The organism is Stenotrophomonas sp. YJH_SMC_4 (assembly GCF_059371575.1).
The window spans coordinates 55,830-111,871 of record NZ_JCAFUR010000010.1 but is presented as its reverse complement, the minus strand read 5'-3'; the positions used below and the strand labels follow the sequence as shown (position 1 = coordinate 111,871).

Sequence of the window (56,042 nt, the reverse complement as noted above, 5' to 3'; positions counted from 1 at the left end):
GCAACTGTTCGGGCGGATCAAGGGAGATTCCGGCGTGGGCGCCAAGCTACATGGCGATCGTCGAGATCCAGGCTCGTACGGCGGCCCACGCCGGCTCTCGACACCTACGCTGACAGATTTTCATCAGATAAGGCTCGGTCGGCGCATCCATGCGCCTCACGGTCCTGCCTGCCGCCTTGCTCCGGCTCCGGACAGTTTCCTGCGCGCGCGGAACGAGAGCGAAATTCAAAGTCAAAAAAAAAAGCAAAGTCAAAAGCTGTTGCCAACCAAGGTTGGCATCTACCAGGAGCGGGGGATCGGCACTGAAACGCACCGCGCTCGCGGGAACGTGTCCAGAGGCGGAGGACCCTGCCCAGCCGCACCCTCCGCCTCCCAACGTATCAGCAAGGCGCTGCTTTGGCTTTGGCTTTGGCTTTGGCTTTAGCTTTGGCTTTAGCTTTGGCTTTGACTTTGGCTTTGAGCTTCGAAAAGCGGGCTGGCGGGCCGCAGGCCCGCCAGCGAAAAACTCATCCCGCCACGATGTACTGCTGCAGCTGATCCAGCTCCCTGCGCTGCGCATCGATCACCGACTTCACCAGGTCGCCAATGGAAATCACCCCCAGCACCTGCACGCCCTCCACCACCGGCAGGTGGCGGATGCGGTAGTCGGTCACCAGCTGCAGACAATGCTCCACCTGTTCGCCCGGCGACACCGTCACCACCTGCGTCGTCATGATCTCGGCCACCGCCGTATCGCGCGAAGAACGATCACGCAACACGATCTTGCGCGCGTAATCGCGCTCCGAAAGGATCCCGACCAACCGCGGCCCGTCCATCACCAGGACCGCGCCAATGCCCTTTTCCGCCATCAACCGGATCGCATCGATCACCGCCGCATCCGGCGCGACCGCATGTACTTCAGGAGACTTGCCGTCCAACAGTTGCCGTACCGTGGTCATCTGCCTGCCCTCCGAGGGTGGGTTGCAGGGCCGAGTCTGCCACGGCGGATGCTAGCCACGCGTCAACCAGGTACAACGGCCGCTGCTTGGACTCTTCGTACAGGCGCCCCAGGTACTCACCGATCAGGCCCAGCGCGATCAACTGCACCCCGCCCAGGAACAGGATCACCGCCATCATCGTCGGCCAGCCCGCCACCCGGTCGCCGTACAGCGCGGCCTTGACGATCACCCACATGCCGAACACGAAGGCCACCGCCGCGGTTGCCAGCCCCAGGTAGGTCGCCGCGCGCAGGGGCACGGTCGAGAACCCGGTGATGCCTTCCAGGGCGAAGTTCCACAGCCGCCACAGGCTGAACTTGCTGGTGCCGGCCACGCGTGCGTGGCGGTGGTAGGGCACCGCCACGCGCTTGAAACCCACCCAGCTGAAAAGCCCCTTCATGAAACGATGGCGCTCACGCATCTCGCGCAGCGCACTCAGCGCGCGTGGTGACAGCAGGCGGAAATCCCCGGTGTCGGCCGGGATCGGCGTACGCGAAAGGCGCCCCATCACGCGGTAGAAGATCGCCGCCGTGGCACGCTTGATCCAGGCCTCGCCATCGCGCGCCAGGCGCGTGCCATAGACGTTGTCATGGCCCTCGCGCCAGCGCGCGACGAACTGCGGCACAAGCTCCGGCGGGTCCTGGCCATCGGCATCCAGGATCATCGCCGCCCCTTCGCGCACCAGGTCCAGGCCAGCGGTCAGTGCGGCTTCCTTGCCGAAATTGCGCGACAGCTTCAGCGCGGAGACCCGCGCGTCGGATTGGGCCAGGCGGGCGATCACCTCCCAGGTCCCGTCATGGCTGCCGTCGTCCACGTACAGAATGTGGCCGTCGATGTCGGGCAGCGCGTCGAGCACCGCGCACAACCGCGGATGCAGCAACGGCAGTGCCAGGGCCTCGTTGTAGGCGGCGATGACGAAAGTGAGCCGTTCGCGGGTCATGCCCGGATTGTACGTTGCCGCCGGCCGTAGATCAGGCGGCGCGCGCTCACTCTTCCGAAAGGTACGCGGCCCCGCCCAGCTGCCGTGCCTGGCGCTGGATCCAGGCGGCGCGCCGCTGCACGTACGGCCCTGGCTTTGCGGCGTTGTAGCGCCGCGGTGCCGGCAGCACCGCCGCCAACCGCGCGCTATCGGCCGGGCTCAACCTGGCCGCGTCCTTGCCCCAGAACTTCTGCGCCGCCGCCTGAGCTCCGTACACGCCATCACCGAACTCGGCGATGTTGGCGTACATCTCCAGGATGCGCTCCTTTGGCCACAGCGCTTCGATCAGCACGGTGTACCAGACCTCCAGCCCCTTGCGGATCCAGCTGCGGCCCTGCCAGAGGAACAGGTTCTTGGCCACCTGCTGACTGATCGTGCTGGCGCCACGCAGTCGCCCGCCCTTGGCATTGTGGTCGCGGGCCTTCTCGATGGCCTGCAGGTCGAAGCCGTTGTGGTCGGGGAAACGCTGGTCCTCAGCGGCCACCAGCGAAATCGGCAGGCTCGGCGCCATCTGGTCAAGGTCGCGCCACTGGTAATGCAGGCGATAGGACCAATCGGCCTCGCCCAGCGCCTCGCCATAGCGCCACAGCATCACCATGGACACGGGCGGGTCGATGAACCGCAGCACCAGGACCTGCAGGCAGCTGAAAGCAGCCAGCAGCACCGGCAGCCACAGCAGCCGTTTCCAGCGCCAGCGCCTGCGGCGTGGGCCTTCTACGACAGCTTCCACCTTGTGCTGCTCTCCCCCTGCCCCCATTACTGGTGCATCCTTCTTCTATCTGGTTGTCGGCGCATTATCCGGCAACTGCCCCCGTTTACGCGCGATGTGAGCCGATGACCGCCAACTCCGATTCCCTGATCCGCTTCCTGCTCCCCGACGCCGGCGTCCGCGGCGTCCACGTGCGCCTGCAGGCTACCTGGCAGGAGATCCTGTCCCACGCCGAGTACCCGGATACCGCCGCCGAACTGCTCGGCGAGGCCTGCGTGGCCTCGGCGCTGTTCACCGGCCATACCAAGATCGATGGACGCCTGTCGATCCAGCTGCGCAGCAGCACTGCCCTGCGCACCCTGTTCGCCGAATGCACCGCCGCCGGCACCCTGCGCGGCATCGCCCAGCTCAGCGAAGGCGGCGACGCGCCGCGCGACCTGTCCAGCCTGGGCGATGACGCGATCCTCGCCATCACCATCGAGAACCCCGGCCTGGACCCGCGTGAACCACAGCGCTACCAGAGCCTGGTCGGACTGACCGCACCGGAGCTGGACGAGGCCTTCGAGGACTACTTCCGCCAGTCCGAGCAGCTGCCGACCCGCCTGCTGCTGGCGGCCGACCGCAATGGTGCCGCCGGCCTGCTGCTGCAGAAGCTGCCGGGCGACGAGGGCGACGAGGACGGCTGGGCGCGCGCCAGCGCCCTGTTCGAGACCCTGGGCAAGGCCGAACTGCTGGCCACCCCGGCCGAGCAGCTGCTGCACCGCCTGTTCCACGAGGAGAAGCCGGCGCTGATGGGCGAAAAGCCGCTGTCCTTTGCCTGCTCCTGTTCCCGCGAGCGGGTGGCGGCGATGCTGCAGTCGCTGGGTGAGGAAGAGGCCCGTGCAGCGGCTGCAGACACCGGCGCCGTCGAGGTCCGTTGCGAATTCTGCGGGCGTGAGTATCACTTTCCATTGACGGAGTTCGGCATACTGTTCCACGGCGCCCAGGGGGCTGTACCGGCGCCTGAACGGCTTCAATGAACGGCAGTCTTGTACCTGGGGAGGATCAAGGCTTGTTAAGAATTCATAAACACCCTAGGATCAAGTTCCCGTCCCCACGGGAACTTCCGTTGTCCGTCCCTGTCTGAACTGGTCCGATGCGTACCTTCCTGCGTCTACCGCTGGCCATGATGATCGCCCTTGGCGCGATCACGGGCGTGCATGCGCAGAGCAAGGACACCCGCACCGTGCTGCCGGTATGGAACAAGGGCAGCGGCAAGGTCGAGGCCCTGCTGTACCTGGAGCCGACCGGTGAGCAGGCGGCCGGGGCGCGTTGGCATTTCGGCCGCAACTCGCTGGATGCGGCCTTTGGCCTGTCCTCCGGCGATTCGCTGGGCCTGCTCTGCAGCAGCAGCGGGACCAGCATGAGCGGTCTGGCCAGCCACTGCATGCTGGCCAGCCTCGGCGACGAGGACGACCTCAACAGCCGGCGTTTCACCGGCACCGCCGCATTGAACCGTGGCAGCAGCCGCCTCGGCATCACCGCCGGCACCGGCCGTGAAACCCTGCCGGCATGGCTGGCAGGCCCGAACAAGACCCCTTCGCTGCGCGCCGAGCAGAATGACCTGACCGTGTTCGCGCAGAAGAACATCGGCCGCGAAGGCTTCGTGTCCATCGCCGGCACCTACGCCAAGGCCCGCCTGGTGCCGCTGGCCGACGCCTCGCCGGCCATTGCCGACCGCTGGGACAGCAAGAGCCTGAGCATCGGCGCCGGCTACGGCAATTTCAGCGGCAGCATCATCGGCCGCGTCATCGACGTGCCCGGCAAGCCCGGCAAGTGGGAAGGCCTGGGTATCGGCCTGACCTGGCGCACGCCATGGTCCGGCCAGCTCACCGTGGGCGCCGAGAACGTGATCAGCCGCGGCAAGAATCCGTTCTCGCCACGCAACGAAAGCAACGACGACGGCACCGTGCCGTACGTGCGCTACGAGCAGGACCTGTAAGCTCCCTGCTGCCTCACCGCGACGTTTCCGCGCGCGCTCCCTTCGCCCATCCCCGTAATGACACCTCGCCGCCACCACGCGGCGATGCGCAAGCGCCTGTGCGCGGCCTGGTCCAGCACGGCTGCGCAAAGGCCTGCGCCATCAAGCCTGGCTGCCCCATGAAAAAAGCCACGCCCCTTTCGGGGCGTGGCCATGTCACACGTACATATTACGCCGCGATCAGAAGCGCTGGGTGTACTTCATGTACAGGAAGCGACCGATGTCGAAGCCACCGTAGTAGGAGACGTTCGCGCTCGGCTGGCTGTACATGGTAGGGCCCACGCGGCCGAACACGTTGTTGGCACCCACGGCCACGGTCGCATTCCACGGTGCGTTCCAGCGCAGCTGGACGTCGTTGAACACGGTCGCGCCACGCTGGTTGGTCGCGCTGCCCACCGCCACGCCCTGGTTGTTCGGCGAAGCGTAGTTCGGCAGGTTGCACTCTTCCGGGAACGTCACGGCACTCAGGCACGCTTCCTTCATGCCGGAGAAGTAACGGACGGTCCAGCTGGCGCCGAAGTCACCCATTTCCCAACCCAGGTTCAGGTTCGAACGCACGCGGAAGGCGTAGCCAGCCCAGCCCACGCCGGTGCGGGGGTTCGGGTGGGTGACCGCGTTCTTGGTGGTGACCAGGTCATCACGCGAGGTGTAGGTGCTGGTCCACTGCGCGCTGAAGTTGCCGAAACGATCGGTCGGCAGGCGGTAGCTGACATCCAGGTCGAAGCCTTCCACCTCGCGGTAACCGGCGTTGATGCCGGTGCGCTTGAGGTTGTTGACGATGCCGGTCACCGGGTCACGCGTGAACGCCGAGCAGCGTGCCGCGATGTCGTTGATGTAGCAGTCGTTGAGGATCAGGTTGGCCGTGTCCGAGATGATGGTGTTCTCGACGCGGATTTCCCACCAGTCCAGCGACATGTTGAAGTTCTGGATGAAACCCGGGCTCCAGACGAAGCCCAGGGTCTTGGACGTCGAGGTTTCCGGGGTCAGCTGGTCGTTGGAGCCGGAGACGAAGGCCAGCGGGGTTTGCGACGATGCAGCGGTGGTCGGGGTGAAGCCCTGCTGCTGCTGGCGGAAGTTGGCTGCATTTACGCCAGCCGGCAGTGCGGCGGCGCAACGGGCACGCACCGCAGCGTTGGTGCGCGAAGCACCGTAGACCACGTCGCACGGATCGGTGAAGAAGTCGAACGACTGCGAACCGCCGCTGTACAGGTCGGCGATGGTCGGGGCACGGAAGCCTTCCGCCCAGGTACCGCGGATGAGCAGCGAGTCGATCGGCTTCCACTTGAAGCCGAACTTGCTGTTCAGCGTGGTGCCGAAGGTGTCGTAGTCCGAATGGCGGGTGGCCGCGTTGAGGCTCAGCTCGCGGGCGCCCGGCAGGTCGGCCAGGATCGGCACGTTGAACTCGGCATAGACTTCGTCAACCTTGTAGCCACCACCGGTGGGGAAGTTGGCCAGGCCGGAGGTGTTGCCCGACTGCACCAGCGCGTCCGGGCTGAAGCTGCCGGTTTCCTTGCGGTGCTCGACACCCACGGCGAAGCCCAGGTCGCCGGCAGGCAGGGTGAACAGGCTGCCGGCCAGGTTGGCGGTGATGACCTTGGTGGTGGTCTCGGCGGTGGAGTGCGCGGACGGGAACAGCAGGTTCTGCAGGGCGGTGTTGCCGGTCAATGCGCCGTTGGCACCGTTGCTCTGGATGCCGGCGTGCAGGAACGGGTTGTACGGCACGCACTGGTTCAGCCCGATCGGGTTGGCCACGGTACCGCACTGCGCCACGCCGCTGCTGTTGATGAAGGACGGACCCACCGCCGCACGCAGCGCGGTCAGGTTGAGGTCGCCGGTGCTGGTCTGGACCAGCTTGTTGTTGTTGTACAGGTAGCCGACATCCCAGTCGAACAGGCGGTCGGAGAACTCGAAGCTGCCTTCCAGGCCGCCGCTGAAGCGGAAGGTGGTCAGCTCGGCGCGGGTGTTGCGCGGCACTTCCGAAGTACGACGCCACCAGTTGGCGATGTCAGCACCCAGCGGATTGAACACACTGCTGGCCGAAATCGGCGAACCGAAGGCCAGTGCGCCGTACGGGTAGCCGGCGATCTGGCGGTTCGAATCGCGGAAGCTGTACAGCATGTTGGTGCGCAGGCGCACGTTGTCGGTCAGGTCGTAGATGCCATCGACGAACACTGCACGGCGTTCCTGCGGGGTACGCAGGTCGGTCTGCAGGTTCGTGTTGGTCTTGTCCTTGGTGGAGAAGCTGTTGACGTTCTGCGCGACGTAGTCGGCCTTGTTGTTCGCGTTGCCACCCTCACGCAGGATCACGCGCACTTCGCGGTTCGGGTTGGATGCGCTGGCGGCCGGATAGGTGACGCCCGGCAGCCCATCGGCCGGACGGCTGACGAAACCGCCGAACTCACCGACGGTGGTCCAACCGAAGTCCGGGTGGTTGGAGCTGCGCGGGAACGCACCGTACGGACGATCGGCCGCCCGCACCTTGTCTTCCTTGGCGTACTCGGCACCGATGGTCAGCGAACCGCGCTCACCCTTCACGCCCATGGTGAAGTCCATGGTGCGGGTGGCACCGTCGCCTTCACTGTACTGGCCGTAGTAGACGCTGCCGGTGGCGCCTTCGAAGTTGGTACGGGTGATGATGTTGATGACGCCGGCGATGGCATCGGAACCGTAGATCGACGAAGCGCCGTCCTTCAGCACTTCGATGCGCTCGATGGCCGAGACCGGCACGGTCGAGATGTCCTGCAGGCCACCGGTGGTGATGCCCAGGCGCTTGCCGTTGAGCAGCACCAAGGTGCGGGTGGCGCCCAGGTCACGCAGGCTGATGTAGGTGCCGCCGACGGCTTCGCCCGAGGACAGCGGCTGGGCACGGCTGATCGGCGGCGTACCCACGGCGCTGATGTTCTGCAGGATGTCAGCGACCGACGAGAAGCCCTGCTTCTCGATGTCAGCGCGGTTGAGGGTCAGGACCGGCTGGGCGGTTTCGACGTCGACGGTACGGATGCGCGAACCGGTGACTTCGATGCGGTCCAGGTTGGTGGCGGTCTGGGCAGACGCCACCCCGGTACCGGCAACGGATGCGGCGCTGGCGGCCAGCGCAACGCACACTGCATCGCGCAGCTTGTTGCTGTTCAACTTCATGGGCTCTCTCTCCATGGATCTTGGGTTGTGTGCTGAGTCCAACCGACGTGCCCCAAAAGGGAGGCACAAAAAACGGCTGGTGACCCGATAGTAGCCACACTTCATCTGGAATTAAAGAGTCGTTAAGAAAATGCCCAAATCGCGTGAAACCAGCCTCACCACGACATACGTTGGCGCATTGAGGTCGCCTGCAAGGCGCATTCGGCACTTGCAGGGCGCCATTCTCCCATTCAGCTGGGAATGAGCGTCTCGATCAGATGCTCGACATAGGCCTCGAAATCCTCGCGGGCCTGCTTGGGTTGCTGCAGCTGCAGCGACAGCTGCAGGAAGCCGACGTAGGCGGCATAGGCCAGGCGCGCGCGATGCCGTGCATCGGTGGAGCTGAGCCCGGCCTGGCGGAACGAAGCAACCAGGTAGTCGAGCCGGCGCTGCGAAACGCGGTCGATCACCGGGCGCACCATCGGGTGGTCCAGCGCCTTCAGCAGTTCGCTGTAGATGATGTGCGGCTGCACTTCGTGCGCGACCATCTGGAACAGCTGGCGCAGGCGCACGCGCGGATCCGGCACGTCCTCCAGGCTGCCGAACACCTGTTCCTGTTCGAACAGTTCCCAGCGTTCCAGCGCCGCCTGCAGCAGTGCATCACGCGAGGGGAAGTGCCAGTAGAAACTGCCCTTGGTCACACCCAGGCGCCGCGCCAACGGTTCCACCGCGACGGCCCCCACACCTTGTTCAGCAATCAGATCGAGAGCGGCCTGGGCCCAGTCTTCGGCACTCAGGCGGCTGTTGCGGCCGGCGCGCGGTTCGCCGGCGGAAGCGTCAGGTTGATTCATGGGCTGATTTAACCATACGCCGGGGTTCGTTGCAGTACGCGGTTGCGGCCGAAACCGTCGCGACGCCCGCCTGGGCACCTGCCGCAGCGCACCATACCGTGCAGTATTGACTTCCCTCACAAGCGATCCATACTAGCAAGTATGGTTACGTCCCCTACTCCCGCTGCGTTCCATGATCTTCGCCTGGAGGCCGCCCATGGCGCACGCCTGGCCGCAACCGCCAGCGACCACGGCCGCCGTGGCCGCGTGTTGTTCGCGCATGGCTTCGGCCAGACCCGGCACGCATGGAACGCCACCGCGCGGGCCCTGTCTGCGGCGGGGCTGCAGACGCTGGCCTACGACGCCCGTGGCCACGGCGATTCGGACTGGAATTCTGCCGAACTGCCCTATCACGGCGAGCAGTTCGCTGATGACCTGATCGTGCTGGCCGGGGAACAGCCACGCCCGCCGGTGCTGGTCGCAGCCTCGATGGGCGGCCTGTTCGGCCTGCTGGCCGAATCGCGCTGGCCGGGCCTGTTCTCGGCGATGGTGCTGGTGGACATCACCCCGCGTTGGGATACCGCCGGTGTTGAACGCATCCTGGCCTTCATGACCGCCCATCCCGACGGCTTTGCCTCGCTCACCCAGGCCGCCGATGTGATCTCGGCCTACATGCCGCACCGTCCGCGCAAATCCGAGCAGTCGCTGCGCGCACTGCTGCGCGAGGACGGCCACGGCCGCTGGCGTTGGCACTGGGACCCGCGCCTGGTGGCTGAACTGGCGCGCGACAGCGAGCAGCACCAGGATGCGCTGGCCGAGGCCGCACGCCAGGTGAAGTGCCCGCTGCTGCTGGTCAGCGGCGGCCGAAGCGACCTGGTCACGCCACAGACCGTGGCCGAATTCCTGGCGTTGGCGCCGCACGCGCGTCATGTACAGCTGCCGCAGGCCACGCACATGGTCGCCGGCGATGACAACGACGCCTTTACCGCTACTGTGTTGGACTATCTGGACGTGTTGCCCGCAGCGGATGCTGCAGCTTCGTCCGCCACAAACGAGCACGTCACCGGAGCACGCTCATGAGCATCGTTCTTCCCTTCCTCGCCCTGCTGCTGGCAGGCGCGTTCGTCGCCTACCACCGCATGCGGCTGGTTACCTGGACGCTGATCAGCGTGGCCCTGCTGGTCGCCTGCTGGTTCATTCCCTACGTCAACCAGACCGCCACGATCGTGGCTGCCGCCGTATTGGCCGTCATCGCCGTGCCGCTGCTGCTGCCGTTCATCCGCAAGCCGCTGCTGACCGGCCCGATGATGAAGGTGTTCCGCAAGGTGCTGCCGCCGCTGTCGCAGACCGAGCGCATCGCGCTGGAAACCGGCTCGGTTGGCTTCGAGGGCGAACTGTTCACCGGTGATCCGGACTGGAACATCCTGCTCAATTACCCCAAGCCGCAGCTGACCGCCGAAGAACAGGCCTTCCTCGATGGCCCGGTCGAAGAGCTGTGCACGATGGTCAACGACTGGGAAATCACCCACGTCCACGCTGACCTGCCGCCGGAGCTGTGGGCCTTCATCAAGAAGAACAAGTTCTTCGGCATGATCATCCCGAAGGAATATGGCGGCCTGGGCTTCTCTGCGCTGGCCCACCACAAGGTGATCCAGAAGCTGGCCTCGGTGTCCTCGGTGGTCAGCTCGACCGTCGGTGTGCCCAACTCGCTGGGCCCGGGTGAACTGCTGGTGCATTACGGCACCCAGGAACAGAAGGACCAGTACCTGCCGCGCCTGGCCGATGGTCGCGAAGTGCCCTGCTTCGGCCTGACCGGTCCGTTCGCCGGCTCCGACGCCACCTCGATTCCGGACTACGGCATCGTCTGCAGGGGCGAGTGGAACGGCGAGCAGGTGCTCGGCGTCAAGCTGACCTTCGACAAGCGTTACATCACCCTGGCACCGGTCGCTTCGCTGATCGGCCTGGCCTTCCGCATGTACGACCCGGATGGCCTGATCGGCGACACCCGCGACATCGGCATCACCCTGGGCCTGCTGCCGCGCGACACCGCCGGCGTTGAAATCGGCCGTCGCCACTTCCCGCTGAACTCGACGTTCCAGAACGGCCCGATCCGCGGCAAGGACGTGTTCATTCCGCTGACCCAGCTGATCGGTGGCGCGGCCATGGCTGGCAAGGGCTGGAACATGCTCAACGAGTGCCTGGCCGTGGGCCGCTCGATCACCCTGCCGTCCACCGCCAGCGGCGGTGCCAAGGCCGGTGCCGCCGTGACCGGCGCCTATGCACGCATCCGCAAGCAGTTCGGCCTGTCGGTCGGCCGCTTCGAAGGCGTGGAAGAAGCGCTGGCCCGCATCGGCGGCAAGGCGTACAAGATCAGCGCGCTGTCGCAGGCCACCGCTGCTGCAGTCGACCGTGGTGACGTGCCGTCGGTACCGTCGGCGATCGCCAAGTACCACTGCACCACCATGAGCCGCGAAGTGATCTCGGACATGATGGACGTGATCGGCGGCAAGGGCATCATCCTGGGGCCGCGCAACTTCGCCGGCCGCAGCTGGCAGGCCGCGCCGATCGCGATCACCGTGGAAGGCGCCAACATCATGACCCGCAGCCTGCTGATCTTCGGCCAGGGTGCGATCCTCTGCCACCCGTGGGTACTGAAGGAAATGAAGGCCGCGCAGGATCCGGATACCCGTGCCGGCCTGCAGGACTTCGACCGCAGCCTGTTCGGCCACATCCGCTTCGGCATCTCCAATGCCGTGCGCTCGTTCTGGTTTGGCCTGACCGGCGCGCGCTTCGGCGCCGCCCCGGGTGACGCCTACACCCGCCGCTACTTCCGCAAGCTGGACCGTTACTCGGCCAACCTGGCGCTGATGGCCGACATCTCGATGATGACCCTCGGCGGCAAGCTGAAGTTCAAGGAATCGCTGTCCGGCCGCCTGGGCGACGTGCTGAGCCACGTCTACATGACCAGCGCCATGCTCAAGCGCTACCACGACGAGGGCGCACCGCAGGCCGACCAGCCGCTGCTGGCCTGGGCCTTCCATGACAGCGTGCACAAGATCGAGGAATCGCTGTCGGCGGCCCTGCGCAACTTCCCGATCCGTCCGATCGGCTGGCTGATGTGGGCGCTGATCTTCCCGCTGGGCCGTCGTGCCGAGGCCCCGGGCGACCGCCTGAGCCGCCGCGTCGCCGCCCTGCTGATGGCGCCGAACGAAGCCCGCGACCGCCTGGCCAGTGGCGTGTTCCTGACTCCGTGCGAGAACAACCCGGGTGGCCGCATCAACAGCTACCTGAGCAAGGCGATCATGGCCGAGCCGGTGGAGCGCAAGTTCCTGAAGGCGCTGAAGAGCAAGGGCATCGAGGCGCTGGACTTCAAGAGCCAGCTGGACGAAGCCGTGGCCGAGGGCGTGATCACCCAGGACGAGCGCAGCCTGCTGGAAGAGCTGCGCACGCTGACCCTGGATACGATCACCGTGGACGACTTCGACACCCACGAACTGCGCGCGGCCAGCTACTACGACCGCCAGCACAAGGATCCGCATTCGCAGGCCGCCTGATCGCCCGCGATACGCGTTGCCTTCGACGGCGGGCCTCGGCCCGCCGTCGCTCTATCCGACGACCGGAACACCGACCATGTCCACGCCCCTGCTCTCGCTCTACAACCGCCTGCAGCGCTGGCCCGCCGGCACCTGGCTGTTCTCACGCGCGGTGTGTTTCAAGGCGCCCTACTTCGCCAGCATCGCGCCGCGCATCACCCGCCTGGAACACGGCCGCTGCGAAGGCACGCTGGCCGACCGCCGCAGGGTGCGCAACCACATCGGCACGGTGCACGCGATCGCGATGTGCAACCTGGCCGAACTGACCGCCGGGCTGATGGTCGACGCCTCGCTGCCGAAGGGCATGCGCTGGATTCCGAAGGGGATGCAGGTGCAGTACCTGGCCAAGGCACGGGGCATGCTGCAGGCGGTGGCATTGCCGGCCCAGCCGATCGTGGCCGCTGCCGAGGGCTATGCACTGCCGGTGACGGTGAGTGTGCGCGACCGCGCGGGGACGGAGGTGTTCAGCGCGGTCATCGACATGTGGATGTCGCCGGCGAAGTAGTGTTCCGGCGAACGGCGCAGCCCCTCGTGGGTGGACGGTTGATCGCGGAAAGCCTTGGTTTGGCTGGGGGCGGTGAGTTCGCGGGGGACGCCGTGAACCCGTCCTTGGGGGCTTGGCCGCTGCATCCATGCCGCGGACACCCACGCGAACTCACCGCCCCCAGCCTCTGACAGATTTCTGCGGCGTCCACCCACGCAAGAAAAAAATAAGAACAAAAGCAAAAGCGGCCCACTGGCCGCTTTTTTCGTGCGCGCAGAACCCACGAGCGCAGCGACCCGCTGTTGCCCTTGATCTTCTTTTTCCTTCTCCGTGGGCTGGCCGCACACGGAACCTGTCAGGGGCCGGGCGGGTTGGGTTCGCGGGGGTGTCCGCGGCATGGATGCCGCGGCCAAGCCTACAGGGACGTACTTGCGGCGTCCCCCGCGAACCCAACCCGCCCGGCCAACCCCATGACAAGCATTCCGCGACCAACCCACGAGGGGCTGCGCCGTTGGCTGGAAACTACGCCACCGCGCGAAACACCAACGCCAGGATCGCCGGCACCGCCTGGATCATGAAAATGCGCCGGCTCACGCTGTACGCGCCATAGCACCCTGCCACCACCACGCAGGCCAGCGAGAACGTCACCAGCACCGGCTGCCCGATCACCAGCCCCACCACGATGCCTGCTGCCAGGAAGCCGTTGTACAGGCCCTGGTTGGCAGCCAGCACCCGCGTGGTCTCCGCCTTCTCCGGCGTGTTGCGGAAGGTCTTCAGGCCCAGCGGGCGGGTCCACAGGAACATCTCCAGCACCAGGAAATAGACGTGCAGCAGGGCGACGAGCAACGTCAGGGTGAGTGCGATCCAGTACATGGGCAGTTCCTTGGACAGGGATGGGGATCGGCCCCCGGAAAATCAGCGGTCGCGCGGCAGTTTCTTTTCTTCGCGCAGTACACCGAACGCGGCTGCGGTCATGCATGCGGCCACCAGCATGCCGCCGATGAACACCACGTGCGAGCCGAACAATGACAGGCCCTTGTGCACCCAGGCAAAGCTCAGGTCGGCACCACGGTAGACCACGGTGTCGATCGCTGCGCCGGCCTTGTAGCGCCACTGCCGGTCCACGCGCGTGTAGATGGTCTCGCGCGCCGGCTTGGCCAGTGCAAATTCGCTGGCCCGGGTCATCACCTGCACCACCGCGACCATCAACGGCATCGGCGAGGCTGCCAGCACCGAGAAGCCGATCAGGATCGCGAAACCGGGAATCAGCAGCGCCGGCGCGATGCCGTGGCGCGACAGCAGCCAGCGGGTCAGGCCCACCTGCATCAGCAGCGCCAGCGCGTTCACCGCCAGGTCGATGCGCGAGAAGAACGCGGTACTGGCCGCCGGGTCAGTGAACGCCGCACGCACGATCGCAGCCTGCTGGTTGTAGAGCAGCGTCCCCACGCCCACGCCGAACACCACCATGATCGCCAGCCAGCGCAGCAACGGCTCGCGCACGATCAGTTTCAGGCCATCCAGCACGCTGCCGCCCATCGGCTTCTCACCCGACACCAACTGCTGCTCCTGCTCGCGCAGCACCGCCCAGTGCCGCAGGCGCCAGATGCAGAACAAGCAGATCGCCAGGAAACCGGCTGACACCAGCATCAGGTTGGCGATGCCCACGCGCTGCACCAGCGCACTGGTGATGACCGGACCAAGGAAGGCACCAACGGTGCCCGCCGCGCCGATGTAGCCGTAATACGCCCGCGCCTGCGCGTTGGAGAACACGTCGGCCATGAAACTCCAGAACACCGCCACCGCGAACAGGTTGAAGACGGTGATCCAGAAGAAGAAGGCCATGCCGCGGCCAGGCACGCCGCTGTCGAACATCATGTAGAAGCCAAGCAGGGTCACGATGAAGAACCCGTACACCGCCGGCAGGAACACCCGTCGCGGGAAGCGGCTGACCAGCCAGCCGTACACCGGCTGCAGCACCAGCATGATCACGAACACGCAGGAGAACAGGAACTGCAGGACGAAGTCCTTCAGCGCGATGCCGTGACCGGCGAACCAGGCAATCAGCATTGGCGGGAACACCGTTTCCAGGTCCGCCGAGGCGGCCATGGCTTCACGCACCGGACGCAGCACGTAGTAGCCGCTGAGCAGGCAGAAGAAGTACAGGAACGACCACCACAGCGCCGGGGACTCGCGCAGTGCCGCCATCAGCCCCTGCAGCGGGCCCTTCCCTCGTACCGCGCTCACGCGGCGTCCCTCGCCAGATGACGGCGGTTGGACAGCGGCATGGCAGGCTCCGGGGCGGTGAAGCGCGTACGTTATCCAATGCACTGCAACATCGCCAGCAGGTGGCCGTCTGAAGGCCGCAACGCGGTGTCATGACCGGGTCCGGATGACACGTTCCGATACACGCTTTCGAGGCGTCAAAATCCCAACTTTTTCAACGAGATGCGCATTCATCTTCGCTTTGTTTGTGCACAGAGGAAAAGCGGCGCTAGAATCGCCATCAGCAGTCGCGCACGGGTCCCACCGATGAAAAAGAACAGCCTGCGTCGTCCGATCCGTTCGGCGGCCACCGGTTTGCTGGGCATGTTGATGCCTGTTGCCTTGTCCACCACCGCGCAGACCCCGCCGCCGTTGCCGCCGATGCCGGCCAACATCGAGTCCGCTGCAGCCACCGCCGTTGCCCACACCCAGCCGGCGGCCTACCGTACCGGGCTGGTGCCGCAGGTGCAGGCGCCCGCCGCAGGCTTCAACGTCGCCAATATCGAATCGATGGCGCAGCAGCTCACCTATGGCGAGCGCGTGCCGGGCATGGCCGTGGCCATCGTGCAGGGCGGCCGCATCCTCAGCGCGCGCGGCTATGGCGTCACTGACGTCAACAATCCGCTGCCGGTCGACGCCCACACCGTGTTCCGCCTGGCTTCGCTGTCCAAGGCCTTCGCCGGCACCATGGCCGGACTGCTGGTCAACGACGGCACGCTGCGCTGGGACAGCAAGGTCACCGACTACGTGCCGGGCTTCCGCCTCAACTCGCCCGAAGCCACCGACCGCCTGACCGTGGCCGATGTGCTCAGCCACCGCGTCGGCCTGCCCTACAACGCCTACGACCGCGACATCGAAGGCAACGCCGAGTACTACGCGCTGACCCAGAAGCTGGCCAACACCAGCCTGAAGTGCCTGCCGGGCGACTGCTACGCCTACCAGAACGTGGCCTTCAGCCTGATCGGCGACGTCGTCTATGCCGCCTCCGGCAGCTTCTACGAGCAGTCGGTCGAGCGCCGCATCTTCAAGCCGCTGGGCATGAACGATGCCAGCCTCGGCCTGGCCGGCATCCAGGCCAGCTCGCGCTGGGCGCGTCCGCACGTGCGCAGCCGCAACGGCTGGGTGTCGCTGACACCGAAGCCGACCTACTACCGTGTTGCCCCGGCGGCTGGCGTCAACGCCAGCGCCAGCGACATGGCGCAGTGGCTGCTGGCGCACACCGGCCATCGCCCCGATGTGCTGCCGGCACCGCTGCTGGCCACCCTGCATTCGAGCCTGATCAACACCCCCGGCGAGATGCGTTCGGGCTGGCGCCGCGAGCGCCTGCACTCGGCCGGCTACGCGCTGGGCTGGCGCACCTTCGACTACGCCGGCCACGACGTGGTGTTCCATGCCGGTGCCGTACAGGGCTACCGCGGCCTGGTCGCGCTGGTCCCCGAACGCGATCTCGGCATCGCCATCATGTGGAATGGCGAGAGCGGCCTGCCCAGCGGCCTGCTGCCGACCGTGCTCGATTCCGCGCTCGGCCTGCCGGCACAGCGCTGGCTGGATGTGGACACCGACTTCGGCAGCGACAACCTGATGGCCGAAGGTGCAAGCCCGGCGCAGCAGGACAAGCGCAAGGGCAAGGGCGCTTCCAGCAACCGCGCGGTGGCGTCGCCGCGCTGATCAGGCCGGCGCGACCGTGAGCATGAAGGGCGGCCTGCAGGCCGCCCTTTTTGTTGGCTGTTGTGGAATCGAGCCGCGCTCGACTCTACAAACGGAGGGCTAATGCGCGAAGTAGTGCATGCCGCCGTCCACCGGAATCACCGCACCGGTGATGTAACCGGCCAGCGGCGAGGCGAGGAATGCCACCAGCGGCGCCACTTCTTCCGGCTCACCGAAGCGCCCGATCGGGATGTTACTGGCGATGAACGCGCGTCGGCTTTCCTCGGTGGGATGCAGGCGGTCCAGGATCTGCGGGCTGTTGATCCGACCCGGCGCAATGGCATTCACCGTGATGCCCTGCCCGGCCACCTCCGACGACAGCCCCTTGCTCCACAGATGCAGCGCTGCTTTCGCCGCGGTGGCGGCATTCACCGAACGGGGCTCCATCGAACCGCTGAAGTTGATCACCCGCCCCCATCCCTGCGCCTGCATCGCCGGCAGCAGTGCCTGGGTCAGCCGTCGTGCGGCAGAGAAGTTCAGCGCCAATGCCTCCTCCCAGATCGAGTCGGCTGCATCGACGGTCGTTGGCCGCGAACCGCCAGCCGCGTTGACCAGGATGTCCACCCGCTGCAACGCCGCCAGCGACGCGTCAGCAATGCGTCGCACGTCCCCGGCGTCAGTGACATCGCCCAGCAGGATGATCGGCGCGGGTGCGCCCGCCGCTTCGATCCCTGCCGCCAGCGCCTGCAGCGGTGCCTGCCGCCGTGACGAGATGGCAACACGTACGCCCTGCGCGGCCAGTTGCCTGGCGACAGCGGCACCGATGCCACTGCCCGCCCCGGTGACCAGCGCTGTGCGTCCCTCAAGATTCAAATCCATCGTGTTCTCCTTTCAGCACGGCCGGTGGATCCGGCCCCTGCAGTGCATGCTGTTTGATCACCCGTGATTGATAAACTCCGCAAAAGTTTCAGCATTCAACACCCGGAGTTTCAGATGAACCTGCTGGAAAGCATGCAGGTGTACGTGCTGATCGTGGACAAGGGCAGCCTCAGCGCTGCAGCGGCAGCACTGGCCATCTCCCCGACGATGGCCGGCAAGCACCTGCGTGCGTTGGAGGCGCGGCTGGGCATGCAGTTGCTCAGTCGTACCACCCGGCGCCAGCACATGACGCCGTTCGGGGAGGACTACTACGCCCGCTGCCGGGAGATCCTGCGGCTGGTGGAGGAAACCGATGCTCAGGCCCAGTACCAGCACCTGGCACCTGCAGGCACGCTGCGCATCAGCGCGCCGGTGATCTTCGGCACGCATGCGCTGGTACCGGCGTTGGCCGATTACATGGCGCGCTACCCCGACGTGCGTGTCGACGCGGTGCTGACCGACCGCGTGGTCGACCTCGCAGAGGAGGGTTTCGAAGCAGCCCTGCGCATCGGCACGCTGGCCGACAGCAGCGTGCTGGTGGCACGTGCATTGGCACCGTATCGCTTGATGATGTGCGCCTCGCCCGGATACCTCGCCCGGCACGGTACGCCCTCCGACCTGCTGGCGCTTGCCCGGCACCAATGCCTGTCCTTCGAACCCAGCGCGCTGGCGCAGTGGCTGCAGGCCGATGCTGGCGGGCTCGGCCATGTGCCCACAGGTCGACTGCAGATCAACAACGGCGAAGCGCTGCGTACAGCGGCGCTGCATGGGCTGGGCATCGTGCTGCAATCGGCACTGCTTCTGGCCGCGGATGTCGAGGCTGGGCGGTTGGTGCAGCTGTTTCCCGAACACGGCCACGCGGGGCGGCCGATGCACGTGGTCTACGCCCACGACCGCTACCCCTCGACCCGCCTGCGCAGCTTCATCGATTTCCTGGTGGAGCGCTTTCCACCGGCGCCGCACCGCTAGCATCGACCGTCAGCAAGGCGGTCGAGCATGGCTCGACGCTACCAATGGCCCCATAAAAAAACCCCCTCCCCGCTGGGCAGCCAGGGAAGGGGTTTCAGGATGCGGCTATCGGGAAGTACTTAGATCAGCGGCGCCGGGGTTGCCGGCAGAGCGACCGGAGCGGCCTTCTTCTTGCGGGCGGCCGGCTTGCGCTTGGCAACCTTCTTCGCTGCCTTCTTCGGGGCAGCCTTCTTGGTGGCCTTCTTCGCGGTCTTCTTCACTGCCTTCTTGGCGGTCTTCTTGACGGCCTTCTTGGCAGTCGCCTTCTTCGCGACCTTCTTGGCCGGCTTGCGGGCCGTTGCCTTCTTGGCAGTCTTCTTGGTGGCCTTCTTGGCTACCTTCTTGACGGCCTTCTTCGCGGTCTTCTTGGCAGTAGACTTCTTGGCTACCTTCTTCGCCGCCTTCTTCACTGCCTTCTTCGCAGTGGCCTTCTTGGCGACCTTCTTCGCAGCCTTCTTCACTGCCTTCTTGGCGGTCGCCTTCTTCGCGACCTTCTTCACTGCCTTCTTGGCAGCGGCCTTCTTCGCGACCTTCTTCACCGCCTTCTTGGCGGCGGGCTTTTTCTTCGCAGCTTTCTTGGTTGCCATGAGATGGCTCCTCGTCAGTGATAGGGAGTTGAAACGCCCAGGTGGATCAAACCCGCGGATGCTGCGTGCGGGGACCGCCGGCGCGTCAAGCGCGCCGTTACGGATGCGGCAATGCCCGCCTCGATCGGCGGAGCGGGCATCGGAACGGGAGGTGCCTTGCATTTCTCCGGGGGAAGCGGGGCCATGTCCACCGTCATCTGGGTCGCGGTGGTCTTGAAGGGGCTGCTTCGCATCGGACGATTGATTCTGCGCACTCGGTTTGGCAGGCAAGGTCTGCTGAGGCGAAACCTAATCACGGTTTTTTTTACTGTCAACAACCCCCGCGAAAAATTTTCACATCCGCGCCATCCGCGGTGTTGCCTGCACGGTCGCGACGCTCCGCCCTCGACGACCAACAAAGCACCACGCACGCGCGTTGCCTGCAGCAACAACAACGCAAGCGTTGAACAAAAACCACTTGAAATAGGCACTCTGCGCAGATGCATGCATGTTGGCGGCCACTGCATCCACGCAACGCCGGCACCGGCCGGCGCCGGCACCAGCGCCAGCACAACGGCACCGCAACGGGGGGCGAAAAGTTTTCACATCCGGACGCGTCGGCGCGGGGCGGAAACGCGGATTTGCGCAAAACTGCGCACGCCCCTCGGTACCGTTCGCGGGTCTGCTGATGCCGCGTCGAGGGCGCGCAGCAAACCCTGCGTCATGAGCCGACGTACTCGCCAAAACAAAAACGGCCACCCGAAGGTGGCCGTTGCAGAACCCGGAAACGACGACTCAGTGGTCGTCGTTCTCCAGGGCTTCGGCGTACGCGTCCGGGTCCAGCAGCTCGTTGACCTCTTCAGCGTTGGTCAGTTCGACCACGAACATCCAACCTTCGCCGTAGGCATCTTCGTTGATGGTTTCCGGCTTGTCGGACAGGGCCGAGTTGACCTCGACAACCTTGCCGCTGATCGGGCTGTAGACGTCCGAGGCGGCCTTCACCGACTCGACGACGGCGATCTGTTCGCCGGCCTTGGCGTCGGCGCCGACTTCCGGCAGTTCGACGTAGACCAGGTCACCCAGCAGGCCCTGGGCATGGTCGGAAATACCGACGGTGACGCGGCCATTGCCTTCGACACGGGCCCACTCATGGGACTTGAGGAACTTGAGGTCGCCGGGGATCTCGCTCATGGGACTGCTCCAGAGATATGCAGGGGTGGAAAAAACGGGGCTAGTGTAACCAACCGGCCGCCACTGCTGTCAGTGACGACCGGCATGTCCGGATCAGGCGTCGGCGAGCACGCCGGGCTGGGCCTGGCCTTCGCGCACGAACGGGAACTTGACCACGCGCACCGGCACCTGCCGGCCGCGGATGTCGACGGTGACCTCGCCGAGTTCACCGGCGGGCACGCGGGCAAAAGCGATGCCCTTGGCCAGGGTCGGCGAGAAGGTGCCGGACAGGATCTCGCCCTGGCCGCCAGCGGTGGTCACCGCCTGGCCGTGGCGCAGCACGCCCTTCTCGTCCATCACCAGGCCGATCATCTGGCGTGCTGTGCCGGCAGCCTTCTGCGCTTCCAGCGCGTCGCGACCGATGAAGTCGCGGCCTTCGTCCAGCGACACCGTCCAGGCCAGCGCCGCTTCGTACGGGCTGATCTCTTCGTCCATGTCCTGGCCGTACAGGTTCATGCCGGCTTCCAGGCGCAACGTGTCGCGTGCGCCGAGACCGGCAGGCTTCACGCCCGCCGCCAGCAGGCGGTTCCAGAACGCGACCACCGCGTCCTGCGGCAGCAGGATTTCGAAGCCGTCTTCGCCGGTGTAACCGGTGCGGGCGACGAACAGCTCGACGCCGTCGTCGGACTGCACCTGCAGGGCGGCGAAGCGGCCCAGCTTGGTCAGCGCCTCGCGCTCGGATTCGCGGGCCAGGCCGATCACGATCGCGCGCGCCTGCGGGCCCTGCACGGCCAGGATGGCCAGGTCCGGGCGCTGCTCGACGCTGACGCCGAACGGCGCGGCCTGCTCGCGCAGCCAGGCCAGGTCCTTTTCGCGGGTGGAGGCGTTGACCACCATGCGGAAGAAATCGTCGCCCAGGTAGTAGACGATCAGGTCGTCGATGACGCCGCCGCGCGGATTCAGCATGCACGAGTACAGCGCCTTGCCCGGCACCTTCAGCTTGTCGACCGAGTTGGCCAGCAGGCGGCGCAGGAACGGCTTGACCTGGTCACCGCGCAGGTCGACCACGGTCATGTGGCTGACGTCGAACACACCCGACTCGCGACGCACCAGGTGGTGCTCGTCCAGCTGCGAGCCGTAGTGGATGGGCATGTCCCAACCCCCGAAATCGACCATCTTGGCGCCAAGGGCGCGGTGGGTATCGTTGAGCAGCGTCTTCTGGGTCATGACCGGGTCCGGCAGCAGAGGAAACAAGAATCCCCATTATCCCAGATCGGTCGCCCGCAGGCGTGCCGCAGCGCAGCGGCCATCTGCAAGCACACCTCATGCGACCGCGCCCGCTGGCCTTGACGACCCGCGGACGCGGCCAAACCACCGCAGCCTCAGCCCTGGGCCACCGCCTCGACCACCAGCACCGTGCCCTGCACGCTGCGCACCCGCACCCACGTACCTGCAGGCAACTCCGGGCCGCTGACCTGCCAGTACGCGTCGTCGATGCTGACCCGGCCCTGCCCACCAACGATACCCTGCTGCAACGGCACCACCCGTCCGACCAGTTGTTCGGCGCGGCGGTTGAGCAACGGTGCATCGCTGGGTCGCGCCCTTGCCTTGCCCCAGCGCCGGTAGCACTGGATCGAGACAACGCTCAGCACGACGAAGGCAACGACCTGCCACAGCAATGGAATGCCGCTGAACACCGCAACCAGTACGAACACCGCCGCCGCGCCAATGCCGATCCACAGCATGAACGCCCCGGGCGCCAACGCCTCGGCGGCAAACAGCAGCAGCGCCAGCGCGCCCCAACCGACGACTTCCCAGCGCATGTCAGCCTCCGAGCGGCGGCGGCCGCTTGCCGGCGGCCTTGATGTCCTGGCTGGCCAGCGCCTGCTTCGCCAGTTCGGCCACGCCGGCGATCGAACCGATCACGCCACTGGCCTCCATCGGCATCAGCACCAGCTTCTGGTTCGGCGAACTGGCCAGCTCCTTGAACGCTTCCACGTACTTCTGCGCAACAAAGTAGTTGATCGCCTGCACGTCGCCCTCGGCAATCGCCGCCGACACCACCTTGGTCGCCATCGCTTCGGCCTCGGCCAGGCGCTCGCGCGCCTCGGCATCGCGGAACGCAGCTTCGCGACGGCCTTCGGCCTCCAGCACGGTGGCCTGCTTTTCGCCATCGGCGCGCAGGATCTCCGACTGGCGGGAACCCTCTGCCTCTAGGATCTGCGCGCGCTTCTCGCGCTCGGCCTTCATCTGCCGCGCCATCGCGTCCAGCAGGTCGCGTGGTGGCTGGATGTCGCGGATCTCGATGCGGTTGACCTTCACACCCCACGGGTTGGTGGCATGGTCGACCACGCTCAGCAGCTGGGCATTGATCACCTCGCGCTGGCTGAGCGATTCATCCAGGTCCATCGAACCGATCACGGTACGGATGTTGGTCTGCACCAGGGCGATCATCGCCACTTCCAGGTTGGCCACCTCATAGGCAGCCTTGGCGGCATCCAGTACCTGGAAGAACACCACGCCGTCCACGCGCACGGCGGCGTTGTCCTTGGTGATCACTTCCTGGCTGGGTACATCCAGCACCTGCTCCATCATGTTCACCTTGCGCCCGACCCCGTACACGATCGGAATCAGGAAGTGCAGGCCGGGGGTCATGGTGTGCGTGTAGCGCCCGAAGCGCTCGACGGTCCACTCGTAGCCCTGGGGCACCATCCGTACCGCCTTGAACAGGATCACCACGGCCACGAAGGCCAGCACCACGGTAAAGAACATGGTCGGGAACATCTTGCTTTCCTTATCTATGACGTCCAGGCCCCAGCATAGCGCGTGAAGGCCGCATGCACAGCGGAGCTACCAGGGCATGCGCCCGCGCAGGATGTCGGCGAACATCACCCAGTCGCCCATGAACGAGTACAGCGGGTGCTGGAAGGTGGCCGGGCGGTTCTTCTCGAAGAAGAAATGGCCAACCCAGGCGAAGCCGTAACCGCAGAACAGGGCAGCCAGCAGCAGCACCGGCTGCCCACGCAGGATCGCCGCCGCGACCAGCAGCAGTACCCCGCAGCTGCCGATGAAGTGCAGCCGGCGCGATACCGGGTGGCGATGCTCGCTGAGGTAGAACGGATAGAACTCGCGGAAGCTGGCGAAGCGGGACATGCGCGTGCTCCGGGAACCAGGGGCGTCGCCATCATGCACCATCGCTGACCTTGTGGCGCCGAGCCGTGCCCGGCTTGCGCGCGCCAGCGCGGTCGGAAGGAGGCGCAGCCACGCATGGCCCGGCGCTACCCTGATGAGGTGCGCGGCCCGAACATGATCACCGCCATGCCGGCCAGGCACAGCGCAGCGCCCAGCAGGTCCCAGCGGCTGGGGCGGATGCCGTCGACCAGCCATAACCAGAACAGCGCGGTGCCGATGTACACGCCACCGTAGGCGGCATAGACCCGTCCACTGGCGGTCGGGTGCAGGGTCAGCAGCCAGGCGAACAGGGCCAGGCTGGCGGCCGCCGGCAGCAGCAGCCAGATGCTGCCGCCCTTGCGCAGCCACAACCACGGCAGGTAGCAGCCAACGATCTCGGCCAGCGCCGTCAGCAGGAACAGGCCGAGTGTCTTCACGCCTTCTCCGCCGCCTTGGCGTGCTGCCACAACGCTTCCTGCGCATCCAGGCCCATCGCAGCCAGCGCCCCACCCTGCGCGTCGGCCTGCGCTTCCATCGCGCGGAAGCGGCGTTCGAATTTGTGGTTGGCCCCGCGCAGCGCCGCACCCAGGTCGATGTCGGCATGGCGCGCCAGGTTGGCGCAGACGAACAGCAGGTCGCCCAGTTCTTCCTGCAGCCGCGCCTTGTTGCCGGCGATATCGCCGCGTTCGAACTCCTCGCGCAGTTCCTGCAGTTCCTCGGCCGCCTTGTCCAGCACCGGTAACGGGCCGGGCCAGTCGAAGCCGACCTTGGCCGCACGCGACTGCAGCTTCACCGCCCGCTGCCATTCCGGCAGCCCGCGCGAAATGCCGGCCAGCGCGGAGGTGTCCTGCTCGCCCTTGGCGGCACGCTCGGCACGCTTGATCGCATCCCAGTTGCGCGTCACGCCGTCGGCATCGTCGACGCTCACGTCGGCGAACACGTGCGGGTGACGGCGCTGCATCTTGTCGCTGATCGCGCGTGCGACCTCGGCGAAGGCAAAGGCCCCCTGCTCTTCGGCCATGCGCGCATGGAACACCACCTGCAGCAGCAGGTCGCCCAGCTCGTCACAGAGATCGTCGAGATCGCCACGGTCGATCGCATCGGCCACCTCGTAGGCTTCCTCGATGGTATACGGCGCGATGGTTGCGAAGTTCTGCTCCAGATCCCACGGGCAGCCGCCCTGCGGGTCGCGCAGGCGCGCCATGATCGCCAGCAGGCGCTCCAGCTCGTGGGCGGCGGCGCTGCCGGTGGTGGGGGTGTCGTGCGCGCTCATGCGGCCTCCAGGGTCAGTCGGACAACCAGTCGCGCCACGGCAGGCTGGTATCACCAAGGGCAATGAAATCGCCGTTCAACAGGGTTTCGCGGCGGTTGTAGCGGAACGGCTTGCCGGTCGCAGCCGACAGTACCGCACCGCCGGCGGCGTGCAGTACGCACTGGCCGGCGGCGGTATCCCATTCGGAGGTCGGGCCCAGCCGCGGATAGACATCCAGGCCACCTTCGGCGATCCGGCAGAATTTCAGCGACGAGCCCTGCGCGATGGTCTCGATGCGGCCCATCCTCGCCAGCAGCGCCTCGGTTTCCGGCGAGCGGTGCGAGCGGCTGGCGGCGACGCGCAGCGGGGCGGTGGCCGGCGTGCGGGTGCGCAGCACGGTGTCGTGCAGGCCCTGCCGGCGATAGGCCAGCTCGCCACGCATGGCATGCCAGACGATGCCGGTCACCGGGGCCAACACCACGCCGAAGGCAGGTGCGCCCTGGTAGATCAGCGCGATGTTGACGCTGAACTCGCCATTGCGCTTGACGAACTCGCGGGTGCCGTCGAGCGGATCCACCAGCCAGTACGCGCCCCAGTGGCGGCGGTGCTCCCACGGCACCTGCGCCGATTCCTCCGACAGGATCGGCAGGTCCGGGGTCAGCTGGCGCAGGCCCAGTTCGATGACCTGGTTGGCGGCCAGGTCGGCGGCGGTGACCGGGCTGTCGTCGTCCTTGATCTGCACCTCGAAGCCATCGGCGTATACCTGCATGATGGCCTGTCCGGCTTCCTGGGCGATGGCGATGGCGGTCTCGCGCAGGTCCGTTGTCAGTTTGATCATCGCGTTCCCTGCAGCCACTGGCGAGCGATGAACAGCGCCGCCAGCGAGCGTCCCTCGGAGAAGTCCTCGCGCAGCATCAGCTGGTCCAGTTCGGCCAGCTTCCACGGCACCACCTCGAGTTCTTCCGGCTCGTCGCCGGCCAGCTTTTCCGGATACAGGTCGCGTGCCACCACCAGCCACGACTGGTGGCTCATGTAGGTGGGGGCCAGGGTCATCGCGCGCAGCACGTCGACCCGGCGTGCACCGTACCCGGCCTCTTCCTTCAGCTCGCGGTCGGCGGCCTCCCCGGGGGTTTCGCCGGCGTCGATCCGGCCCTTGACCAGGCCCAGTTCATAGCGGTGCATGCCGGCGGCGTATTCACGCACCAGCAGCACCGTCTCGTCATCGAGCATCGGCACCACCACCACCGCACCATGGCCACGGCTGACCAGGCGTTCGAAGCGGCGGCGTTCACCGTTGGAGAACTCCAGGTCCAGGTGCTGGCGCTGGAAGGGGCCGTTCTCCTCATCGGTGATCCGATGGATGATCGGCAAGCGCCGGCCGGCACGGTCATCGTTCATGCGGAATCTCCGCGGCGGCCGGCGCCAGCGCCGGGGCCGATAGAATGTGCAGGCAGCAACATGTTCATGAGCCCGAAATGCTAGCAGACCCAACCCCCTCCCCGCTGGCCCAGCACTGGCGGCAACGCGACCTGCAGGTGCTGTGGCATCCGTGCACGCAGATGCGTGAGCACCCGCATACCCTGCCGCTGGTGCCGATCGCCCGTGGTGAAGGCGCATGGCTGATCGATCACGACGGCAACCGCTATCTGGACGCCGTCAGCAGCTGGTGGACCAATCTGTTCGGCCATGCCGAGCCGCGCATCGGCGGCGCCATCGCGGCGCAGGCCGGGCAGCTGGAACAGGTGATGCTGGCTGGCTTCGGCCATGAGCCGGCGATCACCCTGGCCGAGCGCCTGCTGGCGCTGGCGCCACGCCAGCCCGGCCGCGAGCCGCTGGCCAAGGTGTTCTATGCCGACAACGGCTCGGCCGGCGTTGAAGTCGCGCTGAAGATGGCCTTCCAGTACTTCCAGAACCGCGGCGAGCCGCGGCGCACGCGCTTCATCGCGCTGGAGAACGGTTACCACGGCGAGACCCTTGGAGCGCTGGCGATGGCGGACATTCCGCTGTACCGCCGCGTCTACGCGCCGCTGCTGGCCGAAGGCCTGTTCGCGCCCTCGCCCGATGCCTACCTGGCCGAGCCGGGCCAGAGTGCGGCTGATCGCGCACGCCAGGCCGCTGATGGTCTGGCCACCCTGTTTGACCAGCATCCCGGCGAGATCTGCGCGGTGATCCTGGAGCCGCGCCTGCAGTGCGCCGGCGGCATGCGCATGCATGACCCGGTGTACCTGCAGCGGGTGCGCGAACTGTGTGATGCGCACGGCGCATTCATGATCGCCGACGAGATCGCCACAGGCTTCGGCCGCACCGGCACCCTGTTCGCCTGCGAGCAGGCCGGGGTGATGCCGGACCTGATGTGCCTGTCCAAGGGCCTGACCGGCGGCTTCCTGCCGCTGGCCGCGGTGCTGGCCACGCAGGCGCTGTACGACGCCTTCCTTGATGACTCGCGCGAGCGCGCCTTCCTGCATTCGCACAGTTACACCGGCAACCCGCTGGCCTGTGCGGCTGCGCTGGCGACGCTGGACATCTTCCGCGACGACGATGTGATCGCCCGTAACCGTGGCATCGCCTCGGTGATGGGCGCGCTGGCTGCGCCATTGAGCGACCATCCGCACGTGGCCGACGTCCGCCAGGCCGGCATGGTGGTGGCCTTCGAGCTGTCGCGTGATGGCAACAAGCGCACGCCGTTCGATCCAGCGCTGCGACTGGGCCTGCACGCCTACAAGGCTGCGCTGAAACGTGGCGTGGTGCTGCGTCCGCTGGGCGACGTGCTGTACTGGATGCCACCCTACTGCGTGGATGACGAACAACTGGAGCTGCTGGCACATACCACGCTGGCGGCGATTGACGAGGCGATTGCATGCGCGTGACCCGCTGCCCCATCGACCTGGCGCTGCACAGCGGCCAGACCGTGACCCTGCCGGAAGAGACGGCCAACCATCTGGTGCGGGTGATGCGCCTGCGCGAGGGTGATACCTGCGTGCTGTTCAACGGCGATGGCCACGACTACAGCGCCACGCTGACCGCCGCCGGCAAGCGCGAGGTGCAGGTGCGCATCGGTGCGGTGCAGGCGGTGGACAACGAATCGCCGCTGGCGATCACTCTGCTGCAGGGCATTGCCCGAGGCGAGAAGATGGACCTGATCCTGCAGAAGGCCACCGAGCTGGGCGTGAGCGCCATCGTTCCGGTGAATGCCGAGCGCACCGAAGTGAAGCTGGATGCCGCGCGCGCGGAGAAGCGCGTAGCGCACTGGAACAACGTGGTGACTTCGGCCTGCGGCCAGTCCGGGCGCGCGCGCATTCCGCAGGTTGCCTCGCCGGTGTCACTGGCGCAGGCGGCGACGACGCTGCCAGCCGATACGCTGCGGCTGACGCTGGACCCGCACGGTGCCCATCGCCTGTCGACGCTCGATGCGGCGCCGACGGGCGGCATCGTGATCGCGATCGGCCCGGAAGGGGGCTGGTCGCCGCGCGACCGGGATCAGTTGGCAGCGGCAGGATTCCAGGGCCTGCAGCTGGGGCCGCGCATCCTGCGTACCGAGACCGCCGGGCTGGCCGCGATCGCGGCATTGCAGGCGCGGTTGGGCGACCTGGGGTAAGGTTGATTGGTGGTAGTGTCGGCCGCTGGCCGGCATCCAAGGGATCATGAGGTTGCCGGCCAGCGGCCGGCACTACCGGGAACCCGACCGGCGGATTGCCGATCAGGCCGCCAGCGAATCCAGCGCGGCTTCCAGCGCATCCAGGTTCGGCAGCAGCGCGCTCTGCTCACCCAGCAGCACGCGCATGTGCACGATCTGCGGCAGGGTTTCCTCGGAAGCATCGGCCAGCAGGCCATCGCGCGGCACCGAGATCAACTGCGGGAAATTCTGCGTCAGCAGCGCGTAGTAGGGGCGCTGCGCGTTGCCGCTGAGGGCCTTCAGCACGACGACCTTGTTGTGGCCGCCCACGGCTTCCTCGCCCAGGCCGGAAAGGCGCGCGAACGACACCAGCGGCACCTGCCAGCCGTGCCAGCCGATTTCGCCGACCAGCCAGCGCGGGGCGTCGGAAACCGGCTGCACCGGCACCCGCGACATCATTTCGGCCACGGTGGCATTGGGCAGCAGCACGCGCTCGTTGCCGGCCTGGATCAGGACGCCGCGGATTTCGTCATTGCTGGCATAGCTCATGGTGCCTCTCCGTTATCGTTTTCCACGCCCCAGCGCTCGGCGATGGCCTGCGCCAGTTCCTGTGGCTCACCCGCCACCATGCCAGCGGCGACCACCGCCGTGGCTGCGGCAGGGTCATAGCAGCCCTCGCCGACCTGCCCGGCCACCCAGGCACCGGCGGCGGCCAGATCCAGCGCCGGACCCACATGCGCAAGGTCGGCGCCGCTGAGCAGGACCAGCGCAGTGTGGTCGGCCGGCAGCCCGGCAATCGAAATGCCTTGCGCGTCGCTGACGAAATGCAGGCCATCGCTGGCTGCCTGCACGCCGATGTCATCGGCCAGCACGTGCACTTCACCGGGTGTTGCACGCTGGCAGGCTTCGGCCAGCTGCACGGGCAGCGGCGACACGCGTGCCATCTGCTTGACCAGGTTGCCGTAGCGGCCACCGTCCAGGCGCATGTGCACCAGCACCGGCACGCTCAGCGACGACGGCAGCGCACCGAGCAGGCGGCGCAGCGCATCCGGGCCACCAATGCCGGCCAGCACCAGCAGCGAGCCGGCACGTGCGCCCGCAGGCGCCGCAGTGTCCAGGTCCACCAGGCTGAGGTGATCGGTATCGAAGGACGGCAGCGGGGCTTCCATCGCGGCGCTGTACCCGGTGGCTGCGGGTGCGTCTGCTACGTCCTCGACCAGCGACCACGCGGTGTGGTCGAAGGACACCGGCGGCGTTGCCGGTGCGGCAACCGGCTGCATCGGCGCTGCCTCCAGCGGCTCCGCCACCACCGGCTGCAGCGCGGCCAGTGCCTGCTCCAGCGCGATCGGTTCGTGCAGGTGCGCCGGTGGCGCATACAGGCTGTCCGCCGGTACCTCGTCGGCCCAGCTCAATGCCTGGTCCAGATGCGGCTGGAGCGCTTCTTCCCGTGGTGCCGGCGGCGGTGCCGGGTGGCCCGGTTCCAGCTGCAGGGCGGGTTCGTCTTCCGCACCCGGCGGCAGCACCTGCTGGTGGCCGTGCAGCTTGGCGGCCAGGTGGCGGCCCCAGCGCTGTGCCTCCCAGCCATCACGGCGCGCCGCCAGCTCGGCTTCGTCGAAGACCAGGGTCAGGCCTGGTGCGGACAGCACCGCTTCAAGCCGCTCCAGAGCATCCTCGATGGCCGCTTCCAGCGCGATCACCACGAACTGTGGACGCGCGTCCTGCAGCAGCTGCGGCTCCAGGCCGTTAGGATCGTCTTCCAGCACCAGCTGCACATCGGCATGCGACAACGCCTCGCGCAGGCGCTCGCGCGCCGCGCCAGGACGGGCCAGCAGGGCGACGGCCGGGGCCGCCTGGGCTTCACTCACGGACACGGGCGATCCCCAGCAGGTCGTACACGTTACGCATCAGGTCCAGCTCCTGGTACGGCTTGCCCAGGTAGCGCTGCACGCCGATCTCGAAGGCGCGCTGGCGGTGCTTGTCGCCGCTGCGCGAGGTGATCATCACGATCGGCACGTCCTTGTAGCGCGGGTCGGCACGCATCGCGGTGGCCAGTTCGTAGCCATCCATGCGCGGCATCTCGATGTCCAGCAGCATCAGGTCGGGCACGCGTTCTTCCAGGCGCTCCAGTGCTTCCACGCCGTCGCGGGCGACGCTGACCTCGAAGTTGTGGCGTTCGAGGATGCGCCCGGTCACCTTGCGCATGGTCAGCGAATCGTCCACCACCATCACCAGCGGCACCTGGCGCTCCTGGCGTGGCGCGTTGGCCAGCACCGGCAGCGTCGGGTTGGCGAGGAAGCGGCGCACCAGCGGCGCGACGTCCAGGATCACCACCACGCGGCCATCGCCGGTGATGGTTGCACCGTAGATGCCCGGTACCGAAGCGATCTGCAGGCCGACCGGCTTGACCACGATTTCGCGGTTGCCCAGCACCTGGTCGATCGCCACGGCGGCACGCAGGTCACCAGCACGGACCAGCAGCAGCGGTACCTGGTCCTGGCCATCGGCACGCGCCGGGGCCTGCCCGACCAGGCTGCCGAGGTCGTACAGCGGATAGTCCTCGCCGCTGTAGCGATAGCTGCTGTCGGCCGCTTCGAAACGCTCGCGCGACAGGCGGCCGATGCCACTGACCGATGCGACCGGCACCGCAAAGGTGGTTTCGCCGATCTGCACGAACACCGCCTGGGTGACCGCCAGCGTCTGCGGCAGGCGCAGGGTGAAGCGCACGCCCTGGCCACGCACTGACTGGATATCGACCGAACCGCCCAGCTGGCGCACTTCGTTGCGCACCACGTCCATGCCCACGCCACGGCCTGCCAGCTGGCTGACCTGGTCGGCGGTGGTGAAACCAGAGGCGAAGATCAGGTTGTCCAGTTCCTGCTCGTTCGGCTGCGCATCGGCAGCCAGCAGGCCACGGTCGATGGCGCGGCGGCGGATCGCCTCGCGGTCCAGGCCGGCGCCGTCGTCGGCCACTTCCAGCACGATTTCCGAGCCTTCGCGGTGCAGCCGGATGGCGATCTCGCCCTCCTCCGGCTTGCCGGCGGCGCGGCGCTGTTCCGGCGCCTCCAGGCCATGGGCCACGGAGTTGCGCAGCATGTGTTCCAGCGGCGCGACCATGCGGTCGAGGACGTTGCGGTCCAGTTCGCCGTGGGTACCTTCCAGGGTCAGGTGGACCTGCTTGCCGGTATCCATGCCGGACTGGCGGACCACGCGGCGCAGGCGCGGCACCAGACCGTCGAACGGCACCATGCGCGCGCGCATCAGGCCATCCTGCAGTTCCGAGCTTACGCGCGACTGCTGCTGCAGCAGGGAGTCGTACTGGCGCGACAGATCGTCCAGGACGCCCTGCAGGCCGCCAAGGTCGGCGGCGGACTCGTTCAGCGCACGGCTGAGCTGCTGCAGGGTGGAGAAACGGTCCAGTTCCAGCGGATCGAACTTCTGGTCCGCCTGGTCCTGCTCGCGCTGGTAGCGGGCGACGATCTGCGCCTCGGTTTCCAGGTCGAGTCGGCGCAGCTGGTCGCGCAGTCGCGCATTGGTGCGCTCCAGTTCGGCCATGGCACCACGGAAGGCACCCAGCTGCTGTTCCAGACGCGAGCGATAGATCGCCACTTCACCGGCATGGTTGACCAGGCGGTCGAGCAGGTCGGCGCGCACCCGCACCTGCTCCTGCTGCGGACGCGCCAGCGGATCTTCGTCGGCCACGCCTTCGGCCGGCAGTGGTGCCGACAGCGGGGCATCGGCCGGCGTCGTCAGCGGGCCCACAGCCTGTGCCGGCACGGCCTCGGCCTCGCTGGCCGCACGCGCGGCCGCAGCGGCCGCCGCGATATCGGTGGTGGTGCGAAGCTCAAAGGCCTCCACCAGGTCCTGTGCAGGCGCCACCACGCGGTGGGCACCGGTCCGCGTCAGCAGCTGGTGCAGGCGGTCGAAGCCGCGCTCCAGCAGCTGCACGTCGCGGCGATCAATCTCGGTGCGGCCGGCCGCCACGGCTTCCAGCAGGGATTCGATGCTGTGGCCAAGGTCGCCGATGGCATTGATGCCGGCCATGCGTGCGCCACCCTTCAGGGTATGCAGGTCACGCTGCAGGCCGGCCAGTACCTCGCGATCCTGCGGCGCATTGCGAAGCTCGCTGATCAGGCCATCGCAGTGGTCGAGCAGGTCCTTGCCTTCCTCGACGAAGATGTCGACCAGTTCGCGGTCGTACACACTGAAGTCGAGCGCATCGGCGCCATCCGCGGTGTCTTCCAGGGTGGAGGCTTCATCGTGGAGCGGCGCCCGCTCCCCGGCGTCGGCCTCGGCAGGTTCGGCATCGGCGTCGGCCGTGCCCTGCCCCGGCGCTTCTTCCAGTTCGAAGAACCGCACCGGCTCGGCGGTGGCCTGCAGTGCTTCGGCAGCGCTCACCTCGTTCACCGTCGCCGGGGACGGCTGATCGGCGCTCTCTCCTTCGCCGACCGCCGCCTCCCCGCCGACGTCCGCATCCTCGGCAAAGGCTTCCGCCTCGCCCGGCGCGAGTTCGCTGGCCTGGAGGCCGAGCACGGGCCATTGCCCGTCGTCGTCCAGGGTCTGCTCTTCTTCGATCACGTGCAGGCCGGCCTCGAGCGCGGCTGCCAGCGTGACCGGTTCTGCAAAACCCGGCGCAGCCATTTCATCCTGCAGGCTCGACAGCCCGCTGTCGAGTGGCAGTGCAGCAGCGGCGTCAATGACGCTGTCATCGCCACTGCCCGAATCAAAGGACAACGGCGTATTCAGGTCGATCGCGTCAACTTCCGCAGATACCGGCCGCTCTTCCGCGTCGCGGTCATCCACCGGCAGCGCACTGGCGTCGAGGTAGGGCGACAGATCGTCGGCCATGGTCAGATCAGCGTCGTCGACCGTCGCGATCGTGGGCACGGCATCTGCTTCGGCCACTTCGACAACAGGCGCACTCTCGACCGGCTGGATCGATTTAATCGCGCCGGTGTCCGCCACGGCAGGTTCACCTTCGCCCGGCACCGACGGCCAGCCGGCGTCGAAGTAACGCGAAAGATCGTCGCTGGCGGTCAGCTCGCCCACGTCCAGGCCGCTGTCGGCCGCGATGTCCAGCGGTTGCCTGTCGGTTGCAGCTGGAACCGGTTCCAGCGCATCTTCGGCAAGCGGCTGCGGCTCGGCAATGAGATCGGGCGCCACATCGAAAGCGGACGCCATGCTGGTTTCGTCCAGCGTGTCCAGCCCGGCCAGCGGCGCTTCGGCTTCGGATGCCCGCCCGACATCGGGCGCCAGCGCGATGCCCTCTTCATCCTCGTCCTCCAGCCCGACCATCGGCCAGCGCGCTTCCGGCAGTTCACCGGCCAGCGCCTGCAGGCGCTGTACCAGCGCTTCCTGTGGCGTGATGCGCGGCTGCTCGGCCTGCAGCGCTTCCATGGTCGCGGTGATCGCCTGCGCGGTCGCATCCAGCGCGGCCACGCCCTCGTCGCCCGGCACCACGTCTGCAGCCAGCGCGCGCTTGATGTAGGACTCGGCACCGCCGGTAACGGCAGTGATTTCCGGCACTTCGGTCATCGCGAAGGCGCCGTTCATGGTGTGCACCGCACGCAGCAGTGCGTCGCTGACCGGCTGCGGCGCCTGCTGCGCCGAGCGCAGCCAGTCCTGCAGGGTCGCTTGGTGGACTTCCACTTCGGCTTCCAGGATCTCGCGCAGCACGCTGTCGATGTTGGCCGGCGTGCCCAGTGCTTCGGGCGCCGGGTCCGCATCGGCTTCAGCCTGCACCGACGCCATTGCTTCGGCTTCGAGGATGCGGCTGATCTCGTCCTCGCCATCGGCTTCGACCACCGGTGCGGCGGGAGCGGCCGCAACCGGCAGCGGTACGTAATAGGTTTCCTCACCCGCGCCGACGCGATCGGCAATGGCCTGCATCGCCTGCAGGTCCACGCTGATCCGCTGGCCATGACGCAACGCGGCGTTCAGCTGCGGCAGCGCGGCATGCGCGTTGTCGACCATGGCCAGCACGGCTGGCGTCGCCGGGCGGCTGCCGTCGAGCACGCGGTTGAGCATGCCCTCGATCTTCCACGCAAATTCGCCCAGGGTGCGTGCACCGACCAGTCGGCCACTGCCCTTGAGCGTATGGAAGATGCGGCGGATGGGACGCAGACGGTCCATGTTGTCCGGCTGCATGCGCCATGCCGGCAGCAACGTTCCGAGGTTGGCCAGTTCGTCGTCGAACTCTTCCAGGAACACCTCGCGGATGTCCTCGTCGATGTTCTCGGCATCGTCGTCGAAGCCGGCCTCGAAGCCGGCGTCTGCATCTTCCGCGCTGCCCACGGCGACTGGCGCTTCCGCATCGGCCGGCGTCGGGGTCGCCTGCGGATTGAAGTCCGCGGCGGCAGCGCTCAGCTCGGCAAAGAACTGCGCGTCGGCTTCGCTGAAATCAATCGGTGCGATGGTGTCGATGTCGATCATCGACACCGCCGCTGCCGGCACATCGGCAAGCGGTGCGGGCGCTTCCACCGGCACATCCACGGGGGTGATGTCCGGTTCTGCGGCAGCCGGGCTCTCTTCCACCACCGTAGGGGCAGTGGCATCGACGCTCTCCAGCGACGGATGCAGCCCGGCAGCGTCCTCCAGCGACAATGCCTCCATCGCATGCAGCGACAACACGTCGTCGGCATTGTCCAGCGCATCGGCATCGAAACGGAACACGACGTCGTCACTTGCAGAAACCGCGTCATGTTCGGCGGCCACCGGGTCGAACCCCGGTGCGGCATGCGCGCCGGTCTCGATGGACAGCGAGGCATCGGCGGCGTCCTCTACGTCCAGGCCGCTTGTCGCATCGGACTGCACTGGCAGAGCCGCCTCCGACAGCGTCCAATGGGCGGCGGCGCCCTGCCCTGCATCGAGCTGTTCGAAACTGACCGGATCGAAGCTGGCAAACGTCGGACTGCGCTCATCGTCCGCTGGAGCGAGCGGATCGGTCTCAGGATGGAACGGTGCCAGATCCCATTGCGGGACCTCGGGTGCAGGTGCACTGGAGGCGGCAAAGACCAGCGGTGCATCCGACTCGTCACGCAGCGCAAGCGGCGCGGAGGCGACGGATCCCAGCCCACCGAACATCAAGCTGTTGTCCGCCGCTGCCGGCGAAGGCGTGGCCGGTGGCGGATCGAAGGTGAAGTCCGGCAGCGGTACCGGCACCTCACCGGGTGCCGGCGCGGCCGACTGTACCGGGATCTCGATGTGCTCTGGCTGCAGTGCCTCGCCCTGCAGCACGACCGGCTCACGCTCGATCGACTGCGGCACGGACGCTGCCGGCTCAGCCGCATCGTGGTCCGGCAACGGCCAATAGCGCAGCGCCTCAAGGCTGCTGCGGGTGATGTCGAGGATGTCCTCGCGACCCGGACGACGGTCGCGCAGGGCTTCCAGGTAGTACTCCAGGCTGGCCATGGCGTCGGCCAGCGTGTCCAGCTGGCGGCCACTCGGCACGCGCTGGCGACCGATCAGCTCGGCTTCGATGTACTGCTGCACACCGCGCAGGTAATCGGCGGCGGTACCCAGGTCGAGCATGCGCAGCGCACCGGACACATCGCCCAGCAGGCGCGGCACGTCGTGCAGCTCGGCATGGTTCCAGCTGGTTTCAATGAACGCGACGAAGTGCTCGCGCGCGGCGGCGAAGTTGGCGATGGCCTCGTGCGCCAGCACCTCTACCGTGCGCCGGTTCTCCACTGCGCTCGGATCGTCCTGGCCACTGCCGCCGGCGCCCAGGTGGGCGACCTGGTCATCCAGCGACGCATCCACGTAGAGCAGCGCCCCGGCGATATCCAGCAGCAGGTTTTCGTCGATCTGCTGGCGGCCCTCGACCACGCCACGCAGGGCATCACGTTGCTGCACGACCACGCCGCGGGCCACGCCCAGGCCCATCATGCCCAGCGTATCGGCGACCGCACCGAGCTCGTTGGCCTGGGTCTGCAGTTGCTCCGGCGCACCGCCGGTACGCAGGTGCAGGTCCAGCGCATCCTTGATGCGCAGCAGTTCTTCCTTCACTGCACTGCCCACGGTATCGAGCAGCTCGCGGTTGCGCCCGCTCAGGCTGCCACGGGCATGGTCCAGCTCGGCCTCGGTGGCGGTGACGCTGTCCGGTGCGAATGCCAGCAGCACGCTGTCATGCACGCCCTCTTCGCCACGTGCGGCACGGATCTCGTTCAGCAGCGGCATCAGCACGATCGGGATGTCACGGTGACCGTTCTGCAGGCGCTCCAGGTAATCGGGCAGCAGCACGCTGCCACGCATCAGGGTCGCGCAGGCTTCATCCCGATCGGCCACGCCACCGGCGCCGATGGCATTGGCCAGCTGTTCCAGCTCCTCGGCCACCATGGCCGGGGCGTACAGCTCGACCATGCGCAGGGTGCCCTGTACCTGGTGCAGGTAGCCGGCGCAGATGCGCATGCGGCTGGCGTCGGTCGGGTCTTCCGCGTAGTACTCGACTTCGTTGCGCACCTGGCGCAGGGTCTCGTCCAGCTCGGGCTTGACCCAGCCCAGCGCTGCGTGGCTCATCGCATCGCGCAGACTGCTCATGGACGCGCTCCGTTCGCCGCCGCGCGGAAGCCGCGCGAGTTCTGGCGTGGGGAATGGAAATGCTTCATCGACTGGTTCCTTGCTCGCCGCCCTGCCCGCGTCACGCCGGCAGCTTGAAGTCGGCGACCGAACGACGCAGGTCGGCCGCCAGCTGCGCGAGGTGGCCGATCGATTCGGCGGTCTGCCCGGCACCCTGCGAGGTCTGGCCGGTGATCTGCCGGATCACGCCCATGGTGCGGGTGATGTCCGAGGCCGCAGCCGACTGCTGCTGGGCGGCGATGGAGATGTTCTTGATGAGGGTGTTCAGTGCATTGGACACGCGCTCGATCTCGGTCAGAGCGGTGCCGGCATCCTCGGCCAGGCGTGCACCGGACACCACTTCGGCGGTGGTCTGTTCCATCGAGGTGACCGCTTCGTTGGTATCGGCCTGAATGGCCTGCACCAGGTTCTCGATGCGTCGGGTCGCGCCGGAGGTACGTTCTGCCAGGCGCTGCACTTCGTCGGCCACGACCGCGAAACCGCGGCCCGCTTCACCTGCCGAGGCCGCCTGGACCGCTGCGTTCAACGCCAGGATGTTGGTCTGTTCGGAAATGTCGTTGATCAGCTCCACGATCGAGCCGATTTCCTGCGACGACTCACCCAGGCGCTTGATGCGCTTGGAGGTTTCCTGGATCTGGTCACGGATCTGGTCCATGCCCTGGATGGTCTCGCGCACCACGCCGGCACCTTCGGCGGCGATCACCACCGAACGTTGTGCCACGTCGGCCGACTCGGCCGAGTTGCGCGACACCTGTTCGATGCTCGCCGCGATTTCGCCGATGCGGTCCGACGCCGAGGTGATCTGGTTGGCCTGGTGGCCCGCCGCCTCTGCCAGCTGCATGGCGGTGGCCTGGGTTTCCTGGGTGGACAGCGCGACCTTGGCCGAGGTGTCGTTGATGGTGGTCACCAGGTGTCGCAGCTCGTCGACGGCGTAGTTGATCGCGTCGGCGATGGCGCCGGTCATGTCCTCGGTCACCGAGGCCTTCACCGTCAGGTCGCCCTCACCCAGCGAGGAGATTTCGTCCAGCAGCCGCATGATCGCCTGCTGGTTGCGGCTGTTGAACTCCACCTGGGTCTGGTAGCGCAGTTCCTGCTCGCGCGAGCGGCTGCGCACGTTGGTGGAGACGAAGCCGATGATCGCGATCAGCGACAGTGCGCCGGACACCACGCCGATCCAGAAGTTCGGGAACAGGCGGGTATCGGACACCGAGCCGAACGAAGAGAACGCGTCGAACAGCTTGCGGCTGTCATCCAGCATGTGGGCCGAACCCTGGCCCAGCGCGGTGGCGGCGGACTGCGCCGCGAACAGCTGGCGCGAGCTGGCCAGGATCGCGTCAGCGTCCTGCTTCATCGCTTCCCACTTCTGCTGCGACTGCTCCAGTGCGGCGACGGCGGCGGCACCGCGCACGGCGGTGATGCCCAGTTCCTCGTTGCCGTTGCGCAGGCCGTCGAGCACCTGCGAGAACACGGTGATGTCGCGTGCCAGTGCATCGCCGGACGTCGCTGCGGCGCTGCCACCGGCGCGCATTTCGGTCACGCGACGGGCCATGGAGCCGGCCACCACCACCTGCTGCAGGGCGCTGTACACCTGCGACGACGGCGCGCCGGAGGCCGACATCGCACGCACCAGCTCGTTCAGCTGGGCCTGCAGGCCCGGCACCGCACCGGTGAAGTTGTTGGCGTTGCCAGCCAGCGCCAGCACCGCCGGTTCACTGGCGACCAGCTGCCCGGCCTGCTTGCCCAGCGGCGCCCAGGTCTCGCCCAGGGTGGCGATGGCACCGGACACGCCCGGCTCCTTGCCGTAGCGCCCCTGCAGTGTCGACACGTTCTGTTCGATCGCGTTGCGGGTCGCCTTGAAAGCGGTGAACGCCTGCGCGTTGCCGCCCACCGCGTCACGGCCCTGGTTGGCCAGCTGCTGCGACAGCACCTGCAGGTCGGCCGCCTTGGAACCGGCATCGGCCAGGCGACTGCCCTGCCAGGTGGCGACGCCGGTGTTGACGCCGAACAGGATCATCGATGCCAGCAGCAGGAACAGCCAGAGGTTGCTGCCGCCCAGCCGCAGCTTGCCGGTCTTGGTGGCGTCCGAAGCAGTACTCATCGTTCAACCTCGATCTTCAATGCAGGGGGCGATGCCCGGCCTCAGGCCGCGGCTTGCCGGAATTCAGGGGTACGCGACAGCAGCGAGAGGGAGAACACGCCCCAGTCGTGGCCGTCGGCGTGGAAGGCGCGATCGACGAAGTGGCCGTAGCGCCCTTCGGCCAGCGTGCCGGCCGCGATCTGCTGGTCCAGTTCAAAGCTGCGCTGGCCGAACAGTTCATCGATGGTCAGGGCGACGTCGCCGCCGGCCTGGCGCATGATCAGCACGCGCTGGCCTTCCTGCTGCACGGTACGCGTGCCTTCCAGGAAGTACTTCAGGTCGACCACCGGGAACAGGTTGCCGCGCAGATTGCCCACGCCCAGCAGCCACGGCTGCGCGCACGGCACCGGGGTCACCGGCGGCATCGGCACGATTTCAACCACTTCGCGGAAATCGGACACCAGCCGGCGCTGGCCGACGCGGTAACCCACGCCACGCCAGAGGTCCTGGGCGAACTGCCGCTCGGGCAGCTGCACCGCATGGGCCAGGCTGCGCCGTTCGTAGGCTTCGAGAATGTCGAAGGGCGAGCGCATCAGGCCACCAGTTCGTTGATCCGCGCGATCAGTTCATCCTCGCGCGGCGGCTTGACGATGTAATCGGCCGCGCCCTGGCGCAGGCCCCATGCCTTGTCGGTTTCCATCGCCTTGGTGCTGACGATGATCACCGGGATGTGCTTGATCGCCGCATCACGGGCCATCGCGCGGGTGGCCTGGAAGCCGCTCATGCCGGGCAGGACCACGTCCATCAGCACCAGCTGCGGCACCTGGTCGCGGACCAGCTGCAGTCCATCCTCGGCATTGTCCGCCTCCAGCACCTCGTGGCCGGCACGGCGCAGCCACTGGGTGAACACCGCGCGGTCGGTCGGTGAATCCTCGATCAGAACGATACGAGCCATTGTGCCTTTCCCCCCTGGTCAGGCGTTGACGTATGTGCGGATGGCACCCAGCAGTTCTTCACGCGTGAAAGGCTTCGTCAGGTACTGCTCCGAGCCGACGATGCGTCCCCGCGCCTTGTCGAACAGGCCATCCTTGGACGAGAGCATGATGACCGGGGTCGCCTTGAACAGCTGGTTGCCCTTGATCAGCGCACAGGTCTGGTACCCGTCCAGGCGCGGCATCATGATGTCGACGAAGATGATCTGCGGCTGCTGGTCTGCGATCTTCGCAAGCGCTTCGAAGCCGTCGGTGGCGGTGACCACCTCGCAGCCTTCGCGCTTGAGCAGCGTTTCCGCAGTCCTGCGGATGGTCTTCGAATCATCGATGACCATCACCCGGAGTCCTGCGAGTTCCCCGCCCGCAGTCGTGTTTTCAGTCATTGCCTATCCCCAAGCGCACGGCCCGATCTCTGGCGGGGGCCGCTACGAAAGCGTATCTATATCGCACTTTCCGCGCCCGCTTCAAGGCCGCCCCATGGCGCGGGGCATGGCACCCTCCTGAACGTGACGGGTTTCGCAATGCGTGCGCGACCGCCGGGCGGACGCTGCGTTGCAGGACGGCGGGGAGGCGCGCGAGCGGCGTTGCCGCTACCATCAACGCCTTGCCTGACAGGTGCGCCCATGCCGTTGAACGTCATCGTGGTGATGGATCCCATCGCCCACATCAAGATCGCCAAGGACACCACCTTCGCCATGCTGCTGGAAGCCCAGCGCCGCGGCCATGCCCTGCACTACGTGCGCCCGGGCGGCCTGGCCCTGGAGGGTGGCGTAGCGGTGGCCCAGACCGCGCCGCTGCAGGTGCGCGACGACCCGGCCGGCTGGTATGAGCTGGGCGCGTTCAGCCGCACCGAGTTCGGCCCTGGCCAGATCGTGCTGATGCGCAAGGACCCGCCGGTCGACGCCGAATACATCTACGACACCCAGGTGCTGGACGTGGCCGCAGCGGCCGGCGCCTGCGTGGTCAACAACCCGCAGGGCCTGCGCGACTACAACGAGAAACTGGCCGCGCTGCTGTTCCCGCAGTGCTGCCCGCCGACCCTGGTCAGCCGCGACGCGAAGGTCTTGAAGGCCTTTGCGCTGGAGCACGGCCAGGCCGTGCTGAAGCCGCTGGACGGCATGGGCGGCCGCTCGATCTTCCGCAGCGGCCAGGGCGATCCGAATCTGAACGTGATCCTGGAAACCCTGACCGACGGCGGCCGCAAGCTGGCGCTGGCCCAGAAGTTCATTCCGGACATCACCGCCGGTGACAAGCGCATCCTGCTGGTCGATGGCGAACCGGTGGACTACTGCCTGGCGCGCATCCCGCAGGGCGATGAATTCCGCGGCAACCTGGCCGCCGGCGGCCGCGGCGAAGGCCGCCCGCTGAGCGAGCGCGACCGCTGGATCGCCGCCCAGGTCGGCCCGGAGATGAAGCGCCGCGGCATGCGCTTCGTCGGCCTGGACGTGATCGGCGATTACCTGACCGAGGTCAACGTGACCAGCCCGACCTGCGTGCGCGAACTGGACGCGCAGTACGGCCTGAACATCGCTGGCACCCTGTTCGACGCACTCGAGGCCGGCCTGCGCTGATGTCTGCCGCACCTGCCGTCCTGCCCCCGCCGCCGCGCGAAGCGCAACGGCTGGGGGCGACCATCGCGCTGTCGGTGCTGGTCCACGCCCTGCTGATCCTGGGCGTGGGCTTCGCCGTGAAGGGCGATGCGCCGCTGGTGCCGACACTGGAAGTCATTTTCAGCCAGACCCGCACCGCGCTGACCCCGAAGCAGGCCGATTTCCTGGCCGCGGCCAATCAGGAAGGCGGTGGCGAGCACGACCGCGCACAGCGTCCGCGCGACAGCCAGGCCGGCATCGTGCCGCAGGCCCAGTCCGGAATCAGCCCGGTTCCACAGCAGCAGCAATCGGCCGCGCCGGTTCCGCCGCCACAGGCACGGGTGGTCAGCAGCCGCAATGGCGAAGAGGTGGTGGCGCAGGCGCAGTCCCGCCCCACGCCGGATCAGCCCGAACCGGATGCGCCCTTGAGCGCACGCGAACAGCGCGACGTGGAGATGGCGCGGCTGGCTGCCGAAGTACATCTGCGCTCGGCGCAGTACGCCAAGCGCCCGAACCGCAAGTTCGTGTCGGCCAGCACGCGTGAGTATGCCTATGCCAATTACCTGCGCGCCTGGGTCGACCGTGCCGAGAAGGTAGGCAACCTGAATTACCCGGATGAGGCGCGGCAGCGCCGCCTCGGCGGCCAGGTGGTGATCAGCGTGGGCGTGCGCCGCGATGGCAGCGTGGAGAGCAGCCGGATCCTGCGTTCGAGCGGTACGCCGTTGCTGGATGAGGCCGCCCTGCGGGTGGTGCAGCTGGCGCAGCCGTTCCCGCCGTTGCCGAAGACCGAGGATGAGATCGACATCCTGCAGGTTACCCGTACGTGGGTGTTCCTGCCGGGCGGCACCCTGCACGACGACCGGTAGGGTTTTGTTGCACGGGCCTGCGGCCCGGGACCCGCTGGAGGCAACAGCAACAACTGAAGCAACAGCAACAGCGGCGGTTGGGCTGTGGGTTTGGCGGGGCGGTGTGGGCTTGCAGGACACGCCGTAAACCCATCCCTGGGGGCTCGATGGCGCCTTGCTCGTGTGCGCTGTCCTGCGCACACGGCAAGACCGGGGTTGGGCGTCCTGCCCAACCCGCCCGAGGCATGCCTCGGGCCCATGGCGCCAACGGTCCTGCAAGCCCACACCGCCCCACCTCTGACAGATCGCGGCGCATTTTTGCTATTGGTAGGTGTCGACCTTGGTCGACACACATCCACGCTACGCGTGGATGCGAGCGAAGCGATCCGCTTTTGACTTTGATTTTCTTTTTTGATTTTCCGTGGCGGACGCACACGGAAACTGTCAGAGGTCGGGCGGGGTGGGTTCGCGGGGGTGTCCGCGGCATGGATGCCGCGGCCAAGCCCCCATGGACGGGTTTACGGCGTCCCCCGCGAACCCACCCCGCCCGGCCAAGCGCGGCTTTTGGTTTATGCGATCAACCAACCCCGCCACGAGGGGCTCAGCCGTTGGCCTTCGCCTTCGCCTCGCGCGCGGCCTGCTGCTCGACCAGGGTCAGCGCCACATTGTCACGCAGGTACGCCGGCTCGACCTTCTCCGGTGCAATGGCTTCGCCGCGAGCGAACGCCGGCACCGCCAGTGCCAACACATCCGACGCCCGCGGCAGCGCCGTCGCATCAAAGCCGCGCAGGCCGGTGCCCAGCTGGGTCACCAGTGCCCCCTCGGCTGCACCGAAACCGGTGCCGACACCGTAGGCCGACATCCCTTCCGGCAGCGCGACCGCAGCGGGTGCGCACACGCGCTCGGGATCGCGTGCCACCGGCAGGCCGTCTACACGCTCGAAGCGCGCGACGTACAACTCCCCCATCCGTGCGTCGATCGCCGACAGGATCTGCGTTTCGTCCGCCGGTGCCCGCAGCGCCAGCACCTGCAGCGTCGAGACCGGCAGCAACGGCCGATCCAGTGCCAGCGCAATGCCTTGCGCGATGGCGATCGCCAGGCGAACGCCGGTGAACGCACCCGGGCCGCGGCTGAGCGCGATACCGTCCAGCTGGCGGCGGCTGATGCCGGCTTCGGCCAGCAGCGCCTCCGCCCACGGCAGGCTCAGTTCGGCATGCCGGCGCGGGGCGATCTCGAAGCGTTCCAGCACCTGCCCATCGACATGCAGGGCAACGGAACAGGCTTCGGTGGCGGTTTCAAAGGCGAGCAGTTTCATCGGATCGGGTCAGAACAGGGGGAACGTGGCACCGGGCGCCGGCTCGGGGCCGGTCGCAACGGCGGCCGGAGCAGCCGCACCATCGGCCACGGGCGCCCATTGTGGCGTAAAGAAGGCCTGCACATCGGCCAGACTGCGGGTACGGCGGAATGGCGGCAGTGAATCGAGGAAGACCCGGCCATAGCCACGGTTGAGCAGGCGCGGGTCGCACAATACCAACACACCACGGTCGCTCTCACTGCGGATCAGGCGACCGACGCCCTGTTTCAGCGCAATCACCGCCTGCGGCAGCTGCTCATCGCGGAACGGATTGCCACCCTGGCTGCGGATCGCCTCCAGCCGTGCCTCGTACACCGGATCGTCCGGTGCCGCGAACGGCAGCTTGTCGATCATCACCACGCTCAGCGCCTCGCCCACCACGTCCACGCCCTCGCGGAAACTGGCCGAGCCCAGCAGCACGCCATTGCCCGATTCGCGGAAGCGCTGCAACAGCGTCGCGCGCGGCGCCTCGCCCTGCACGAACAACGGCCATGGCCCATCACGCAGTGCCTCGGCGGCCTCGCGCAATGCACGGTGCGAGGCAAACAGCAGGAATGCCCTGCCCTGCGACGCCTGCAACACGGGCCGCAGGGTCTGGATCAACGCAGTACCGAAGCCCCGCGCAGCCGGATCAGGCAGGCCTTCGGGCAGGTAGCACAGCGCCTGCTCCGGCCAATTGAACGGGCTTGGCTGGACCAGCGTATGCGGGTCGTCCAGGCCCAGGCGGGTGGCGATGTGGTCGAAGCCACCGCCCACGGTCAGCGTCGCCGAGGTGAAGATCCATGCCGCGCGACTGCGTTCGCGATGCTCACGCAACGGGCCGGACACATCCATCGGCGTGCGCTGGCAGCGAAAACCACGTGGCGTGAGCTCGTACCAGAGCACATCAGCGGCAGTGGCGGTTTCCGCCGGGTCGGTATCGAAATCGAGGGCAGGTTCGTCATCGCCCAGCCAGCGGCTGAGCCGCGAGACCGCCTCGCGCGCCCGCGCATGGCAGGCATCCAGGCCCGCCGCGGCTTCGCGCAGCGGCTGCAGTGCCTGCTCCAGCGTCACCAACCCCGCCATCACCGTATCGAATCCATCGCGCACCTGCGGCATCGCCAGTGCGCGCCATTGCGTGCCACGCGGCGGCAGTCCCTCCATCGCCGAACGCAGGGCCAGCAGCGCCTGCTGCAACTGGTCGACCGGTTCCTGCAGCGCCGACTGCGCGCCGCCGACGCCACGCGCTTCGGCCAGGCAGTCGCGGCCCAGTTCCTGCCACGGGCGCATGCCGAAACCTTCGCCGAAGAACTGCGCGGCCAATTCGGGCAGCTGGTGTGCCTCGTCGATGACGAAGGCCTGCGCCCCCGGCAGCAGTTCACCGAAGCCATCCTGCTTCAGGGCCAGATCGGCCAGCAGCAGGTGATGGTTGACCACCACCACATCGGCCGCCTGCGCACGCTGCCGCGCGCGCACCACGAAGCAGTCGTCCCAGAACGGGCAGTCGGTACCCAGGCAGTTGTCGACAGTGGAAGTGACCATCGGCAGCAGCGGCGAATCATCGGCCAGGCCTTCCAGTTCGGCGATGTCACCGAACTCCGAACGACCGGACCAGGCCAGGATGCGCTGGAACTGCGCCGCCTGTTCGGGGCTGGAAAAACGCGGCTCGCCGCGCGCCTGCTGCAGGCGATAGCGGCACAGGTAGTTCGCGCGCCCCTTCAGCAGCGCACTGCGCAGGCCGACACCCAGTGCCTGACGCACCCGTGGCAGATCGCGGTGGTAGAGCTGGTCCTGCAGCGCGCGGGTTCCGGTGGAAATGATGGTACGCAGCCCGGACAGCAGCACCGGCACCAGATAGGCAAAGGTCTTGCCAGTGCCGGTACCGGCCTCGGCCAGCAGCAGGTCACGCTGCTGCAGCGCATCGGCGATGGCTTCGGTCAGGTGCAGCTGTGCCGGACGCGGGACGAAGGCATCCAGGTGCGAGGCGAGCGCGCCGCCGTCGCTGAGGGCTTCGCGGCTGGCATGGACAAGGTCGGACATCAGAGGGAAAGGATACCCGGCCGGGCGCTGCCCGGCACCCGTTTCAAGCCGGAGCACCAGCAACAGCAACAGCGGTGTTCATGGCTCTGGGTTGTACTGGGGACTGGCGGGGGACTGTGGGTTTGCGGGGACGCCGTAAACCCGTCCCTGGGGGCTTGGCCGCGGCATCCATGCCGCGGACACCCCGCAAACCCACAGTCCCCCGCCTTCGACAGTTTCCCGGTGACGGAGGGGACAGACTTCGCAAAGCCGAGCCTGCTCGACTGGCAGCTCAGAAGCGATGGGAGTAACGGGGAAAGAAGAAAAGAAATGGCAGCGAGCGCGCGCAGCGCGCGACCCGCTTTTGATTTTGATTTTGTTCTTGCCTGCGGCCCGCGCGATGTATGGCGGACCGGGTGGGTGGGGCGTGCAGGACCGTTGGCGCCATGGATGGCGCCATCGAGCCCCCAGGGATGGGTTTACGGCGTGTCCTGCACGCCCCACCCACACGGCCCATCACGACCATCCATCAGTGCGAGCGCTTGCCGCAGAGGGGGCAGCGCCCGATGGAGTGGAATACCTCAGTACCGCTTGATCCCCGGCACCGTGCAGCCCTCAATCTGCGCATGCGCCGACACCGCATTCTCCTTCTCGCCCCGCGCCAGGCGCGACTGCTCGATCGTCGCCCAATGCCGGCGGCACAGCGGCCCTGTCTTCGAGCCCAGGTCGACCGCCTTGCGCGCGAACGCCTCCGCCTGTGCCCACTGCCCCTGCAGCAGCGCCAGCTCGGCGCGCTCCTGCAGCACCGCCGGGTCACCAGCGACGATCTCCAGCGCATGGTCCAGGCTGCTGGCGGCGCCGGCCAGATCGTTGGCCAAGCGTTGTGCCTGCGCGGTCACCCGCAGATCTTCCACCTGCGAGTCACGCAACGGCTGCACCGACAACTCCTTGTCATCCGGGCCAGCGGCTGCGTCAACTGCGGCCAGGCGCTGCGCCGGCGTGGTGGTATCGACCGGCTTGACCACCGGCGGTGCACTGCTCACGCAAGCGGCCAGGGCCAGGCTGAGGCCGGTCAGGGCCAGGGGCTGCAGCAGGGATCGCATGTTCATCGGCATCATCGGCTCGGGGGAGGAGTGGCGGCGGCGGGTGTCGCAGCAGGTTCGGCAGGCGCTTCCGGCTTGCGGTCCAGGCCGAACCAGCTGCGCCAGCCGCCACCCTCGCCTTCGGCCTCGCCCTGCCCGTCCGGCGACACCGCCGGTGCACAGGGCGCATAGGCCGGCGCATAGCCGACCACGAACGGGAAGCGGCGCGCTCCCGGGCAGCCCTCATCAGTCGTGTTGAGGCCGGTGGCGGCCACCGACTGCCAGTCCAGGCCCTTGTTGCTGACCCGCAGCGGCGCACTGGGAAGACGCTGGAAGATGCCCGACCAGACCCGCATCGCGCCGGTGGCACCGTACAGGCCAGCCTGCTCGTTCTGGTCGTTGCCGATCCAGATCACCGCCAGGTGATCCCCGGTGTAACCGGCATACCAGCTGTCACGACCATCGTTGGTGGTACCGGTCTTGCCGGCCGGCTGCAGGCGGCTGAGGCCATCGGCGTTGAGCCGCTGCGCGGTGCCGCTGGCAACCACCTGCTGCAGGCCGACACTGATCAGGTTGGCGGCAATCGAATCGCCTTCCTGGGCCGGTGCCGGGGTCTTGTCGTAACGCTTGAGCAGCTTGCCCTGCGGATCGAGTACGCCACGCACCGCATGCAATGGCTGGATTTCGCCACCGGACGCGAGGAACTGGTACAGCTGTGCCATCGCGTATGGGCTCTGGTCGGTCGAACCGAGGATCACCGCCGGATTCGCTTCGGCCTTGATGCCGGCCAGCACGTGGATCAGCTGGGTCACACGCTCGGGGCCGACCTGCATGCCCACGCGCACCGTGGCCTGGTTGTAGGAATGCGCCAGCGCGTCGATCAGGCGCACGGTGCCGTGGCTGCGGTTGTCCGCGTTGCCCGGGCTCCAGTTGCGGCCACGGCCGAGCTGCACCGTCACCGGCGAATCGTCGACCCAGCTGGCCAGCGAGTAGCGGTCCGGCTGCGCCAGCGCCAGCAGGTACACGAACGGCTTCAACAGCGAGCCGACAGGACGCTGTGCTTCGATCGCTCGATTGAACCCCACCTCGGACACCTCACGGCTGCCGATCACCGCCAGCACGTCACCGTTGTGCACGTCGGTCAGCACCATGCCGGCCTGCAGTTCGGGACGGCGCTTGCTTTCCAGCGATTTGATGGTGCGGGTCACCGCGCCTTCGGCATAGGCCTGCGCAGACGGCGACATGCCGGTCATCACGCTCAGGCCGGCGCCCTGCAGCGCCGATTCCGGATAGTCATGGCCGAGCTGGCGGCGAACCAGGTCCACATAGGCCGGGAAGCGGTTGGCCGCCACCAGGCCCGGCGTCTTGGGCACGCCCAGCGGCGCCTTCAGCGCACGCTGGTACTCGGCATCGTCGATCAGCGTCGCCTCATGCAGCTTGCCCAGCACGAAATTACGGCGATCCAGCGCGCGTTCCGGGTTGCGCCGCGGATCGTAGTAGGACGGGCCCTTGACCAGGCCGATCAGCAGCGCGATCTGCTCGGTTTCCAGCGATTGCAGGTCACGGCCGAACCAGAACTCGGCGCCGGAAGACATGCCGTGGATGGCCTGGCTGCCGCGCTGCCCCAGGTACACCTGGTTGAGATAGGCCTCGAAGATGGTGCGCTTGTCGTAGCGCGCCTCCATGATCAGCGCGTACAGCACTTCGTTGAATTTGCGGGTGACCGTCTGTTCCTTGCCGATCCCGAGCAGGCCGCTGCGGGCCAGCTGCTGGGTCAGCGTGGACGCCCCCTGGCGACTCTGGCCACCGGAACGGACCGTCACCCACACCGCGCGCGCGATGCCGGACAGATCGATGCCGTGGTGACGGTTGAAGTCCTTGTCCTCCACCGCCTGCAGGCCGGTCACCAGCAGGTCCGGCGCCTCGTCCATGCGGATCAGGCGGCGTTCTTCCTGCTTCTGCCCGTACAGGGTGGCAATACGCGCCGGGTCCAGGCGCGCAGCCTTCAGCGCCTTGCGGTTGTCGGCATCACGCAGCGACGCGACCGCACCGTCTGCCAGCGACAGTTCCAGCCGACGCGGTGCGACGCGGCCATCCACATCGTTGTAGCCACGGCTGGAAATGACAAAGCGCCCGCCGTTCACCGCATAGGTCGCCGGCTCCTTGCCCTGCCCGTCATCGCGGTAGGCGGATGCGGCGAGTTCGGTCTTCAGGGTCGCCGCGTCCATCGCCTTGCCGGGTGTGAGCACCAGCGGCCGCGCATATACCCGGGTCGGGATCTGCCAGCGCAGTTCACCGAAGCGCTGGGTCACCTGTTGGTTCAGGTACAGCGTATAAGGGATCAGGAAGCCCAATCCCAACGCGACCGCAGCCATGCTCCAGGTGATCAGGCGACGCCGCCACAGCGGGCTGTCGTCCTGCTGGTCGTCGTCGAAATCGTCGATGTCGTCGGAATCGTAGCGTCGGGGCACGGGCATGCAGGCAGGTAGGGTCTGGCGAGTCTAACGCAGGCGCCGCGGTGGCTGGCAGGCGATGGCCCGCGGTTTCACTGCAGTTCAAGCAGCGCGCGGCGCCCGCCACCCGGCCCACGCACCCGCAAGCGCTGCCCAGCCCCCTTTCCAGCCGCCCCCCGCCAGGCAGACGTTGGCCAGGCGTGCGATCAACCGCGGCGCATCATGGGCGATCCAGCCTGCCGGCACATCCACGCGGCGATACAGTTGCAGGCGCGACCAGGCCATGCGCCAGGCGAGCGCGTGAAGTCCCTGGAAGCGCTCCGGCGCCACCACCACGCCGCGCTGCCCCAGCAGATCGGCCAGGGCCAGCAGGCGGCCGGCCGTGCGCTGGCGCGCCTGTGAATCGAACAGATCGAGATGGCGCAGGCGTTGCAGGAAACCGCGGCGACTGGCACCGATCTGGTTGTTGCCATGCTGCCGGTAGTCGATGGTCGGTTCGGCCAGCATGTCCAATCCTCCACGCAGCGATGCGTGGACCGCCAGCCATTCGTCGTGGCTCCAGCCCGGCGGGACCGGCAGCGATCCGGCCAGCAGCCCGCGGCGCAGCGCACAGGTGGCACCGGTGATGAAGTTGCGCAGCAGGATCGCGTCGATCGCAAGGCCCGAGCGTTCCAGCTCGACCTCGGCCGGATGGACCACCAGTACCTCCAGCAACCGCTGGCCAAGCGGCGCGCCCTGCGCGTCCACCAGCCATGCATCGCTGTGCAGCAGCAACAGGGCCGGGTCTGCCTGGAAGCGTTGAACATAGCGGCGGACACGCCCCGGATGCCAGACATCATCCTGGTCGCACAGGAACAGGATGTCGGCCTGGCAACGCATCAGTGCATCGGCGAAATTGCGCACATAGCCGAGATTGCGCGCGTGCTGGACGATCTCGACACGGATGCCCAGCGCCTGTGCACGCGGCACGAAGGCCTGCAACAGCTGCAGCGTCTGGTCGCTGGAACCGTCATCGCCGATCATGACTTCGTTCACCGGAAGATCCTGGTCGAGGATGCTGTCCAGCTGCGCCTGCAGGTAGCGCGCACCGTTGTAGGTGCACAGCGCGACGCCAATGCGCTCGGCAGGGGCCGATCGGGATGGCGCGTCAGGCATCGAACGTACTCGCGGAAACAAGGGCCGGGGGATGGTAGCAGAGCCCCTCCCAAGAGGATGGATACGATGGCTGGCTAGCCGTTGCCGGGATACGCAGCGATCCGCTGCACGGCCTGGGCCGCGCTCATCGGTCGCCACGTGTCCGCGTCGGGCTGGAACGGCCGCGGATGTACGTCCAGCAGCGCCTGCAGTGGGCCATTGTCCGCAATCAGATCCTGCTGCAGGCGTGACACCGGACCACGCGCCCGCGGCAGCACCGCGGCCAGGCCCCGCAGTGCCGCGCCCGGCAACGGCAGCGCCAATGTCGGCTGTGCCAGGCTGGCGTGCACGCGGCGGAACATCGCGTGATAGGGCAGGCGCTCGCCACCGCCGATTTCCAGCACCCGTGCCGACGCTGCACCGGTGGCAATGCAGGCCACCACGGCGCGGGCGATATCGTCGGCATGCACCGGTTGGCGCAGGCCTCCCACCAGCGGAATCGGAAACAGGCGCAGACGCAGCGCACGCTGCACGATCGGGGTGATGCTGCGGTCGATGCCGGCCCCATAGATCAGGGTCGGCCGCAGGATCGTCCAGCCCATGCCAAGACGCTCGGCCTGCGCGATCAGGCCCGCTTCGCCCCGCTGCAGCATCGCCACGACGTCCTGCTCGTCGGCCTGCTCGGAATTCTGCTTGCTCAGCACGCTCATCGAACTGGTGGCGATGACCTGCCGCGCGGGGGCCGCCGTCTGCCGCGACAACCACTGCGCCAATGCTTCAAGGGGGCCGAAGCTGGCAATCGCCTGCCAGTCCGGAGACGGCACGCTGTCCAGCGCAGCTGCCAGGTCCCCGCACAGCCACTGCACGCCGTCCTGTGCCGGTTGCGGTTGCCGGCTCACCGCATGTACCCGCCCATGCGCCTGCACCAGGCGCGGCAGCAGGAACCGGCCGATCTGGCTGGTGGCTCCGGAAACAAGGACGGTCATCGGCACTCCGTGGGGATGTTGCGAGGGGTGGCTACTATAGCGGTCCCTCCGGCAGCGGCGGGCTCAGGGCAACGACACCCCGATGTCGCGCAGGCGCTGCCGCAACTGCTGGTACTCGCTGCTGGAAGGGCCGACGCCAAGCTCGCCCGCCTGCTGGAGCGCACGTTCGGCAAAGGCGACATCTCCGTTGCCCAATCGTTCGCTGCCAATCGCAATCCAACGCTGCGCGAGGCGCTGGCGGGCCGCAGGCAGGCCGCCAGCGGTGGGAGACAACGTCTGCCAGGCCTGCAGGCAGGCACCTGCAGCCTGCACCCGGTTCTGCCGGAGGTTGTCGTCGAAACAACGGCGACTGGCAGGCAGCAGGCGCGCGGCCGCGGCCTTCACCCGTGAATCGCGCGGTGCCAGCGCCTGTGCTTCGCGAAGGGCATCGAATGCGCTGTGCCCCGGCGGGCTGATCCATTGGCCTGCGCGCTCGGCGCGTTCGATCCGGCGCAGGTGATCGCGCAGCTCGTGTTCACGCTGCGCGTTGCTCACTGCGGGCTGCTGCAGTGCCTCCCGGGCCTGCCGTGCACGCTGCAGGCGCTGCACCAGTTGCTGTCGTGCCGCCTGCGAAGCGCCCAGTGCCTCGGCCAGCACGGCATCACGCTGCGCCGCCTCGAACTGGAAATCGTCGGCCTGGATCTGGCTTCGCGCCAGCACCGCCTGCAGCACCTGCTCGCGGCCCCGCTGGGCAGTGGGATCGTCCGGCGCCACCGCCAGCACGGCGAGGAACCCCTTTGCGGCACGTTCCAGCTGCTGTCGCTGAAGTGCGCGCTGTGCCTGCCGCAAGCGCTCGTCGACCGCCCGTGCCAGGGCCTCCTGGCTGGCGGGAAGATCGGCGTGGCCTGCATCGAACAGGCGCGCGCGCTGCAACGTCGCAGCGGCTTCGGCCAGTTCCCCGCGTCCGGCCAGGGCGCGCGCGTGCTGCAGCAGATCGCTCAGTGCATCCTCGCGCCCCTCCAGAGCGGGCAGGTTGTCCGGCTGCAGTGCCAGGATGCGCTGGAACAGCGGCAGCGCACTGCTGTCGCCATCGTCCAGCCGGCCGGCCGCGAACGCATTGCGGGCCTGGGCCAGCAATGCGCCGATACCGGCGCCGGCGCTACGCCGCGCCTGCAGTTGGCGGGCCACGGCGTCGGCGTCGCCCTGCGGCACCTGCAGCTCGCGAGCCAGCGCCAGTGACTGCGCGCTGCCCTCCAGATCGTCGCCCTGCAGCTTGTCGCGGGCCTGCTGCAATGCTGCCGCGGCGGTTCGTGCAAGGCCCTGGCGCGCCTGCGGCCGATCGCCATCCAGTGCCAGCACCGCCTGGTAGCGCTCCCGCGCACCACTGCCGTCGGCCGCACTCAGCCGGCCGGCGGCGAGCGCACGATCGCCTTCGACCAGCAGCTGTTCGATCTGCGGCTCGTCCCAGAACCAGTCGGCCAGCGGCTTGCGCAGCAGCACCAGCAGCACGAACACCGCCAGCGCCGCGACCAGCGCCCATCGCCAGACCCGCCGCGCATGACGTGCCTGCAGCCACCACCAGCGGCCTTCGCGGCGGACGCGATCCAGCGCAGGGTGTTCAGCGCCATGCGGGCGATACGGGGGCTCGCGTTCCATGCGTGCAGGGTAGCCGGGGCGGCGTGAAGCTCAGCCGAGGCGACGCGCCTCGCTCACGCCCGGCAGCGCGTCCAGCTTGCCCAGCAGGTTCGACAACTGGTCGTAGTCGCTGACCTTCAGCCTCAGGCGCAGATGGGCACGGCCACTGTTGCGCACGTTGTCACTGTGGATGTCGAGCACGTAGGCGTCTTCCTGGGCGATCAGGTTGGTGATGTCCTTCAGCAGCCAGCGGCGGTCGACCGCATTGACCACCACGTCCACCTCGTAGCCGCCCCCGGCCTGGCCCCATTCCACCGGCAGGATGCGCTGCGGGCTGGTGGCCGCCAGCCGGGCCAGCGCGGCACAGTCTGCCCGGTGCACGGTGACACCACGGCTACGGGTGAGGTAGCCGACGATCGGTTCGCCGGCCACCGGCTGGCAGCAGCGCGCCAGCTGCACCAGCAGATTGCCCACGCCCTGCACCGTGAACTTGGACTTGCCCAGGTTCTCGCGGCGGGCGGTCGGGCGCGGAAGCGCCGGCGCAGGGGCCGGCTGGCTGGCCGCGCGCTCTGCCTCCAGCAGCGTACGGCTGACCTGGTTCGGGCCGGTGTCGCCCAGCGCCACCTGGATGTAGAGGTCGTCAACGCTGTCGGCATGGAACTTCTTCGCCGCCACCGCCAGATCCGAATGCTGCAGCCCCAGGCGCTTCAGCTCGCGCTCGAGCAGTTCGCGCCCGGCCTGCACGTTGCGCGCGCGGTCCAGCTTGTGGAACCAGCTACGCACCTTTTCGCGCGAGCGGTTGCTGGCCAGGAAGCCCAGCGCGGGCATCAGCCAGTCGCGGCGGGGGTCGGCCTCCTTGCCGGTGAGGATCTCGACACGGTCGCCGCTGCGCAGGCGATAGGTCAGCGGCACGATGCGGCCATTGACCTTGGCGCCACGGCAGCGGTGGCCCACCATCGTATGTACCTGGTAGGCGAAATCGAGCGGCGTGGCCCCCTGGGGCAGGTCCAGCACCTCGTCCTTCGGGCTGAGCGCATAGACCCGGTCCTCGGTCAGCTCGGCGTCGAGTGCCCCGGCCAGTTCATTGCCCTGCCCGTCCTGCGCCTGCTCCAGCAGCTGGCGCATCCAGGTGATCTTGCGATCGAACGACTTTTCCGCGCCCTTGCCGCCTTCCTTGTACTTCCAGTGCGCGGCCACGCCCAGCTCGGCCTGGGAATGCATCTCGTGGGTGCGGATCTGCACTTCGATCGTGCGCCCTTCCGGGCCGACCACGGCGGTGTGCAGCGAACGGTAGTCGTTGGCCTTCGGGCGTGCGATGTAATCGTCGAACTCGCTCGGCACCGGGGCCCACAGCGCATGCACCACACCCAGCGCGGCGTAGCAGGCGGCGACGTCGTCGACCATCACCCGCACCGCGCGGATGTCGTACAGCTGGTCGAACGCCAGCCGCTTCTTCTGCATCTTCCGCCAGATGCTGTAGATGTGCTTGGGGCGGCCGCTCACTTCGGCATGGATGCCCTGTGCGGCCAGCTCGCGCGACAGCTGCTTCTTCACGTTCTGCACGTAGCGCTCGCGCGCCACGCGGGTTTCGTCCACCTCGCGCGCGATGCGGCGGTAGGTTTCCGGCTCCAGGTGGCGGAACGCCAGGTCCTCCAGCTCCCACTTCAGCTGCCAGATGCCCAACCGGTTGGCCAGCGGCGCATGGATGTCGCGGGTCAGCTGCGCCAGCGCCCGGCGCTGCTCGTCGTCCAGCTTGTCGGCAGCGCGCATTCTCGCCAGCTGCCGGGCCAGCAGGATCGGCACCACGCGCAGGTCGCGGATGATCGCCAGCAGCAGGCGGCGCAGGCCCTCGCTGTTGCGCCCGGCCTCGCGGCCAGCATGCAGCGCCCAGACCGGATCGGCGGCGTCCTGGCCGTCGAGCAGGCCGATCACCGCCGCCTTGTGGTTGCCCAGCGGCAGCTGGTCCAGGCTGGCGCGCAGGCCGGGCAGGTCGAACAACAGCGCGGCAACCACCGCGCCTTCGTCGGCCGAGAGCATCGACAGTGCATCGAGGGTATCGCCCAGCACCGACCAGCTGGCGCGCATCTGGTGGTCGCACTCCGGTGCTTCCCAGTGTTCGCGCAGGGCTTGGCGCAGCGGAGCGGGCAGCACCGCGGCGGAGGGACGGTTCAACAAGGCATCCAGGCCGGGGACAGAAGCGCGGTTCACAGCATCGAGCAGGCAAGACAGAGGTTCCTACACTAGCGCCGGCGCCGTTCAGGGACAATCACCGCAGCCACCATCACCCGGCATGAAGACATGCCGCTACACTCGCCGGCAAACCCAGGAGAGTTCCGCCATGCCCTCGATCGCCCCACGTTTCCGTCCACGGCTGCTGGCCTGCGCCGCACTGCTGCTGTCCCTGTCGGCGCCTGCGCTGGCCCAGCGCGTGGTGGACGGTGACCTGCAGCAGCAGATGTCGCCGACCGAATTCAAGGCGGCCGGCCTGGACAAGCTGAGCGCGCAGGAACTGGCCACGCTCAACCGCTGGCTGCAGGGCAAGGTTGAAGCGGCGACGACCCAGGCTGTGGCAGCGGTACGCGAAGAAGCCCGCGAACAGGGCCGCCAGGAAGTGATCGTGAAGAACCGCGGGTTCTTCGATTTCGGCAGCAGCGAGCCGATCACCGGCGTGCTGCAGGGCGAGTTCCGTGGCTTCGGCAAGGGCCGCGTCTACGTGCTGGACAACGGCCAGGAATGGGAGCAGACCGACAGCACCAGCGTGGTCGGCGTGCGCAAGCAATCGCCCAAGGTCAGCATCAAGCCCGGCGTGATGGGCGTGTGGTACATGAAGGTGGAAGGCGTGAACAGCCAGCCCAAGGTGCGCCGCTCCAAGTAGTGGATCCACGCCACGCGTGGATGACATCCCACCGTACCCCGCCGGTCATCGTCCGGCGGGGTCGGTCGGGGGTTACGAGGCCTGGCGCAGTGCCGTCACCCGCTGCGCCAGCTTCTTCGCCGAAATGCCGGTACGTGCCCCCAGCTCCTGCGC

General features: G+C 67.5%; 46 protein-coding genes (1 of these 46 only partly in view). 12 read left to right on the top strand and 34 right to left on the bottom strand.

Annotated features, from left to right (window positions below; translation table 11 throughout):
• Window positions 1-506 precede the first annotated feature (506 nt).
• From AC5P9F_RS14995 to mtgA, 3 genes are read right to left on the bottom strand one after another with little or no spacing between them, the layout of a single operon-like run.
• Window positions 507-938, bottom strand: a complete 432-nt coding sequence (locus tag AC5P9F_RS14995; RefSeq protein ID WP_033834030.1) for a CBS domain-containing protein — start codon at window positions 936-938, stop codon at window positions 507-509.
• Window positions 898-1,917: a glycosyltransferase family 2 protein gene (locus AC5P9F_RS14990; protein ID WP_005410685.1), complete on the bottom strand. Its 1,020-nt coding sequence runs from the start codon at window positions 1,915-1,917 to the stop codon at window positions 898-900. Before AC5P9F_RS14990 ends, AC5P9F_RS14995 begins: the two co-directional genes overlap by 41 nt.
• Window positions 1,918-1,963: 46 nt before the next feature.
• A complete protein-coding gene (gene mtgA, locus AC5P9F_RS14985; protein ID WP_005410686.1) occupies window positions 1,964-2,713 on the bottom strand; it encodes a monofunctional biosynthetic peptidoglycan transglycosylase in 750 nt (249 codons plus the stop codon).
• Window positions 2,714-2,790: 77 nt separating this feature from the next.
• Here mtgA and hslO point away from each other — a divergent pair, with 77 nt between their 5' ends.
• Both hslO and AC5P9F_RS14975 read left to right on the top strand, forming a co-directional pair.
• The gene (gene hslO / locus AC5P9F_RS14980) at window positions 2,791-3,684 is read left to right on the top strand and encodes an Hsp33 family molecular chaperone HslO (RefSeq protein ID WP_005414237.1); all 894 of its coding nucleotides are present in this window, start codon (window positions 2,791-2,793) and stop codon (window positions 3,682-3,684) included.
• A 149-nt stretch (window positions 3,685-3,833) separates the two neighbouring features.
• Window positions 3,834-4,646 carry an XOO1806 family protein gene (locus tag AC5P9F_RS14975; protein WP_171974399.1) on the top strand — a complete coding sequence of 271 codons (813 nt, stop codon included), beginning with the start codon at window positions 3,834-3,836 and terminating at the stop codon, window positions 4,644-4,646.
• Window positions 4,647-4,865: 219 nt separating this feature from the next.
• Here the strand turns inward: AC5P9F_RS14975 and AC5P9F_RS14970 are convergent, their stop codons facing one another.
• Both AC5P9F_RS14970 and AC5P9F_RS14965 read right to left on the bottom strand, forming a co-directional pair.
• The gene (locus AC5P9F_RS14970) at window positions 4,866-7,823 is read right to left on the bottom strand and encodes a TonB-dependent receptor domain-containing protein (RefSeq protein WP_065184119.1); all 2,958 of its coding nucleotides are present in this window, start codon (window positions 7,821-7,823) and stop codon (window positions 4,866-4,868) included.
• A gap of 230 nt (window positions 7,824-8,053) precedes the next feature.
• Window positions 8,054-8,653 (bottom strand): TetR/AcrR family transcriptional regulator, encoded by a 600-nt coding sequence (locus AC5P9F_RS14965; protein WP_005410690.1) that lies wholly within the window; start codon window positions 8,651-8,653, stop codon window positions 8,054-8,056.
• 141 nt (window positions 8,654-8,794) lie between these two features.
• On the opposite strand from AC5P9F_RS14965, the gene AC5P9F_RS14960 reads away from it, so the two are divergent.
• From AC5P9F_RS14960 to AC5P9F_RS14950, 3 genes are all read left to right on the top strand, one after another.
• A complete protein-coding gene (locus AC5P9F_RS14960) occupies window positions 8,795-9,712 on the top strand; it encodes an alpha/beta fold hydrolase (RefSeq protein ID WP_005410691.1) in 918 nt (305 codons plus the stop codon).
• Entirely contained in the window at window positions 9,709-12,186 is a 2,478-nt protein-coding gene (locus tag AC5P9F_RS14955) for an acyl-CoA dehydrogenase (protein ID WP_005410692.1), read from the top strand. Before AC5P9F_RS14960 ends, AC5P9F_RS14955 begins: the two co-directional genes overlap by 4 nt.
• A gap of 76 nt (window positions 12,187-12,262) precedes the next feature.
• Window positions 12,263-12,730, top strand: a complete 468-nt coding sequence (locus tag AC5P9F_RS14950; protein WP_076739153.1) for a hotdog fold domain-containing protein — start codon at window positions 12,263-12,265, stop codon at window positions 12,728-12,730.
• Between the two features lie 501 nt (window positions 12,731-13,231).
• Here AC5P9F_RS14950 and AC5P9F_RS14945 read toward each other — a convergent pair.
• Window positions 13,232-13,582 (bottom strand): DUF1304 domain-containing protein, encoded by a 351-nt coding sequence (locus AC5P9F_RS14945; protein WP_043034500.1) that lies wholly within the window; start codon window positions 13,580-13,582, stop codon window positions 13,232-13,234.
• Window positions 13,583-13,624: 42 nt separating this feature from the next.
• A complete protein-coding gene (locus tag AC5P9F_RS14940) occupies window positions 13,625-14,914 on the bottom strand; it encodes an NTP/NDP exchange transporter (protein WP_171974398.1) in 1,290 nt (429 codons plus the stop codon).
• Between the two features lie 324 nt (window positions 14,915-15,238).
• Between AC5P9F_RS14940 and AC5P9F_RS14935 the strand changes: the two genes are divergently transcribed.
• Window positions 15,239-16,639 carry a serine hydrolase domain-containing protein gene (locus tag AC5P9F_RS14935; RefSeq protein WP_005410697.1) on the top strand — a complete coding sequence of 467 codons (1,401 nt, stop codon included), beginning with the start codon at window positions 15,239-15,241 and terminating at the stop codon, window positions 16,637-16,639.
• A 99-nt stretch (window positions 16,640-16,738) separates the two neighbouring features.
• On the opposite strand, the gene AC5P9F_RS14930 is transcribed toward AC5P9F_RS14935, so the two are convergent.
• A complete protein-coding gene (locus AC5P9F_RS14930) occupies window positions 16,739-17,497 on the bottom strand; it encodes an SDR family NAD(P)-dependent oxidoreductase (protein WP_076739152.1) in 759 nt (252 codons plus the stop codon).
• A gap of 114 nt (window positions 17,498-17,611) precedes the next feature.
• On the opposite strand from AC5P9F_RS14930, the gene AC5P9F_RS14925 reads away from it, so the two are divergent.
• Window positions 17,612-18,505 carry a LysR substrate-binding domain-containing protein gene (locus AC5P9F_RS14925; protein WP_005414244.1) on the top strand — a complete coding sequence of 298 codons (894 nt, stop codon included), beginning with the start codon at window positions 17,612-17,614 and terminating at the stop codon, window positions 18,503-18,505.
• Window positions 18,506-18,624: 119 nt separating this feature from the next.
• Here AC5P9F_RS14925 and AC5P9F_RS14920 read toward each other — a convergent pair whose 3' ends face one another.
• The 10 genes from AC5P9F_RS14920 to nudE all read right to left on the bottom strand — a co-directional run bounded on the left by AC5P9F_RS14920 (window position 18,625) and on the right by nudE (window position 26,101).
• Window positions 18,625-19,131 (bottom strand): histone, encoded by a 507-nt coding sequence (locus AC5P9F_RS14920; protein ID WP_076739151.1) that lies wholly within the window; start codon window positions 19,129-19,131, stop codon window positions 18,625-18,627.
• A 774-nt stretch (window positions 19,132-19,905) separates the two neighbouring features.
• Complete coding sequence (gene gcvH, locus AC5P9F_RS14915) at window positions 19,906-20,301, bottom strand: glycine cleavage system protein GcvH (RefSeq protein ID WP_005410701.1); 396 nt, start codon at window positions 20,299-20,301, stop codon at window positions 19,906-19,908.
• A 93-nt stretch (window positions 20,302-20,394) separates the two neighbouring features.
• Complete coding sequence (gene gcvT, locus AC5P9F_RS14910; RefSeq protein WP_024958146.1) at window positions 20,395-21,507, bottom strand: glycine cleavage system aminomethyltransferase GcvT; 1,113 nt, start codon at window positions 21,505-21,507, stop codon at window positions 20,395-20,397.
• Between the two features lie 155 nt (window positions 21,508-21,662).
• On the bottom strand, window positions 21,663-22,103 hold the full coding sequence (locus AC5P9F_RS14905) for an NfeD family protein (protein WP_005410703.1): 441 nt from the start codon (window positions 22,101-22,103) through the stop codon (window positions 21,663-21,665).
• A gap of 1 nt (window position 22,104) precedes the next feature.
• Complete coding sequence (locus tag AC5P9F_RS14900; protein ID WP_059035152.1) at window positions 22,105-23,064, bottom strand: SPFH domain-containing protein; 960 nt, start codon at window positions 23,062-23,064, stop codon at window positions 22,105-22,107.
• 66 nt (window positions 23,065-23,130) lie between these two features.
• The gene (locus tag AC5P9F_RS14895) at window positions 23,131-23,433 is read right to left on the bottom strand and encodes an Mpo1-like protein (RefSeq protein WP_044570725.1); all 303 of its coding nucleotides are present in this window, start codon (window positions 23,431-23,433) and stop codon (window positions 23,131-23,133) included.
• Window positions 23,434-23,558: 125 nt separating this feature from the next.
• Complete coding sequence (locus AC5P9F_RS14890) at window positions 23,559-23,888, bottom strand: YnfA family protein (RefSeq protein WP_060380757.1); 330 nt, start codon at window positions 23,886-23,888, stop codon at window positions 23,559-23,561.
• On the bottom strand, window positions 23,885-24,724 hold the full coding sequence (gene mazG / locus AC5P9F_RS14885) for a nucleoside triphosphate pyrophosphohydrolase (RefSeq protein ID WP_049450690.1): 840 nt from the start codon (window positions 24,722-24,724) through the stop codon (window positions 23,885-23,887). The genes AC5P9F_RS14890 and mazG overlap by 4 nt, the downstream gene beginning before the upstream one ends.
• Before the next feature lie 13 nt (window positions 24,725-24,737).
• Entirely contained in the window at window positions 24,738-25,541 is an 804-nt protein-coding gene (gene cysQ / locus AC5P9F_RS14880) for a 3'(2'),5'-bisphosphate nucleotidase CysQ (RefSeq protein ID WP_005410708.1), read from the bottom strand.
• A complete protein-coding gene (gene nudE / locus AC5P9F_RS14875; RefSeq protein ID WP_005414246.1) occupies window positions 25,538-26,101 on the bottom strand; it encodes an ADP compounds hydrolase NudE in 564 nt (187 codons plus the stop codon). Before nudE ends, cysQ begins: the two co-directional genes overlap by 4 nt.
• Before the next feature lie 77 nt (window positions 26,102-26,178).
• Here nudE and bioA point away from each other — a divergent pair, with 77 nt between their 5' ends.
• Complete coding sequence (bioA, locus tag AC5P9F_RS14870) at window positions 26,179-27,570, top strand: adenosylmethionine--8-amino-7-oxononanoate transaminase (RefSeq protein WP_033833434.1); 1,392 nt, start codon at window positions 26,179-26,181, stop codon at window positions 27,568-27,570.
• Complete coding sequence (locus AC5P9F_RS14865) at window positions 27,561-28,298, top strand: 16S rRNA (uracil(1498)-N(3))-methyltransferase (protein WP_060380381.1); 738 nt, start codon at window positions 27,561-27,563, stop codon at window positions 28,296-28,298. Before bioA ends, AC5P9F_RS14865 begins: the two co-directional genes overlap by 10 nt.
• Window positions 28,299-28,400: 102 nt before the next feature.
• Here the strand turns inward: AC5P9F_RS14865 and AC5P9F_RS14860 are convergent, their stop codons facing one another.
• The 7 genes from AC5P9F_RS14860 to pilG form a co-directional block, all read right to left on the bottom strand.
• Window positions 28,401-28,865: a chemotaxis protein CheW gene (locus tag AC5P9F_RS14860; protein WP_005410712.1), complete on the bottom strand. Its 465-nt coding sequence runs from the start codon at window positions 28,863-28,865 to the stop codon at window positions 28,401-28,403.
• Window positions 28,862-30,187 carry a chemotaxis protein CheB gene (locus tag AC5P9F_RS14855; protein ID WP_495231991.1) on the bottom strand — a complete coding sequence of 442 codons (1,326 nt, stop codon included), beginning with the start codon at window positions 30,185-30,187 and terminating at the stop codon, window positions 28,862-28,864. Before AC5P9F_RS14855 ends, AC5P9F_RS14860 begins: the two co-directional genes overlap by 4 nt.
• Entirely contained in the window at window positions 30,174-36,851 is a 6,678-nt protein-coding gene (locus AC5P9F_RS14850; RefSeq protein ID WP_164225727.1) for an Hpt domain-containing protein, read from the bottom strand. Before AC5P9F_RS14850 ends, AC5P9F_RS14855 begins: the two co-directional genes overlap by 14 nt.
• 100 nt (window positions 36,852-36,951) lie before the next feature.
• Window positions 36,952-38,988 (bottom strand): methyl-accepting chemotaxis protein, encoded by a 2,037-nt coding sequence (locus AC5P9F_RS14845; RefSeq protein ID WP_005410715.1) that lies wholly within the window; start codon window positions 38,986-38,988, stop codon window positions 36,952-36,954.
• A gap of 41 nt (window positions 38,989-39,029) precedes the next feature.
• Window positions 39,030-39,560 (bottom strand): chemotaxis protein CheW, encoded by a 531-nt coding sequence (locus AC5P9F_RS14840; protein WP_005410716.1) that lies wholly within the window; start codon window positions 39,558-39,560, stop codon window positions 39,030-39,032.
• On the bottom strand, window positions 39,560-39,922 hold the full coding sequence (locus AC5P9F_RS14835) for a response regulator (RefSeq protein ID WP_005410717.1): 363 nt from the start codon (window positions 39,920-39,922) through the stop codon (window positions 39,560-39,562). The genes AC5P9F_RS14840 and AC5P9F_RS14835 overlap by 1 nt, the downstream gene beginning before the upstream one ends.
• Before the next feature lie 18 nt (window positions 39,923-39,940).
• Window positions 39,941-40,342: a twitching motility response regulator PilG gene (pilG, locus tag AC5P9F_RS14830; protein ID WP_005418455.1), complete on the bottom strand. Its 402-nt coding sequence runs from the start codon at window positions 40,340-40,342 to the stop codon at window positions 39,941-39,943.
• A 240-nt stretch (window positions 40,343-40,582) separates the two neighbouring features.
• Between pilG and gshB the strand changes: the two genes are divergently transcribed.
• A complete protein-coding gene (gene gshB / locus AC5P9F_RS14825; RefSeq protein ID WP_005410718.1) occupies window positions 40,583-41,530 on the top strand; it encodes a glutathione synthase in 948 nt (315 codons plus the stop codon).
• Window positions 41,530-42,414: an energy transducer TonB family protein gene (locus AC5P9F_RS14820; protein WP_049459282.1), complete on the top strand. Its 885-nt coding sequence runs from the start codon at window positions 41,530-41,532 to the stop codon at window positions 42,412-42,414. Before gshB ends, AC5P9F_RS14820 begins: the two co-directional genes overlap by 1 nt.
• Window positions 42,415-42,994: 580 nt before the next feature.
• Here the strand turns inward: AC5P9F_RS14820 and tsaB are convergent.
• The 8 genes from tsaB to AC5P9F_RS14780 form a co-directional block, all read right to left on the bottom strand.
• A complete protein-coding gene (tsaB, locus tag AC5P9F_RS14815; protein WP_099523213.1) occupies window positions 42,995-43,708 on the bottom strand; it encodes a tRNA (adenosine(37)-N6)-threonylcarbamoyltransferase complex dimerization subunit type 1 TsaB in 714 nt (237 codons plus the stop codon).
• 9 nt (window positions 43,709-43,717) lie between these two features.
• On the bottom strand, window positions 43,718-45,766 hold the full coding sequence (gene yoaA, locus AC5P9F_RS14810) for a DNA repair helicase YoaA (protein WP_012481048.1): 2,049 nt from the start codon (window positions 45,764-45,766) through the stop codon (window positions 43,718-43,720).
• A 560-nt stretch (window positions 45,767-46,326) separates the two neighbouring features.
• Window positions 46,327-46,863, bottom strand: a complete 537-nt coding sequence (locus tag AC5P9F_RS14805) for a hypothetical protein (RefSeq protein WP_114619126.1) — start codon at window positions 46,861-46,863, stop codon at window positions 46,327-46,329.
• Window positions 46,860-49,298: a penicillin-binding protein 1B gene (gene mrcB, locus AC5P9F_RS14800; RefSeq protein ID WP_049395340.1), complete on the bottom strand. Its 2,439-nt coding sequence runs from the start codon at window positions 49,296-49,298 to the stop codon at window positions 46,860-46,862. The genes AC5P9F_RS14805 and mrcB overlap by 4 nt, the downstream gene beginning before the upstream one ends.
• Before the next feature lie 84 nt (window positions 49,299-49,382).
• Window positions 49,383-50,435, bottom strand: a complete 1,053-nt coding sequence (locus AC5P9F_RS14795) for a glycosyltransferase family 2 protein (protein ID WP_049395338.1) — start codon at window positions 50,433-50,435, stop codon at window positions 49,383-49,385.
• 74 nt (window positions 50,436-50,509) lie between these two features.
• Entirely contained in the window at window positions 50,510-51,400 is an 891-nt protein-coding gene (locus AC5P9F_RS14790; RefSeq protein WP_308679011.1) for an NAD-dependent epimerase/dehydratase family protein, read from the bottom strand.
• 63 nt (window positions 51,401-51,463) lie between these two features.
• Window positions 51,464-53,035 carry a hypothetical protein gene (locus AC5P9F_RS14785; protein WP_308679013.1) on the bottom strand — a complete coding sequence of 524 codons (1,572 nt, stop codon included), beginning with the start codon at window positions 53,033-53,035 and terminating at the stop codon, window positions 51,464-51,466.
• Between the two features lie 30 nt (window positions 53,036-53,065).
• Entirely contained in the window at window positions 53,066-55,222 is a 2,157-nt protein-coding gene (locus AC5P9F_RS14780) for a bifunctional (p)ppGpp synthetase/guanosine-3',5'-bis(diphosphate) 3'-pyrophosphohydrolase (protein WP_043035705.1), read from the bottom strand.
• Window positions 55,223-55,352: 130 nt separating this feature from the next.
• Here AC5P9F_RS14780 and AC5P9F_RS14775 point away from each other — a divergent pair, with 130 nt between their 5' ends.
• A complete protein-coding gene (locus AC5P9F_RS14775) occupies window positions 55,353-55,889 on the top strand; it encodes a hypothetical protein (RefSeq protein WP_005410728.1) in 537 nt (178 codons plus the stop codon).
• A gap of 72 nt (window positions 55,890-55,961) precedes the next feature.
• Here AC5P9F_RS14775 and hrpA read toward each other — a convergent pair whose 3' ends face one another.
• Window positions 55,962-56,042 carry the final stretch of an ATP-dependent RNA helicase HrpA gene (gene hrpA / locus AC5P9F_RS14770; RefSeq protein ID WP_495231990.1) on the bottom strand. It continues 4,005 nt past the right edge of the window, so only the last 81 of its 4,086 coding nucleotides appear in the window; its start codon lies beyond the right edge, outside the window; the stop codon is at window positions 55,962-55,964.

Bases quoted from the DNA above. Each gene is read 5' to 3' on its own strand.
- AC5P9F_RS14995 (WP_033834030.1), bottom strand. From the start codon at position 938: ATGACCACGGTACGGCAACTGTTGGACGGCAAGTCTCCTGAAGTACAT.
- AC5P9F_RS14990 (WP_005410685.1), bottom strand. From the start codon at position 1,917: ATGACCCGCGAACGGCTCACTTTCGTCATCGCCGCCTACAACGAGGCC.
- mtgA (WP_005410686.1), bottom strand. From the start codon at position 2,713: ATGGGGGCAGGGGGAGAGCAGCACAAGGTGGAAGCTGTCGTAGAAGGC.
- hslO (WP_005414237.1), top strand. From the start codon at position 2,791: ATGACCGCCAACTCCGATTCCCTGATCCGCTTCCTGCTCCCCGACGCC.
- AC5P9F_RS14975 (WP_171974399.1), top strand. From the start codon at position 3,834: ATGATCGCCCTTGGCGCGATCACGGGCGTGCATGCGCAGAGCAAGGAC.
- AC5P9F_RS14970 (WP_065184119.1), bottom strand. From the start codon at position 7,823: ATGAAGTTGAACAGCAACAAGCTGCGCGATGCAGTGTGCGTTGCGCTG.
- AC5P9F_RS14965 (WP_005410690.1), bottom strand. From the start codon at position 8,653: ATGAATCAACCTGACGCTTCCGCCGGCGAACCGCGCGCCGGCCGCAAC.
- AC5P9F_RS14960 (WP_005410691.1), top strand. From the start codon at position 8,795: ATGGTTACGTCCCCTACTCCCGCTGCGTTCCATGATCTTCGCCTGGAG.
- AC5P9F_RS14955 (WP_005410692.1), top strand. From the start codon at position 9,709: ATGAGCATCGTTCTTCCCTTCCTCGCCCTGCTGCTGGCAGGCGCGTTC.
- AC5P9F_RS14950 (WP_076739153.1), top strand. From the start codon at position 12,263: ATGTCCACGCCCCTGCTCTCGCTCTACAACCGCCTGCAGCGCTGGCCC.
- AC5P9F_RS14945 (WP_043034500.1), bottom strand. From the start codon at position 13,582: ATGTACTGGATCGCACTCACCCTGACGTTGCTCGTCGCCCTGCTGCAC.
- AC5P9F_RS14940 (WP_171974398.1), bottom strand. From the start codon at position 14,914: ATGGCGGCACTGCGCGAGTCCCCGGCGCTGTGGTGGTCGTTCCTGTAC.
- AC5P9F_RS14935 (WP_005410697.1), top strand. From the start codon at position 15,239: ATGAAAAAGAACAGCCTGCGTCGTCCGATCCGTTCGGCGGCCACCGGT.
- AC5P9F_RS14930 (WP_076739152.1), bottom strand. From the start codon at position 17,497: ATGGATTTGAATCTTGAGGGACGCACAGCGCTGGTCACCGGGGCGGGC.
- AC5P9F_RS14925 (WP_005414244.1), top strand. From the start codon at position 17,612: ATGAACCTGCTGGAAAGCATGCAGGTGTACGTGCTGATCGTGGACAAG.
- AC5P9F_RS14920 (WP_076739151.1), bottom strand. From the start codon at position 19,131: ATGGCAACCAAGAAAGCTGCGAAGAAAAAGCCCGCCGCCAAGAAGGCG.
- gcvH (WP_005410701.1), bottom strand. From the start codon at position 20,301: ATGAGCGAGATCCCCGGCGACCTCAAGTTCCTCAAGTCCCATGAGTGG.
- gcvT (WP_024958146.1), bottom strand. From the start codon at position 21,507: ATGACCCAGAAGACGCTGCTCAACGATACCCACCGCGCCCTTGGCGCC.
- AC5P9F_RS14905 (WP_005410703.1), bottom strand. From the start codon at position 22,103: ATGCGCTGGGAAGTCGTCGGTTGGGGCGCGCTGGCGCTGCTGCTGTTT.
- AC5P9F_RS14900 (WP_059035152.1), bottom strand. From the start codon at position 23,064: ATGTTCCCGACCATGTTCTTTACCGTGGTGCTGGCCTTCGTGGCCGTG.
- AC5P9F_RS14895 (WP_044570725.1), bottom strand. From the start codon at position 23,433: ATGTCCCGCTTCGCCAGCTTCCGCGAGTTCTATCCGTTCTACCTCAGC.
- mazG (WP_049450690.1), bottom strand. From the start codon at position 24,724: ATGAGCGCGCACGACACCCCCACCACCGGCAGCGCCGCCGCCCACGAG.
- cysQ (WP_005410708.1), bottom strand. From the start codon at position 25,541: ATGATCAAACTGACAACGGACCTGCGCGAGACCGCCATCGCCATCGCC.
- nudE (WP_005414246.1), bottom strand. From the start codon at position 26,101: ATGAACGATGACCGTGCCGGCCGGCGCTTGCCGATCATCCATCGGATC.
- bioA (WP_033833434.1), top strand. From the start codon at position 26,179: ATGCTAGCAGACCCAACCCCCTCCCCGCTGGCCCAGCACTGGCGGCAA.
- AC5P9F_RS14865 (WP_060380381.1), top strand. From the start codon at position 27,561: ATGCGCGTGACCCGCTGCCCCATCGACCTGGCGCTGCACAGCGGCCAG.
- AC5P9F_RS14860 (WP_005410712.1), bottom strand. From the start codon at position 28,865: ATGAGCTATGCCAGCAATGACGAAATCCGCGGCGTCCTGATCCAGGCC.
- AC5P9F_RS14850 (WP_164225727.1), bottom strand. From the start codon at position 36,851: ATGAGCAGTCTGCGCGATGCGATGAGCCACGCAGCGCTGGGCTGGGTC.
- AC5P9F_RS14845 (WP_005410715.1), bottom strand. From the start codon at position 38,988: ATGAGTACTGCTTCGGACGCCACCAAGACCGGCAAGCTGCGGCTGGGC.
- AC5P9F_RS14840 (WP_005410716.1), bottom strand. From the start codon at position 39,560: ATGCGCTCGCCCTTCGACATTCTCGAAGCCTACGAACGGCGCAGCCTG.
- AC5P9F_RS14835 (WP_005410717.1), bottom strand. From the start codon at position 39,922: ATGGCTCGTATCGTTCTGATCGAGGATTCACCGACCGACCGCGCGGTG.
- pilG (WP_005418455.1), bottom strand. From the start codon at position 40,342: ATGACTGAAAACACGACTGCGGGCGGGGAACTCGCAGGACTCCGGGTG.
- gshB (WP_005410718.1), top strand. From the start codon at position 40,583: ATGCCGTTGAACGTCATCGTGGTGATGGATCCCATCGCCCACATCAAG.
- AC5P9F_RS14820 (WP_049459282.1), top strand. From the start codon at position 41,530: ATGTCTGCCGCACCTGCCGTCCTGCCCCCGCCGCCGCGCGAAGCGCAA.
- tsaB (WP_099523213.1), bottom strand. From the start codon at position 43,708: ATGAAACTGCTCGCCTTTGAAACCGCCACCGAAGCCTGTTCCGTTGCC.
- yoaA (WP_012481048.1), bottom strand. From the start codon at position 45,766: ATGTCCGACCTTGTCCATGCCAGCCGCGAAGCCCTCAGCGACGGCGGC.
- AC5P9F_RS14805 (WP_114619126.1), bottom strand. From the start codon at position 46,863: ATGATGCCGATGAACATGCGATCCCTGCTGCAGCCCCTGGCCCTGACC.
- AC5P9F_RS14795 (WP_049395338.1), bottom strand. From the start codon at position 50,435: ATGCCTGACGCGCCATCCCGATCGGCCCCTGCCGAGCGCATTGGCGTC.
- AC5P9F_RS14790 (WP_308679011.1), bottom strand. From the start codon at position 51,400: ATGACCGTCCTTGTTTCCGGAGCCACCAGCCAGATCGGCCGGTTCCTG.
- AC5P9F_RS14785 (WP_308679013.1), bottom strand. From the start codon at position 53,035: ATGGAACGCGAGCCCCCGTATCGCCCGCATGGCGCTGAACACCCTGCG.
- AC5P9F_RS14775 (WP_005410728.1), top strand. From the start codon at position 55,353: ATGCCCTCGATCGCCCCACGTTTCCGTCCACGGCTGCTGGCCTGCGCC.